The sequence below is a fragment of the Nocardioides thalensis genome (genome assembly GCF_013410655.1).
GTDB classification, from domain to species: Bacteria; Actinomycetota; Actinomycetes; order Propionibacteriales; family Nocardioidaceae; genus Nocardioides; species Nocardioides thalensis.
This window is the reverse complement of the sequence record NZ_JACCFP010000001.1, coordinates 2,090,362-2,146,669: the sequence shown is the minus strand read 5'-3', so window position 1 is coordinate 2,146,669 and position 56,308 is coordinate 2,090,362. Positions and strand designations below refer to the sequence as shown.

Sequence of the window (56,308 nt, the reverse complement as noted above, 5' to 3'; positions counted from 1 at the left end):
GAGGCCGACGACGTGATCGGCACGCTGGCCACCGGCGCCGGCATGCCCGTCGACGTCGTGACCGGCGACCGCGACCTCTTCCAGCTCGTCGACGACGCCGCGGGCGTCCGGATCCTCTACATCGGCAAGGGCGTCGGCCGGCATGAGCGCGTCGACGAGGCCTGGGTGCTCGCGAAGTACGCCGTGGCCGCGTCGCAGTACGCCGACTTCGCCACCCTGCGCGGCGACCCGTCCGACGGCCTGCCCGGCGTGAAGGGCGTCGGCGAGAAGACCGCTGCGACGCTGCTCCAGCGGTTCGGCGACCTGCCCGGCCTGGTCGCCGCCGCCGACGACCCGACGAGCGACCTGGCGCCCGGGCCGCGGCTGAAGATCAAGGAGGCCGCCGACTACCTGCTCGTGGCTCCGAGGGTGGTCGCGGTCGCGCGCGACCTGGACCTGCCGCGCGGCGACGCGCTGGCGCTGCCGTCCGCCCCGGCCGACCCGGACGCGCTCGAGGAGCTCACGGAGCGGTGGGGGCTGGGGTCGCCGGTGGAGCGGCTGGTGAAGACGCTGGCGGGCTAACCCGGCAGCACGATCCCCCGCCGGATCAGCTCGATCAGCTCCCGCGCGGTCTTGCGGACCGGCGTACCGGCGCCGGCGTCGGCGATCTGCCCTGCGAAGTCGACCAGCTGCTTCATCTGGCGCACGAAGTCGCCGGCGGTCAGGTCGGCGCGCGTGAGCAGGCCGTCGAGGTCGTCGCCCTCGGCCCACCGGTAGGCCGTCCAGGCGAACCCGGCGTCGGGGCGGCGGAGGAAGTCGAGGTGGTGGTCGCGCTCGAGCTGCTCGAGCTGGGCCCACAGCCGGTGCATCGCGTCGATGGCGGTGGCGACCGCGCCGCCGGGCACCGACGGCGGCGCCTCGTCGGGCCGCCGCGCCTCGTAGACGAGCACGGAGAGCACGGCGCCGAGCTGCGAGGGCGACAGGTCGTCCCAGAGGCCGCTGCGCAGGGCCTCGGCGGCGACCAGGTCGAGCTCGGAGTAGATGCGCATCAGGCCGCGGCCGCGATCGGTGACGTGGACGTCCTCGCCCTCGCCGGCCAGGTAGCCGAGCGCCTCGAGCACCTCGCAGACCCGGTCGAACTGGCGGGCCACGGTGTTGGTGCGGCGCTCGATCCGGCGCGCGAGCACCTGGCTGTCGCGGCCGAGCTTGAACCACCGCTCGGCCCAGCGTGCGTGGTCCTCGCGGTCGGAGCAGCCGTGGCAGGGGTGCGCCTTGAGCTGGGCACGCAGCCTGCCGACCTCCGCGGCCGTGCCGTCGTCGAGCTCGGCCTTCCCGCCCCGCGGGTGGGTGACGGAGAGCGGCAGCGCGTGGACGGCGTTCTTGACCGCGTCGGCGAGCTGGCGTCGCTGGCCGGCGTTGCGAGCGTCGAACTTCTTGGGCACCCGCACCTTCGCGACCGGCTCGACCGGCGTCGGGAAGTCGGGCAGCGCCAGGCGGCGGGCCTGCCGCTCCGAGGTGACCACCTGCGGCCGGTGACCGTGCTCGGAGAGGCCCGGGTCGAGCACGACCGCGGGACCGGCGTACTTCCCGGCGGGGACGACGATCACGTCGCCCGGGCGCAGCTTCTCGAGCGACATCGCGGCGTCGGCGCGACGGTCGGCACGTCGGGCGCGGCTCGCCTCCTTCTCCAGGTCGCTGATCCGGCGGCGCAGCGCGGCGTACTCCATGAAGTCGCCCAGGTGGCACGTGGCGGCCTCGACGTACCCTTCGAGCGCTTCCTCGGCCTTGCGCAGCTGGCGGGCCAGACCGACGACGGCCCGGTCGGCCTGGAACTGGGCGAAGGACTGCTCGAGCAGCTCCCGAGCGCGGTGCCGGCCGAACTGGTGCACCAGGTTGACCGCCATGTTGTAGGACGGCCGGAACGACGACCGGAGCGGGTAGGTGCGCGTCGAGGCGAGACCCGCGACCTCCCGCGGGTTCATGCCCGGCTGCCAGAGCACGACGGCGTGGCCCTCGACATCGAGCCCGCGGCGTCCGGCCCGCCCGGTGAGCTGGGTGTACTCCCCCGGCGTGATGTCGGCGTGGGTCTCGCCGTTCCACTTCGAGAGCTTCTCGAGCACGACGGTGCGCGCCGGCATGTTGATGCCGAGCGCGAGGGTCTCGGTCGCGAACACGACCTTGACCAGCCCGCGGAGGTAGAGCACCTCCACGACCTCCTTGAACGCCGGCAGCATCCCGGCGTGGTGCGCGGCGACGCCGCGGGAGAGCGCGTCGAGGAACTCGTGGTAGCCGAGCACGTTGAGATCGGCGTTGGGCAGTGAGCCGAGCTGCTCCTCGACGTAGGCGACGACCTCGTCGCGCTGCTCGGCCGTGTTGAGGCGCAGGTTGGCGTCGAGGCACTGCTGGACGGCCGCGTCGCAGCCTGCACGGCTGAAGATGAACACGATCGCCGGCAGCAGTCGCTCGCGCTCCAGGCGGTCGATCACGTCGACCCGGCTGGGGATCCAGACCCGGCGGCCGTTGCCGACCGAGCGCGGGTTCTTCGACGACCCGGGCTTGCCCTTGCGCGGCGAGCGCCGGTCGCGCATCAGCCGGCTGCTCGCCCAATCGTCGCGGGCGATCCGCATCAGCTCGTCGTTGACGGGCGCTCCCTCGCGCACGAAGCCCGCGGCCGCGTCGACGTCGGAGGACGCGAACAGGTCGAGGAGACGGCGGCCGACCATCACGTGCTGGTAGAGCGGAACCGGGCGGCGCTCCGCGACGATCGTCGTCGTCTCGCCGCGCACGGTCTCGAGCCACTCGCCGAACTCCTCGGCGTTGGAGACGGTGGCGGACAGGGAGACCACCGACACCGACTCGGGGAGGTGGATGATGACCTCCTCCCAGACCGCGCCGCGGGACCGGTCGGCGAGGTAGTGCACCTCGTCCATCACGACGAACCCGAGGTCGACGAGCGTGCGGGAGCCGGCGTAGAGCATGTTGCGCAGCACCTCGGTGGTCATCACGACCACCGGGGCCTCGCCGTTGACGCTGGTGTCACCGGTGAGCAGGCCGACCCGGTCCGCTCCGTAGCGGGCGACCAGGTCGGCGTACTTCTGGTTGGACAGCGCCTTGATCGGCGTCGTGTAGAACGCCTTGCGGCCGGTCTCCAGCGCGAGGTGCACGGCGAACTCGCCGACGACGGTCTTGCCGGAGCCTGTCGGCGCGGCAACCAGGACACCGCGGCCGTCCTCGATCTCGCGGCACGCGTCGACCTGGAACTCGTCGAGGTCGAACTCGTAGCCGGCGACGAAGTCGCGGAGCACGGGGTGCTCCTTGTCGCGCCGGTAGGAGGCGTAGCGCTCGGCGGGGCTGGCGTCGGTCATACGAGCACCTGCACGGCGCCGGGGACGCACTCGACGGTCAGCGGCAGCGGGCCGAAGCGCTCGCCGTCGGCGTACCCCACGATCCCGGCCGAGGCGACGGTGACGCGGCGGACGCGGTGCCGCTCGTACTGCGGGTGGTGGACGTGGGTGCCGCTGAACAGCTTGGGATAGGTGCGCACCAGCTCCCAGCGGCTCATCGGCTTGATGACCACGACGTCGAGCAAGCCGTCGTCGACCAGGGCCCCTTCGGTGATGCGCAGCCCGCCGCCGAAGGACGGGCCGTTGCCGACGGCCACGAGCATGGCGTCGAGCGTGCGGGTCTCACCGTCGAGGTCCAGGACGTAATGCAGCGGCTCGAACGTGCGCAGCTCGGCCAACGTGGCGAGGTTGTAGCGCATCTGGCCGCGGGGCCAGGTCATCTCGTTGGCCCGCTCGTTGACGACGGCGTCGAAGCCGGCGGCGAGCACCGTGGCGAAGTAGCGGTCGCCGATCCGGGCGAGGTCCATCGGGCGCGGCCGCCAGGCCAGCAGGTGGTCGGCCGCCGCGGCCGGGTCGTCGCGGGGCACGCCGAGCACGCGTGCGACGTCGTTGCCGGTGCCCGCGGGCAGCACGCCGAGAGGTACGGCGCTGCCGGCCAGCGCCTGGACGGCGATGTTGACCAGCCCGTCGCCCCCGCACGCGACCAGCGCGTCGGGGCCGTCGGCGACGGTCTTGAGCGCCAGGTCGAGCGCCTCGTCGGCGTCGCGCCCGGCGACGTGCCGCAGGCGCCAGCCGGCCGCCTCGAGCCGTGCGGCCGCTGCGTCGCGGACCCGTGCGCCCCGGCCCTTCCCCGCCGTGGGGTTGGTCAGCACGACGACATCACGGGACACGTGTCGAGCCTACTGGCTCGCTATCCGCCGCGGTCCCAGCCACCGCCCTCACGGGCCACCCGGAGCCGGACGCAGAAGTGGTCCGGTGGCGCGCCGACCGCCTTGGCGAGCCGGCCGACGGCGTCGAGCACGCGGGGTGCGGGGAAGTCGGTGCCGGGGGCCCCGAGCGTGAGCCGGCCGTCGCGGTCGACCAGGTGCACCTGCCCGCCGCGCCACGCCTGGTGGATCAGCACCCGGGTCGGCTCGTCGACCACGATCGCCGGGTAGGCGACGTCGGCGGCCAGCAGGTCGCACGGCACCTCGGTGCCCGACACGTCGCTGCGCAGCGCACCGGGCACGATCCCGTGCTCGAGGCGGCCCACGGCGTGCCAGGTCACCTCGTCGACGCCGAGCCACTCGGGCAGGTCGAACGGGTCGACCTGGGTGCACGCCGCGATCGGCCTCACGGGTCGATCTCGGAGAGCTCGTCGGGCGACAGGCCGGCGTTCGGACCCTTGTCAGACCGGCGCCGGTCGTTGAGGCGGGCGATGACCTCGGAGATCCCGAACAGGACGACCATCGGGATCGCCATGAACGACATGGTGAACGGGTCGCCCGACGGCGTCGCCACCGCGGCGAAGACGAAGGTGCCGACGATGATCCACGGCCGGTAGGCGCCGAGCGCCTTGCCGGAGACGACGCCTGCGAGGTTGAGCATCACCACGAACACCGGGATCTCGAACGCGATGCCGAAGGCCAACAACGTCCGGGTGAAGAACGTCAGGTAGTCGTTGAACTCCACCAGGTTGGTGAGATCGGACTGGGTGAACCCGATGAGGAGCTCCAAGCCCTTGGGCAGGGTGAGGTAGCCGAGGGCGATGCCGCCCAGGAACAGGGGGCCGGCGATCACGGCGAAGATCGCCGACCACTTCTTCTCGTTGGAGTGCAGGCCGGGGAGGATGAACGCCCAGATCTGGTAGAGCCAGATGGGGCTGGTGCCGACGATCGCGGCGAGGCTGCACAGCTTCAGGTACAGGATGAAGCCGCCGGCGACGCCACTCGTGGTGGCCATCGTGCGCTCGGCGCCGAGCTCCTCCCGCGCCTGCTGGTAGGGGTCGTTGATGACGTCGAAGATCTGGTCGAAGAAGAACAGTGCGACGACGAACGCGATCGCGATGGCGAACGCGCACTTCAGGATGCGAGCGCGCAGCTCCCGCAGGTGGTCGGACAGCGCCATCCGCCCGTCGGCGCCGACGGGGTGGACCGGCTTGCCGACGAAGAGCTGGACGACTCCGGTGAGCGACAAGTCAGGTTCTGCTGGGTCGGGACGTCAGCGGGTCAGTTGTTGGTCTCGCGACGCGGCTCGACGATCTCGCCCTCGGCGACGCCGTCGTCGGCGGCGTTGAGCTCGCCGGCGGGCTTGGCCGGAGGGGCGTCGTCCTTGTCCTTGTCGTCGTCACGCAGACCCTTCGTCTCGGTCTTGAAGATGCGCAGCGACTGGCCCGTCGCGCGCGCCAGGTCAGGCAGCTTCGCCGCGCCGAACACCAGGATCACAATGGCCAGGATGATGATCCACTCCCAGCCGTTGGGCATTCCGATCAGGGGAAGGGACATCTCAGGCGACCAACTCTCGAGAATCGAAGGGGACGTACTCCCACATGGTACGCCGCGCTCAGGCATAGAGAGCGAGCGTGTCCCGTGCCGAGGCGGTGAAAGTCTCCGTGAACTCTTCGGGTGCGACGACGGAGGCGTACGGCGCCAGCCGCAGCAGCAGCCGGGTGACCCACCGGACGTCGCTCACGACCATGTCGACCTCGAGCGAGCCGTCGTCATGGCGGCGGACGTCCTGGACCGGGTAGTAGTCGGGCACCCAGTCGGCCTCCCGCCCCAGCCGCAGGGTGACGGTGGTGCCGGCGGTGGGCGACTCCCCCGCCAGCAGGCCGGAGGTGACCTCGCGCGGCGGCTCCGGGTCGGTCTCGACCGGGCTGTCGAGCACCTCGGCCGCGTCGATCCGGTCGAGCCGGAAGAACCGCATCGCGCCCGCGGAGTGGCACCACGCGTCGAGGTAGGAGAAGCGGCCGGAGGTGACGATCCCGCGCGGGTCGACCACGCGCTCCGACAGCTCGTCGCGGGACGGCACGTGGTAGGTCAGCCGCACCTGCCGGCCCGCCGCCACCGCGCGCTCCAGCGCCGCGGCGAGGGCCGCGAGCTCGGTCTCGGACGGCTCGGTGGCGATGGCCAGGGTCCGCGCCTCCGCCGCGCTCGCGGCGGCCTGCTCCAGCTTGGCGAGGACCGAGTCGACGACCGCCCGGGTCGCGACCGGGGACGACTCGCGCAGCGAGTGGAGGGCGACGACGACCGCCGACGCCTCGGTCGGGCTGAGCCGCATCGGCCGCGCGAGGTAGTCGGCGTTGTCGATGCGGATGACGCCGGCCGAGACGGGGCTGCCGTCGTCGTGCTCGATCGCGTCGAGGTCGACGTCGATGAGGTCGTCGGGCAGGCCGCCCGGCAGGCCGCACATGAAGAGGACCTTGAGGTCGTCGAGCACCTGCTTGGGCGAGGTGCCCAGGAGAGCGGCGGCGTCGTCGAGGCGCACCTGCTCGCGCTGGTGCAGGAACGGCACGAGCGTGAGCAGGCGGGCGACCTGGTCGCGGGCGCCCGGTGCGGGTGCGGGCTTCACGCCACCACCGCCCGGAGCCGGCTCACGAGCTCGGCGCGCAGCGACTCCGGCTCGACCAGCACCACGTCGGGGCCGTGGTAGAGCACCAGGTCGACCAGGCCCCGGTGCGGCCGGTCGAGGTCGATCCGGTCCCACTCGTGGGTCCCGTCCGGACCCTCGACGCCCGGAGTCACGCTCGTGGCGCGTCGGCGGAAGGTGTGCCCGGTGTCCTTGCGGGCGAGCAGCACCGCGTGCGGGGCCGCGGGCTCCGGGGCGAGCCGCTCGATGACCGCGCGCAGGTCGGTGTCGGCAGGGACCGTGTAGGCGTGCGGCTCCCCCACCAGCGCCACCTCGCCGACCACGCGGTCGAGGCGGAAGACGCGCTCGGCGTCGCGGTCGGTGTCGTGGCCCACGACGTACCACCGGCCCGCGGAGCGCACCACGCCCCAGGGCTGCACGTGCCGCAGCCGGGTGTCGGTCTCGTTGGGCCGCTGGTAGCGGAACTCGATTGCCGTTCGCTCGCAGACCGCCTCCCAGCAGCGCGCGAACGCCGGCTCGTCGGCCGTGGTCGGCTGGGCGATGTCCAGCGCGTTGAGGTCGAGGTCGGCGCCCGCGGCGGTGAGCTTGCGGACCGCGTCGGTGGTCGCCTGGGCCATCGTGGCGTGCTGCCAGGCGCGCGACGCGAGGGCGACGACCGCGGCCTCCTCCGGCGTCAGCGACACGTCGGGGAGCGCGAACTCGTCGACGGGGATCCGGTAGCCGACCTCGTCGTCGAAGAGCGGGTCGATCGTCGCGACCTCGACCGGTACGCCGAGGCTGCGCAGCTCCTCCTTGTCGCGCTCGAACATCTTCTCGAACGCGTCATGGCGCGAGTCGGCGTACAGCAGCTCCCGGATCCGGTCCTTGGCGATCGGTCGCCGCTGGACCAGCAGCATGATGAGGAGGTTGAGCAGCCGCTCGCTCTTGGGGGCGGGCATGGTCCCTAGTCTGCCCGTTCGCTCGGGAGGCGACCGTTGATTTTCAGGCCGCGCCCAGGACGTCGACGACGAAGTAGAGGATGTCGTCGCCCTTGATGTCGGGCTCCTGGCCCTTCTTGCCGTAGCCCTTGGCCGGCGGGATCTCGATGATCACGCGGCTGCCGACCGGCACCCCGACGAGACCCTCGGACCAGCCGTCGATGACGTTGATGCCGCCGCCGGTGACCCCGGCACCGACGTTGACCGCCAGCGGCTCCTTGTCCTCGCCGTAGCTCTGGTCGAACGGCTCCTCGCCGCCCCAGGTCTGGCCCAGGTAGTCGACGACCGCGAGGTCGCCCTTCTCGACCGGCTCGCCGTTGCCCTCGAGCAGGGTGGTCACCCGGACCTCCTCGCCCTTGACGTCGGGCTTGGGGATGCCGCTGCTGTCGAGGCCGGTCGGTACGCCGCCCTCGCCCTTCTCCAGGGTCGGGGCCCACGCGGCGGGCGTCTTCGGCGCGGGCGTCGGGCCGGGCCGGACGACCGAGCTGAGCTCGACGACCGCGGCGACGCCGTCCTCGTTGCCGACGCCGAGCTCGACCACGTTGAAGTCGGCCCACTCCTTGTCGGACTCGAGCACGACGGCGTACCGGGTGCCGACCGTCGTCTCGTCGGCCTTGACCTGGTCGGCGACGAGCTGCACGACCAGGTCGCTGGCGACGGTGGGCTCGGCCTTGGCGCCGACCTCGAGCTGCGACGCGGCCAGGTCCTCGCCGAACGTGTCGTAGGTGACCCGCTCGTCCCAGTCGTTGGAGACCGCGACGTTGACCAGGACCTTCTGGCCCTTCTTCAGCACCGGTCCGTCGCCCTCGCTCAGCACCTCGGTGACGGCCTCGTCGGCCTCCAGGTTGGCGTCCCACGAGAACTCGGGGGTCTCGCCCGGCTGGCCGGTGATCTCGACGGCGTCGAAGCCCTGAGCCGTCTCCTCCTCGGGCTCGTCGCCGCAGGCGGCGAGGGAGAGCGCGAGGACGGGCAGGGTCACGAGGGCCGCGGCGCGGCGGGCGGGTCGGCTGAGCACGGCCGAAACCTTACAAGTAGTGCCTTACATCCCGTCGATGAGTCGCTGAACCCGCTCGTCGTAGGCCTTGAACGGGTCCTTGCACAGCACCGTGCGCTGCGCCTGGTCGTTGAGCTTGAGGTGCACCCAGTCGACGGTGAAGTCGCGGCGCCGCTCCTGGGCCTTGCGGATGAACTCGCCGCGCAGGCGGGCGCGGGTGTTCTGCGGCGGCACCGACTTGGCCTCGAAGATCTTCAGGTCGCTGGTCACCCGGGCGACAGCGCCCCGCTTCTCGAGCAGGTAGTAGAGCCCGCGACCGCGGTGGATGTCGTGGTAGGCCAGGTCGAGCTGCGCGACCCGCGGGTGGCTCAGCGGCAACCCGTGCTTTGCGCGGTAGCGGTCGATCAGCTTCCACTTGATCACCCAGTCGAGCTCGCGGTCGACCAGGCCGAGGTCGCCCGACTCGAACGCCTTGAGCCCGCGCTCCCACAGGTCGAGGGAGCGCTCGATGGTCGGCGTGCTGATACCGCGCCGGTCGACGAACTCGCGGGCCTTGGTGAGGTACTCGGACTGGATCTCGAGCGCGCTGGCCTCGCGGCCGTTGGCGAGCCGGATCTTGCGGCTGCCGGAGACGTCGTGGGAGATCTCGCGGATCGCCCGGATGGGGTTCTCGAGGGTGAGGTCGCGCATGACGACCCCCTCCTCGATCATCCGCAGCACCAGGTCGCAGCTGGCGACCTTGAGCATGGTGGTCGTCTCGCTCATGTTGGAGTCACCGACGATGACGTGCAGCCGGCGGTACTTCTCGGCGTCGGCGTGCGGCTCGTCGCGGGTGTTGATGATCGGGCGGCTGCGTGTCGTCGCGCTGCTGACGCCCTCCCAGATGTGCTCCGCGCGCTGGCTGATCGAGTACGACGTCCCGCGCGGCGTCTGCGTGACCTTGCCCGCGCCGACCACGATCTGCCGGGTGACCAGGAACGGGATCAGCACGTCCGCCAGCCGGCTGAACTCTCCCGAGCGGCCCACCAGGTAGTTCTCATGGCAGCCGTAGGAGTTGCCCGCGGAGTCGGTGTTGTTCTTGAAGAGGTAGATCTCCCCCGCGATGCCCTCGTCGTGGAGACGCTGCTCGGCGTCGAGGAGCAGCCCCTCGAGCACCCGCTCCCCCGCCTTGTCGTGGGTGACGAGGTCGACGACGTCGTCGCACTCGGGCGTGGCGTACTCGGGGTGGCTGCCGACGTCGAGGTAGAGGCGGGCGCCGTTGCGCAGGAAGACGTTGCTGGACCGCCCCCAGGACACCACCTTGCGGAACAGGTAGCGCGCCACCTCGTCGGGGCTCAGCCGACGCTGCCCCTTGAACGTGCACGTGACGCCGTACTCGTTCTCGATCCCGAAGATCCGGCGGTCCATGACCAAACCCTACGGGGTGATGCGCCACCCCGGGGGTACCCCGACAACATGGCCGAGACCTCGTCCGACACCAATGCCGACACCCGCGCCGATCACACCTCCGTCTGGCTGGACCGCCCCCGGGCTCCGCACCCACCGCTCCAGGAGGACCGTGCCTACGACGTCGCGGTCGTCGGCGGCGGGCTCACCGGCCTCCTGACCGGGCTCCTGGTGGCGCGCAGCGGCCTCTCCGTGGTCGTGCTGGAGGCGCGCCAGGTGGCCGACGGGGCGACCGGCAACACGACGGCGAAGGTCAGCCTGCTCCAGGGCACCAAGCTCAGCCGGGCCCTGGCCTCGAGTCCCCCGTCGGCGGTCCGTTCGTACGTCGAGGCCAACCGGGAGGGCCAGGCGTGGCTCGCGCGGTTCTGCGACGACCACGGGGTCGCGACCCAGACGCGTCCGGCCTACACCTTCGCGACCACGCGGCTCGGCGAGATGCGCGCCCAGGCGGAGCTGTCCACGGCCCGCCTCACCGGCCTCGACGTCTCCTGGGAGACCGAGACCGAGCTCCCGTTCCCGGTCCGCGGCGCGGTGCGCCTCGCCGACCAGCTCCAGCTGCACGCGATGGACCTCGTCGACGCGATCGTCTCCAACCTGATCTCGGAGGGCGGTGACCTCTACGAGCGCACCCGCGTGGTGGACGTACGGCGCCTCGACCGCGGCGCCGAGGTCGTGACCGAGACGGCGACCGTCACCGCGCGACACGTCGTCCTGGCGACCAACCAGCCGATCCTGCTGCGCCACGGGTTCTTCGCCCGCGAGAAGGCCAACCGGTCCTACGCAGCCGCGTTCACCTCACCGTGGACCCCGCACGGGATGTACCTGTCCTCGGACCCCACCACGCAGTCGCTGCGCTCGCTCCCGGTGCCCGGTGGCGACGAGCTGCTGCTCGTCGGAGGCTACGGCCACCCGACCGGGCGCAGCCGGTCGCCGCAGCGACACCTCGACCGGCTGGTGCACTGGGCGCGCTCGACGTTCAGCGGCAGCAGCCTCACCCACACCTGGTCCGCCCAGGACCAGGCGACGGCCACCGGGCTCCCCTACGTCGGGCCGATGCTGCCCCGCGACCGGACCGTGCTGCTGGCGACGGGGTTCGACAAGTGGGGGTTCACCAACGCGCCCGCCGCCGCGCTGCTGCTCGCCAAGACGATCCTCGAGCGCACCGTCGGCGGTGAGAAGCCGCGCTGGGGCGGTGCCTTCGCCACGTGGAGCCCGCGCGAGGTCGCGGGCGCGCCCCGCACCGCCGTCTTCAACGCCGAGGTCGGCGCGCAGATGGCGGCAGGGGTCGCCAAGCGGGTGGCACCCGGGCGCGAGGCGCTGGTCTGCTCCCACCTGCAGGGCGTCGTCCGCTGGAACGACGCCGAGCAGTCCTGGGACTGCCCGCTCCACGGCTCCCGGTTCACCGCCGACGGGGACGTGCTGGACGGCCCCGCGATCTGCGGCCTGCGGAAGGCGTAGCCCCCGTCAGAGCGGCGGCGCCACCGGGGGCTCTCCGCTGCCCGGGTCCTCCAGCGGGGGTACGTCGCCGCTGACCTGGTCGGTCGGGTCGTCGGGCGCGTCGGTCGACGGCGCGGTCGAGGCCGAACCCGGGTCGCCGTCCTCCGGCACCGGCGGCGCGTGCTCAGCCGGGCCGCGCTCGCCGAGGAGCTCCTCGAGCCGGGCGGGCCGGATGCGCGCGAACTTGCGCGGCTGCACCCGGGTGCGGTCGAGGACCGCCACCTCGAGGTCGGTGACGGGGATGACCCGGTCCTCGCTCGTGCTGTGACCCAGGGCGGCCACCGCGACGCGGAGCGCGTCGTCGAGCGAGCAGCCCTCGCGGTAGTGCTCCTGGAGATAGCCGGCGACGGTCTCGGCGTCGCCGCCCATGACCGCGAACCCGTGCTCGTCGCCGACCCGGCCCTCGTAGGTCAGCCGGTAGATCTGGTCGGCCTCGGGGGTGTCGCCGATCTCGGCGACGAAGATCTCCACCTCGTAGGGCTTCTCGCCGCCACTGGAGAAGATCGTGCCGAGGGTCTGGGCGTAGGCGTTGGCGAGCCCGCGTCCGGTGACGTCGCGGCGGTCGTAGGCGTAGCCGCGCATGTCGGCCAGCCGCACGCCCGCGATGCGCAGGTTCTCGAACTCGTTGTAGCGGCCCACCGCGGCGAACGCGATCCGGTCGTAGATCTCGGAGACCTTGTGCAGCGCCTGCGACGGGTTCTCGGTGACCATCAGGACGCCGTCGGCGTACTGGACGGCCACGAGGGACCGACCGCGCGCGATGCCCTTCCGGGCGAAGTCGGCCCGGTCCTTCATGAGCTGCTCGGGCGAGACGTAGAACGGAGTGCTCATCTCAGGCCTCCTCCCCGCTCGTCGGGCCGGTCAGCGGGGCCAACGGACCGTCGGGACGCACCATCCGGCCGCCGACCACCCGGTCGGCGATCGCGGCCACCTCCTCGTCGGTCAGGCGAGCGCCGCCGTCGGCGGTGACCACCCAGACGACCGGGAAGATGCGGCGGGTGAGGTCGGGCCCGCCCGTGGCGGAGTCGTCGTCGGCCGCGTCGTAGAGGGCCTGGAGGCAGGCGCTCACGGCCTCCTCGGGCGTCAGGTCGTCCCGGTAGAGCTTCTTGAGCGCACCGCGGGCGAAGAGCGAGCCGGAGCCGACGCTGAAGAACGAGGTCTCCTCGTGGCGGCCGCCCGTGACGTCGTAGCCGAAGATCCGGCCGATCCCGCGGTCGAGGTCGAAGCCGGCGAACATCGGCACCACGGCGAGGCCCTGCATGGCCATGCCGAGGTTGGCGCGGATCAGCGCCGAGAGCCGGTTGGCCTTGCCGTCGAGCGAGAGCACCGAGCCCTCGATCTTCTCGTAGTGCTCGAGCTCGACCTGGAACAGGCGGACCATCTCGACCGCGAGCCCTGCCGTGCCGGCGATGCCGACCACGGAGTACTCGTCGGCCGGGAAGACCTTCTCGATGTCGCGCTGCGCGATGACGTTGCCCATCGTCGCGCGGCGGTCACCGGCCATCACCAGGCCGCCGGGGAACGTCGCCGCCACGATCGTGGTGCCGTGCGGGGCGATGTCGGCACCCGACTGCACCGCGCCGGCGGGCAGCGACTTGCGTGCCGGGAGGAGGTCGGGCTTGTGCTCGGTGAGGAAGTCGCTGAAGGAGGAGGTGCCCGGCTGCAGGAAGGCCGCCGGGATGCGCGCGTCGGTCACTCGCCACCCTTCTGGATGAAGGACTTCACGAAGTCCTCGGCGTTGGACTCGAGGACGTCGTCGATCTCGTCGAGGATCGCGTCGACGTCGTCGTCGAGCGCCTCCTTGCGCTCGGCCACGCCCTCCTCGGGCGCGACCTCGGTCTCCTCGACCTCCTCGGAGGACTTGCGAGGCTGCTTCTGCTCCTGGGCCATGACTGAACCCTACCGACCCCTACCGACTCAGGGCAGCGACCAGCTCGGCGGCGGTCTCGGATTCGTCGATGAGATGGCCCACGTGCGCCTTGCTGCCACGCAGCGGGTCGATCGTCGGCACCCGCTGGAGCGACTCCCGGCCCGGCAGGTCGAAGATCACCGAGTCCCACGACGCGGCGGCGACGTGGGCGGCGTACTTGTCCAGGCAGCGGCCCCGGAAGTAGGCGCGGGTCTCGACCGGCGGCTCGTGCATCGCCGCCTCGACCACGTCGTCGGTGAGCAGCCGCTGCATCCGGCCGGCCTTGACCAGCCGGTGGTAGAGGCCCTTCTCCGGGCGGATGTCGGAGTACTGGTAGTCGATGAGCTGGAGCTTGGCGTCGTCCCAGGCCAGGCCGTCGCGGGAGCGGTACTGCTCGAGCAGCTTGAGCTTGGCGACCCAGTCGAGCTGATCGGCCAGGGACATCGGGTCGCGCTCGAGCCGGTCGAGCACGTCCTCCCACCGTGCCAGCACGTCGAGCGTCTGCTCGTCGGCGTCGGTGCCGAGGCGGTCCTCGACGTACTTCTTGGCGAGGTCGAGGTACTCGAGCTGGAGCTGTACGCCGGTCAGCTTCCTGCCGTCGGCGAGCGTCACCGTCTGCTGGAGGCCCGGGTCGTGCGAGAGCGCGCGGAGCGACGACACCGGCGTGTCGACCGTGAGGTCGCGGCCGATGAACCGGTCCTCGATCATCGCCAGCACCAGGGAGGTGGTGCCGATCTTGAGGTAGGTGGAGATCTCCGACAGGTTGGCGTCGCCGATGATGACGTGCAGCCGGCGGTACTTCTCCGGGTCGGCGTGCGGCTCGTCGCGGGTGTTGATGATCGGGCGCTTGAGCGTCGTCTCGAGCCCCACCTCGACCTCGAAGAAGTCGGCGCGCTGGCTGATCTGGAAGCCCTCGTCGCGGCCGTCCTGGCCCCGGCCGACGCGACCGGCGCCGGTGATCACCTGACGGCTGACGAAGAACGGCGTGAGGTGCCGGACGATGTCGGCGAACGGCGTCGACCGCCGCATCAGGTAGTTCTCGTGGGCGCCGTAGGACGCGCCCTTGTTGTCGGTGTTGTTCTTGTAGAGCACGATCGACGGGTTGCCCGGCAGCTGCGTGGCCAGCTTGGCGGCGTCGAGCATCACCAGCTCCCCCGCCTTGTCCCAGCGGACGGCGTCGAGGGGCGTCACCACCTCCGGCGTGGAGTACTCCGGGTGCGCGTGGTCGACGTACAAGCGGGCGCCGTTGGTGAGGATCACGTTGGCGAGGCCGAGGTCCTCGTCGGTGAGCTGGGTCGGGTCGGCGATCTGGCGGGACATGTCGAACCCGCGGGCGTCGCGCAGCGGCGACTCCTCCTCGAAGTCCCAGCGGGCGCGCCGCGCGCGGACCGTCGCCGAGGCGTAGGCGTTGACGACCTGGGACGACGCGACCATGGGGTTGGCCGTCGGCTGTCCCTGGACCGAGATGCCGTACTCGACCTCGGTGCCCATCACTCGGCGCACACTCATGCGTCCAGACTACGGCGTGGATGCTCCTGCGCCCGCTGGGTAGTGACAGAGCACCAAGGAGGAGCCCATGACCGCAGCCGCCGATGCGCGCGAAGCCCGGGACCATCCCGCGCTCGAGTGGCCGGCGCGCTTCGGGATGGCGGCCTACGGCGTCGTCTACGCGCTCGTGGGGTGGCTCGCGGGGCACTTGGCACTCGGCGACCGGGAGGGCGGCGCGTCGGGGCAGGGCGCGCTGCACGAGATCGCCGAGCAGCCGCTGGGCGCCGTGTCCCTCTGGCTCGCCGCCGGCGGCCTGGCGGCCCTGGCCGTGTGGGAGGCGTGCCAGGCGGTCGGCGGCCACCGGTCCGACGAGGGCGTACGGCGCTGGGGCGCCCGCGCGGCCTCGGCCGGGCGCGGGACGGTGTTCGCCGTGCTCGCGGTGCTCGCCGTGATGACCGCGCTCGGCGACTCCGGGGGCGGCGGCAGCGACGGGCTGACGGCGGACCTGATGTCGATGCCGCTGGGCCCCGCGCTGGTGGTCGCCCTCGGCGTGGCGATCGTCGGCGTCGGCCTGGGCAGTGCCTACAAGGGCCTCAGCGGGCGCTGGCGCAAGGACCTCGAGGTCGACGGGCAGACCGGCACCGTCGGCAGCCTGGTGACGGCGCTCGCCCGCACCGGCTACGTCACCCGGGCAGCCGCCTTCGGCGTGGTCGGCGGACTCTTCGTGTGGGCCGGGCTCACCCACGACGCCGACAAGTCCGGTGGTCTCGACCAGGCGATCGTGCGCCTGCGGGACGAGCCCTACGGACCGTGGCTGCTGCTCGTCGTCGCGATCGGGCTCGCCTGCTACGGGGTCTACCACGTGTTCCGCGCGTGGTACCTGCGCGGCGCCTGACGCTACGCGTCCGCTCCGGGCGCGGCCGCCAGGTCGGCGAGCTCGTGGCGGAGCAGGTCGATCACCCGTCCGGGGTCGGTCCGCGCGGCCTCCTCACGGACCAGGTCGAGCTCGCCGGGCGGCAGCACGTCCTCCACCGGCACGTAGACGCGGCCGCTGGTGCGGGCGATGGTGTCGTCGACCGCGGCGGCGCCCGGCTGTCGCCCGGCCACGACGAGGACCAGCGCCGCCGTGCGGTGCCGCCCGGCGTCCACGAGGAGTCCGGCCGCGTTGCGGGCGGTCGTCCACAGCTGCGTGGTGTGCCCGCTGCGCCGCCACGTGTCCAGCAGGTCGGCGAAGCCCGTCGCCGCGCGGCGCGTGTCGCCGAGCCGGGTGTGGGCCGAGGCCAGCGCGACGCCGGCGACCCCGGCCACGAACGCCGTGCCCGCCGACCTCGACGTCACGATCGCGTCCTCGTAGAACGACACCGCGGCGGCCGGGTCCGTCGCCGCTCTCAGCTCCCCCTCGACGTAGGCCGCGAAGGCGAGGTGGGAGCCGCAGCGGTTGCGAGCGATCAGCTCGTTGGCGCGGTCGAGCATCCGCCGCGCCTGCTCCGCGTGCCCGCCGTACGACGCCGCGAGTGCGGCCGACGCCAGCCACGCGCCCGACTCGACCTCGCGTCCCTGGCCCGAGCGCTCCCAGAGGTCCCGCGCGCGGTCGAAGTCGCCGCGGAAGTGCGCGACCGACCCGAGGGCGCGCAGCGCCCCGCTCACCCGTGCCGGCGCGGGGTCGGCGCCCGCCACCTCCATGGCGCGCTCCGCCAGCTCCTGCGCCAGGTCGAGCTCCCCGGTCAGCCGGGCCGCCTCGGCGGCCGCACCGAGCACCTGGGCCTGGTCCGGGTGCCCGTCGAGACCGGGATCCGCGGCCAGCTCCAACGCCCAGGTCCAGGGCTCCCGCAGGTCGCGCCAGATGCAGCCCTCGTCGAGCGCGAGGGTGAGGCCGATGCGGACGTCGTCACGCCCGTGGGCCCGCGCGAGGTCGCGGGCGGCCCGCAGGTTGTCGAGCTCGGTGCGCAGCCGCCGGTCCATGGCGGCTTCCTCCTGCCCGAGGATGCGCACCCCGACGTCACGCGCGATCGCGAGGCACCGGTCGAGGAACCTGGTCTCGGCCGTGGCTAGGTCGCCGCGCTCGCGCAGCTCGTCGTGCAGGAACGCGCGCACGGTGAACAGCAGCCGGAACCGCCCGCCTGCGGGGTCGGCGACAAGGAGCGACGCGTCGACGAGCCGGTGCACCGCGTCCACGGGGTCCCCCGGCACGCGCACGTCGGCCGCGACCGCCTCCAGGGTGTCGAGGTCGGCCCCGCCCGGGAACGGCGCCAGCGCCCGCAGGAGCGCACGGTCGCTCTCGGCCAGGAGGCGGTACGACGACGCGATGGTCGCCCGCAGCGTGCCCTGGCGCCCGTCTCCCGCCCGGGCCTCGCCGGTGGCGAGGTCGAGAGCGCGGTCGAGGCGGTCGCGCACGTCGCTCAACGGCATGACGGCGACCTGGCGGGCGGCGAGCTCGATCCCGAGCGGCAGCCCGTCGAGCCGGTGCAGCACCTCCACCAGGTGGTCGGCGTCGGCCGCGGTGACCTCGTAGCCGGGGGCGCGGCGGCGGGCGTGCTCGACGAACGCGCGCACACCCGGCTGCCGCCGGAAGGCGTCGAGGTCCCCGGCGTCCCGCGGGACGGGCAGCGGCTGGAGGCGGACGACGTACTCCCCCGGCGCGTGGAGGGGCGCCCGGGAGGTGGCGAGCACGCGGACCGCTGCAGTCGTGCGCGTGATCGCGTCCGCGAGGCTCCGGCAGGCCTCGGCGACGTGCTCGCAGTTGTCGAGAACGAGAAGCATCGGCCGGTCGCCGATCCCGCGGGCGACGTCCGCCGGCCCGATCTCGCCGTCGAGGCGCAGCCCGAGGGAGCTGGCGACCGCCTGGCACAGGCGCTCGGCGCGGTCGACCGCCGCTAGGTCCACGACCGCGACGTCCGCGTCGTCGCCCGGGCCAGCGGCGACGTCGAGGGCGAGCGAGGTCTTGCCGACCCCGCCCGGCCCGGCGATCGTGACCAGTCGGTGGCCCGCCAGCAGGCGGACCACCTCGGCCCGCTCGTGCTGCCGCCCGACGAGGGGGACGTCGGGGCTGGGCAGGGGGCGGCGGACGAGTGACGCGCCCACCTGTCCCGATCGGAGGGGTGCGCCGAGGGCGCCGGTGGCGACGGCCTGCTCGAGGTCGGCGAAGGCGGGGCCCGGGTCGAGCCCGGTCTCCTCCGCCAGCCTCCGCCGGAACGCCCGCGCCGCGGCCATGGCGTCCGAGGTCCGGCCGTCCGCGGCGAGGGAACGGACGTGGAGGACCGCGGTGGACTCGCGCAGCGGCTCTGCCGCGGCGGCACGCGCCGCATCCGCGACCACGTCGGGCTCGCCGGCCGCGAGGCGGGCCGCGATCAGGTCGTCGACAAGCCGGAGGCGGAGCTCGTCGAGCGCCACCGACTGCACCTCCAGGGCCGGGACGGCCCGGAACTCCTCGAGCGCGGGACCACGCCACAGTGCCAGGGCGCTCCGGGCGAGGGCGACCCTCTCCGCCGGCGTGCGGGCGGCGTTCCCGACCTCGGCGGCGAGACTGCGGGCCTCGTCGACGTCGAGCTCCTCCGGCTCGAGCCGGAGCGCGTAGCCCGAACCGCTCCGCTGGATCCGCCCGGCGAGCGGCCCGAGGTGACCACGCAGCCGGGAGACGTGGTTGTAGAGCGCCTGCACGGCGTTGTCGGGTGGATCCTCGGGCCACAGGGCGTCGATGAGCCTCTCGGCGCCGACCGCTCGGCCGGCGTCCAGGGCCAGCACCGCGAGCAGCGCCCGCCGCCGGCCGCCGGGCACGGCGACCGGAGCCGGTCCCACCCGGAGTGCCAGCGGGCCGAGCACGTCGACGCGCAGTGCGGGGAGAGACGGCTCGTGCTCGGACACACGGTCACGATGCCCGAGCCGGAGGGCGACCGACACCGGATTTCCACTACTCCAGGGGTACCGCGAGGGTCTCGAAGCGCACCCACTCGCGGAAGCGGTCCGGTCCGACCGCAGCCACCAGCCCGGCCGTCTGCGAGGCCTGCGCGGCCAGAGCCGCGACCTTGCGGTCGAGCAGCGGCCCGGCGAGGTCGAGGTGGACGGTCACCTCGGCCATCGAGCACACCCGCGGGCGCCCGAGCTCGTAGACCCCGAAGTCCTCGTCCAGCGCGCGGTCGCGCCCCACGTTCTCGGCCAGCACGACCGGGTGCAGGAGCGTGGGCCTGCCGGACCAGCCCGCCAGCGCGTCGACCACCCAGCCGGCGACGGCGCGGTGGTCGGGATGGCCGGTGACGCCGTCGGGGCCGAACGCCACGACCGTGTCCGGGCGCACCTCGTCGAGCACCGCGCGCAGGCAGGCGACCGGGACGGCCGGGTCGATCTCGGCGCACCGCCCGTCGGGGAGGTCGAGCCAGTGGTGCTCGGTGACGCCGAGGCCGGCGAGCGCGCGGTGCAGCTCCTCGGTCCGGGTCCGTCCCAGCGCGGCGCGCTCGCCGGGCGTCGCACCCGGGTCCGCCGCCTCTCCCCTGGTCGCGGTGACGCAGACGGCACGCTGTCCGGCGTCAGCGAGCGCCGCCAGCAGCCCGCCGGCGAGATAGGTCTCGTCGTCGGGGTGCGCCCACACGGTGAGCACGGTGCCGAGCAGCCCGACCTCGTCGGCGCCGATCGGGATCGTCGTGGGCAGTTCCTCGGTCCTCATGCACCCAGGCTCAGCGGATCCGCTGTCACGGCCCTGTCACGGCGCCGAGGTCGGCGGGGCGGCGATGACAGCGCGGTGCGAGGACCGGTCGCGACGGTGGTCCCACGACCGCACCCGCCGGGTGCGGCTGCACCGAAGGGAAGTCCCATGACCACCACCATCGACGCGACGGCGCCCGACCTCGAGGCGCTCGAGGCCTTCGCGACCAAGGTCGCGATCGACCGCGCGGCCGCCTACAACGGCGTGCTCGTCTACCTCGGCGACCGCCTCGGCATCTGGCGTGCGCTCGCCGCCGGCGCCCGGTTCACCTCCGCGGAGCTCGCCGAGCGGTGCGGCCTCTCCGAGCGCTACCTCCGCGAGTGGCTCTCGACCCAGGCCGCGATCGGCTACGTCGACTACGACGCCGCCAGCGGCTCCTTCGCCCTGCCGGTCGAGAAGGCGCTGGTCCTCGCCGACGAGGACACGCCCGCCTCCGGCATCGCCGGCTTCGAGGTGATCTCGGCCGTGTGGGCCGCTGCCGACCAGCTCGCCCACGCCTACGCGACCGGCGAGGGCGTCGGCTGGCACGAGCACGACGCCCGTCTCTACGCGGGCGTCGACCGGTTCTTCGGCACCCAGTACCGGAGCACCCTCGTCCAGGAGTGGATCCCGGCCGTCGAGGGGCTCGAGGAGTCGCTCGGGGCCGGCCTGCGCGTGCTCGACGTCGGGTGCGGCCTCGGGACGGCCGACATCGTGATGGCCGGGGCGTTCCCGCGGTCGACCTTCACCGGCGTGGACTACCACGACGAGTCCGTCCGGCGGGCCGTCGCTGCCGCCGCCGAGGCCGGCGTGGGCGACCGGGTCGGCTTCCGGGTCGCCGACGCGACGTCCTACGACGGGGAGTACGACCTGATCTGCTTCTTCGACTCCCTCCACGACCTCGGCGACCCGGTCGGTGCCCTCCAGCACGCCCGGCGTCACCTCGCCCCGGGAGGACGGATCTTCGCCGTCGAGCCCGCCGCCGCCGACACGCTGGAGGAGGCGGTCGGCAGCCCGGTCGCCCTCACCTACTTCGCGGCGAGCTCGTGCCTGTGCGTGCCCAACAGCATCGCGCAGGGTGGCGCGGCGCTCGGTGCGCAGGCGGGACCGGCGCGGCTGCTCGAGGTGTTCCGCGACGCGGGGTTCACCGACGCACGCGTCGCGGCGCGGGCGCCGTACAACCTGCTGATCGAGGCCACGGGCTGACCACGCTCCGGGGACCCGCCACGTGCGCGGGTCCCCGGACGCGCGGCCTACAGGTACTGCCCGGTGTTCGAGACGGTGTCGATCGAGCGGCCGGGCTCGGTGCCCTGCTTGCCGGTGATGAGCGTGCGGATGAACACGATCCGCTCGCCCTTCTTGCCCGAGATCCGCGCCCAGTCGTCGGGGTTGGTCGTGTTGGGCAGGTCCTCGTTCTCCTTGAACTCGTCGACGCAGGCCTGGAGCAGGTGCGAGACCCGCAGACCCTTCTGGTCGTGCTCGAGGAAGTCCTTGATGGCCATCTTCTTCGCGCGGTCGACGATGTTCTGGATCATCGCGCCGGAGTTGAAGTCCTTGAAGTAGAGGACCTCCTTGTCACCGTTGGCGTAGGTGACCTCCAGGAAGCGGTTCTCCTCGGTCTCGGTGTACATCCGCTCCACCGCGGCCCGGATCATGCCCGCGGCGCAGTCGGCACGGTCGCCGCCGAACTCGCGGAGGTCGTCGGCGTGCAGCGGCAGGTTGGGCGTGAGGTACTTGCTGAAGATGTCGCGCGCGGCCTCGGCGTCGGGACGCTCGATCTTGATCTTCACGTCGAGCCGGCCCGGGCGCAGGATCGCCGGGTCGATCATGTCCTCGCGGTTGGACGCGCCGATCACGAGCACGTTCTCGAGCAGCTCCACGCCGTCGATCTCGCTGAGCAGCTGCGGGACGATCGTGTTCTCGACGTCGGAGGAGACGCCGGAGCCGCGGGTCCTGAACAGCGAGTCCATCTCGTCGAAGAACACGATGACCGGCGTTCCGGTCGACGCCTTCTCGCGGGCGCGCTGGAAGACCAGGCGGATGTGGCGCTCGGTCTCGCCGACGTACTTGTTGAGCAGCTCGGGGCCCTTGATGTTGAGGAAGTAGGACTTGCCCTCGGAGCCCGTCTTCGCCGCGACCTTCTTGGCCAGCGAGTTGGCGACGGCCTTGGCGATCAGCGTCTTGCCGCAGCCCGGCGGGCCGTAGAGCAGGATGCCTTTCGGCGGCTTGAGCTCGTGCTCGGCGAACAGGTCGGGATAGAGGTAGGGCAGCTCGACGGCGTCCTGGATCATCTCGATCTGGTTGCCGAGGCCGCCGATCGTCTCGTAGGTGATGTCGGGGACCTCTTCGAGGACGAGCTCCTCGACCTCCGACTTCGGGACCCGCTCGTAGACGTAGCCGGCGCGCGCGTCGAGCAGGAGGGAGTCACCGGCACGCAGCGGCTGGCCGACCAGCGGCTCGGCGAGCCGAACGACGCGCTCCTCGTCGGCGTTGGCGATCACCAGGACCCGCTCGCCGTCGGCGAGCAGCTCCTTGAACATGACGACCTCGCCCACCGTCTCGTAGTCGAACGCCGCGACCACGTTGAGCGCCTCGTTGAGCATGACCTCCTGGCCGCGGCGCAGGGTGTCGAGGTCGACGTTGGGGCTGACGCTCACCCGCAGCTTGCGACCACCGGTGTGGATGTCGACCGTGTCGTCGTCGTTGCGCTGGAGGAACGTGCCGAAGCCGGCGGGCGGCTGGGCCAGCCGGTCGACCTCCTCCTTCAGCTTGAGGATCTGCTCGCGCGCCTCGCGGAGGGTGCTGGCGAGCCGCTCGTTCTGCGCGGTGACCGAGGCGAGGGAGCGCTGCGCGTCGGAGAGCCGGAGCTCGAGCGCGCGCGCCTGCCCGCCGGGCGCTTCGGCCAGCCGGAACCGGAGGTCGTGCACCTCCGACTCGAGGTAGTGGACTTGCTCCTGGAGCTCCTCGCGGCTCGGCGAACCCGAGGCACCGTCACCCATGCTCGACATCGGCACACACCTCCCTGCTCTGGGCTTCCGACATTACTCGGAAGCGTGTGAGGTGGGAGCGCAACGCCGAGGGGCGGCCATCACGTTTCTGTTGCTTCGGCTTCCTCGTCGACGGGAGGTACGCCGTTCGCGGGCCGCGGCCCGGAGTAGTCGCGTCCGTAGGCGCCGGGCGCCGGCCGCCGCTTCTTCAGCGGGGCGCGCTCCCCCGGTGCCATCCGGCGGGCGGTCACGAGGAACGCGGTGTGGCCCATCATCTTGTGGTCGGGACGCACGGCCAGGCCCTCGAGGTGCCAGTCGCGGACCAGCGACTCCCAGGCGTGCGGCTCGGTGAACCCGCCGTGGGCGCGGACGGTCTCGACGAAGCGCGACAGCTGGGTCGTGGTGGCGACGTACGCGCAGACGATGCCGCCGGGCAGCAGCGCGTCGGCCGCCGCGTCGAGGCAGTCCCACGGCGCGAGCATGTCGAGGATGATCCGGTCGCAGCGCTCCCCCGCCCGCGGCAGCTCCTCGGCGAGGTCGCCGACGGTGAGCCGCCACGCGGGATGGGTGCTCCCGCCCGCCGTACCGAAGAACTGCTCGACGTTGCGGCGCGCCACGTCGGCGAACTCCTCGCGCCGCTCGTAGGACGACACCCGGCCGTGGGGGCCGACGGCGCGCAGCAGCGAGCAGGTGAGCGCGCCGGAGCCGACGCCGGCCTCGACGACGTGCGCCCCGGGGAAGATGTCGGCCATCGCGACGATCTGAGCGGAGTCCTTGGGGTAGACGACGGCGGCGCCACGCGGCATCGAGACGACGAACTCCGACAGCAGCGGCCGGAACACGAGGTACTCGCCACCCGCCGAGGAGGTGACCGTGAAGCCCTCCTCGCGGCCGATCAGCTCGTCGTGGTCGAGGTGCCCCTTGTTGGAGAAGAAGCGCTTGCCGGCGACCAGCTCGAAGTTGTGCTTGCGGCCCTTGCCGTCGACCAACCGGACCCACTCGCCCTCGCGGAGCGGGCCGCGGTGGACGCCCGACCAGGCCTCCGGCGCGACGTCGTTCAACTGGTCATCCATCACCGAGGCACCCTATCGAGGGCACCGGGCAGGCCCTCACCTGGCGGCGCGGACCGCCTTCTCGACGTCGGACGTCGCGAGCACGCCGAACACGCCCCCGCTCTCGTCGAGCAGCAGGTACTCGCTGGCGGGCGTGGCGCGGATCGCGTCGACCAGCTCGGCGCCGGTGATCGACACCGGCAGCCGGAGCCCGGGGTCGAGCGTCCGGGCCACCGCCGAGACCGCGACCCACGGCTGCCGGTCGGCAGGCGTCGCCCGCACCGCCGCTTCGTTGACCACGCCGACGGGTCGGCCGTCGGAGGTGACGGTGACGATGCTCCCGGCCCCCGCCTCGTGCGCCCGGCGCACGGCCTCGGCCAGCGGCAGGTCGTCGGGTACGGCGAGGGTGCGGCGCGCGAGGTCGCGTGCGCGGACCTCCTCGAGCCGGCCCTGGATCCGGGCCGTGGCGATCGCGCTCGACGCACCGCCCCACAGGAACGCCGCGATCAGGGCGCAGAGCGCGACGTCGAGCAGGTTGGGCTCGGTGCCGAGCACGGCGGGCTGCACGAACGGGAACGCGACCACGCCCACCGCGGCGACCCGGCCGCCCCACCCGGCGGCGATGGTGCCGCTGGTGCTGCGACCGGTGATGCCCCAGACCGCGGCCTTCAGCACCCGGCCGCCGTCGAGCGGCAGGCCGGGCACCAGGTTGAGGACGCCGATCAGCAGGTTGGCGCCGGCCAGGCCCTCGACGGTCAGCGACAGCAGGCTGCGGTCGGGGATCACGAACAGGACCGCCACCGCCGCCGCGCCCACGCCGAGCGACGTGAGCGGCCCGACGACCGCGATCCAGAACTCCTGGCGCGGCGTGCGCGCCTCCCCGCGGATCGCGGTCACGCCGCCGAGGAAGTGCAGGGTGATGGACTGCACCTGGAACCCGTAGCGGCGCGCCACGAGCGCGTGGGAGGCCTCGTGCAGGAGCACGGCCAGGTAGAGCACCACCGCGAACAGCACGCCCACGACGTACTTCCAGCCGCCGAGGCCGGGCTGCCGCTCGTCGACGACGGGCGCCATCACGAACGCGATCAGCGCCGCGACGAGGAACCACGACGAGGAGACGAGCACGTCGCTGCCGGCGATGCTGCCGATCCGGAACGTGCCGGGCGGCACCGGGGTGCGGCGGCGAGGCGACGGGTCGGCTCCGGACATGCCACCGAGGCTATCCGGCGCTGTCGGCGGTCGGTCCTACAGTCACGTCCATGACGACGACACCTCCGACCGCGGTCACCCCGGTCGACCCCGCCGAGCGGGTCGGCACGGCGGTCGACGGCGTCGACGTGCTCGGTGCGCTGTCGCCGTCGCGGGTCGGCGACTTCCTGTCCTGCCCGCTGCTCTTCCGGTTCCGCACGATCGACCGGCTGCCCGAGCCGCCGTCGCCCGCCGCCGTCCGCGGCACCGTCGTGCACCGCGTCCTCGAGCAGCTCTTCGACCTCCCGGCAGCCGACCGCACCCCCGACCGGGCCGAGACGATGGTGGCGCCGGCGTGGAACGAGCTGCTCGACGCCGAGCCCGCGCTCGGCACGATGTTCGACGGCGACGGTGCCGACGTGGTGGCCTGGCTGTCGTCGTGCCGCGAGGTGCTCGCGCGCTACTTCGACCTCGAGGACCCGCGCCGCCTCGAGCCGGCCGACCGCGAGCTCTACGTCGAGACCCTCACCGACACCAAGCTGCTGCTCCGCGGCGTCGTCGACCGGGTCGACGTGGCGCCCGACGGGGCGATCCGGATCGTCGACTACAAGACGAGCTCGTCGAGCCCGCCGGAGTTCGAGGGCAAGGCGCTCTTCCAGCTCAAGTTCTACGGCCTGGTGATCTGGCGGATGCGCGGCGTCATCCCCAAGCGCCTCCAGTTGATCTACCTCGGCAACAGCGAGATCCTCAGCTACGAGCCCGACGAGCACGACCTGCTCGCCACCGAGCGCAAGGTGCAGGCGGTGTGGGACGCGGTGCGGCTCGCGCGCGAGACCGGCGACTGGCAGCCGCGCAAGGGCTACGGGTGCACGTGGTGCGCCCACCAGGCCATCTGCCCGGAGTACGGCGGCACGCCGCCGCCGCTGCCCGAGAGGTCGCCCGATGCCGCGGCCGCTCAGGCCCCGGACTCATCCTCCGGGTAGAGCACGCAGGCGACCTCCACCCCGCCGGCACGCCGCAGCACCGGGTCGACGCCCTCGTGGAAGTCGATCCGCACGCCCTTGCCGTGGTCGCTGATCGAGTCGACGCCCTCCCAGAGCGGCTCCGCGGGCGCCTCCTCGCGCATCCGGTCGAGCAGGGCGCGCACCTCGTCGGGGCTCGACGACCCGAGGGTGGCTGATTTGCTCGCGGTGTCGAGGTGGTCGAGGTCGCCGACGAGCCCCTTCTCGGCGTCGTACTCCTCCGGGGACCGGCGGGTCCAGTGCGCCTCGACGACCGTCCGCAGGTCGCGCGACTCCCAGCCGCAGATCGGCGTCGCCTGGGGGCAGCGCGGGTGGAACGAGCAGCCCAGCGGCGGGTCGGCCGCGTCGGGGATCTCACCCCGCGGCAGCTCGCGCTCGACCATCCGGCTCGGGTCCGGGTCGGGGATCGCGCTGAGCAGGGCCTGGGTGTAGGGGTGCCGCGGGTTGGCGAAGATCTCCTCGGTCGGACCGATCTCGACGATCCGGCCGAGGTACATGATCGCGATCCGGTCGCAGAAGAACTTGGCGCTCGCGAGGTCGTGGGTGATGTAGAGGTAGGTCAGCCCGAGGTCCTGCTTGAGGTCGAGCATCAGCTGCAGGATCTTGGCGCGCACCGACATGTCGAGCATCGAGATCGGCTCGTCGGCGACGAGCACGCTCGGACCCATGACGATCGCCCTCGCCATGACGACGCGCTGCTTCTGTCCACCGGAGAGGTCGCGCGGGTACTTCGAGAGGAACAGCTCCACCGGCGACAGCCCGACCCGCTCCAACGCGTCGATCACCCGGGCCCGCCGCTCGTCGGCGTCCTTCACGCCCTGCACGCGGAGCGCGTCGCCGACTGCCGTCTCGACCGTCATCGAGGGATTGAGCGCGGCGTTGGGGTCCTGGAAGACCATCTGGATGTGCCGGCGGATCTCGCGCAGGCGGCGCCGGCTCATCCCCGCGATGTCCTCGTCCTCGAACAGGATCGAGCCCTCGGTGGCGGGCGCCAGGCCGAGCAGCGCGCGGCCGAGCGTGGACTTGCCGCTGCCGCTCTCGCCGACGACGCCGACGACCTCGCCGCGGCCCAGCCGCAGGTTGACGCCGTCGACGGCCTTCACGGTGCCGGCGTCGCGGCCGAACAGGCGGGCGAGGTTGCCGCCGCGCAGGCCGAAGTGCACCGACAGGTCGCGCACGTCGACGACGGTCTCCCCCGGCGTCCGGGTCTCGGTGGGTGCCTCAGGCTTCGTCGGCAACGGCCAGCTCCTCCTGCTTCAGCTTCTCCGTGCCACCGGGCGGGATCAGCTCCTCGGGTCCGCGCAGCCAGCACTCGACCCGGCCGCCGCCGGGTCGCTCGATGTTGACGGGGTCCTTGGTGGCGCAGACGTTCATGGCGTCGGGGCACCGCGGGTGGAAGCGGCAGCCCTCGGGCGGGTCGACCAGGTCCGGTGGCGCGCCCGGGATGAAGTTGAGGCCGGTCGTGCTCAGCGAGATCGTCGAGCGCAGCAGCTCGCGGGTGTAGGGGTGCTGCGGGTTGGCGAACACGTCGGACACCCGCCCCTGCTCGACGATGCGGCCGGCGTACATGACCGCGACCCGGTCGCACGCCTCGGCGACGATGCCCACGTTGTGCGTGATCAGCAGCAGCGACGTGTTGAAGTTGCGCCGCAGGTCGTTGAGGATCTGCACGATCTGCGACTCGACGAGCACGTCGAGCGCCGTGGTGGGCTCGTCGGCCACGACGAACGCCGGCCGCAGCACGAGCGCGAGCGCGATCATCAGCCGCTGCCGCATGCCGCCGGAGAACTCGTGCGGGTAGGACTTGTAGCGGGTCGGCGGGATGCCCATCAGGCGCATCGTCTCCAGGGCCCGCTCGGTCACCTCGGCCTTCGGCAGCTTCGGCTCGTGCTGGCGGATCGCCTCCTCGAAGTGCTGGGAGATCCGCATCAGCGGGTTCAGCCGGGTGAGCGGCTCCTGGAAGATCATCCCCAGCTCGTGCCCGCGCAGCGCGTAGGCCGCCTTCGGGCTGAGCGAGAGGATGTCCTTGCCCTGGAACATCACCTCACCGTCGCGCTTGGCCCCCTTGGGCAGCAGGCCCATCAGCCCGCGTCCGAGCGTCGACTTCCCGCAGCCCGACTCGCCGACGAGGCCGAGGGTCTCCCCCGGCGCCAGGTCGAAGCTGACGCCGTCGACCGCCCGGATGGCGCCCCGGGTGGTGCCGTACCAGACCCGCACGTCGCGGGCCGAGATCACCGGCTCCTGTTGCGCGGACATCAGCGCTCCTTCCGGGGCGTCATGACGACCGGCAGCAGCCGCTGGCGCCGGAGCGTCGGGTTCAGGGTCTCGTTGAGGCCTTCGCCGACCAGGGTGAGGCCGGTGACGAGCAGCACGATCGCGAGCCCCGGGTAGAGGCCGGTCCACCAGATGCCGGCGCCGGCGTCGGCCAGCGCCCGGTTGAGGTCGTGGCCCCACTCCGCCGCGTCGGTGGACTGGATGCCGAGCCCCAGGAAGCCAAGGCCGGCCAGCGTCAGGATCGCGTCGGCGGCGTTGAGCGTGCCGAGCACCGGCACGCTCTGCACCACGTTGCCGAACAGGTAGCGGCGCATGATCACGCCGTCGGTCGCGCCGATGGCGCGCGCGGCTTCGACGTACGTCGCCTCCTTCGCGCTCACCGTGGTGTTGCGCACGACGCGGAAGTACTGCGGCACGTAGACCACCGACAGCGACAGCGCGACCGCGATGACGCTGCCGCCGATGATCCCGGTCAGCAGGAACGAGAACACGATCGCCAGCAGGAACGACGGGAACGCGAAGATCGCGTCCATGATGAGCATCAGGATCCGGTCGAGCCAGCCGCCGTAGTAGCCGGACACGAGCCCCAGCGGGACGCCGACCACGACGCAGAAGAGGATCGACAGGACGACGACCTCGATCGCCGTGCGCGCCCCCCAGATCGTGCGCGAGAGCACGTCGAAGAAGAGCCGGTCGGTGCCGAACCAGTGGTCGCCGCTGGGCGAAGCCGCCTTCGGGAAGTCCGCTCCGCCGGACGACGTCTGCGAGAAGCCGTAGGGCGCGATCCACGGCGCGAACAGCGCGAAGATCAGGAACACGGCAGTGATCACGAGACCGGCGACCAGCATCCAGCGGGCCAGGCCGACGGTCTCCCGGAAGGGCTTGGTCAGGCTGTGGAGGATCCTGCGCATCAGTACCTCACTCGGGGGTCGATGAGCGCGTTGACGATGTCGACGAGCAGGCTGATCAGCACCACCGCGATCGCGAAGATGGTGATGATGCCCTGCACCGCGCCGTAGTCGCGGTCGTTGATGTAGTCGACGAGCTTCTCGCCCAGGCCGGGCCAGTTGAACGTCGACTCGGTCAGCACTGCGCCGCCGAGCAGCAGCGCGAACTGGAGGCCGACGACGGTGATGACCGGCACCAGCGCGTTGCGGAACGCGTGGCGCCGGGTGACCTTTCCGCGGCTGATGCCACGGGCCTCGGCGGCCTCGACGTAGTCGGCGTGCATCGTCTGGAGGATGTTGACCCGCACCAGCCGGATGAAGACGCCGCAGATCAGCAGGCCGAGCGTGATCGACGGCAGGATCAGGTGCTTGAGGACGTCCTCGATCGCCGCGCCGTCACCGCTGAGGAACACGTCGATCAGCAGGATGTGCGTCTTCGGCTCCACGCTGAAGACGGTGATCGGGCTGGCCATGCCGGACGTCGGCAGGCCGAGCGGGCCGGCGACGTACGCCTGGAGCAGGAAGCCGACGAAGAAGATCGGCGCGGCGTAGGTGAGGATCCCGAACAGGCGGATGAACGCGTCGGGGACCGAGTCGCGGTAGCGGCCGGCGATCATCCCTAGCGGGATGCCGATGAGCAGCGCGATGAGGAACGACACGATCGTCAGGCTCAGCGTCGCGCCGCCGTTGTCGCGGACCACGTGCAGGACCTGCTGGTTGTCGCTGAACGTCGTGCCGAAGTCGAAGCGCGCGACCGAGGACAGGTAGTCCCAGTACTGCGCGAGCAGCGGCTCGTTGAAGCCGAGCGCCTCGCGTCGCTGGTCGAGCGCCTCGTCGTTGAGCTTGCCGCCCATGGCCGCCGAGACCGGGTCGCCCGGCGCGACCCGCAGCACGACGAAGACGAGGGTCAGGATCACCCAGATCATGGGGATCACCAGCAGCACCCGCTGGAGGATGTAGCGCGGGAGCGAGCCCGAGCCGGATCGAGTCATGTCAGATCATCTCCACACACGGGTCGTGGGGAGACCACCCCCGAGGGGCTGTCTCCCCACGACCTCGTGGGTTGTGTCGCTCAGCCGTTCTTGGTGACCATCCAGAACCGGAAGATGAACGACGGGTCGAGGGTGTCCTCGATGCCCTCCATGCCCTCACCGTAGATGGCGATGTTCTTGCCGACCCACGACGGGATGAACGGCACGTCGGTCGCCGCCAGGTCCTGCAGCTGACCGATGGCCTCCTCGCGCTCGGCCTGGTCGCTGGTGCCCTGCTCGGCGTCGACCAGCTCGTTGGCCTCGGGGTTGGAGTAGCCGTTCTGGAAGAAGCCGCCGTCGACCATGAAGGGCGACAGGTAGGTGTCGGCGTCCGGGTAGTCCGGGAACCAGCCGAGCATCCACAGGTCGTAGGCGCCCTCCTTGTAGACCGTCTGGTACTGCTCCCACTCCGCGCTCTTCAGCGTGACGTCGAACAGGCCGCTCTCCTCGAGCTGGCGCTCGACCTCGTTGGCCTCGTCCTCGGCGTTGGGGCCGTAGTGCGTGGGCGTCCAGCCGACGGTCAGCGGGACGGGCGTCTTCACGCCGGCGTCCTTGAGGATCTGCTCCGCCGCGGCGGGGTCGGGGTCGCCGTACGTCTCCTGGAAGGAGTCCTTCTGGCCCGCGTAGCCCGGCGGGACGATGGAGTACAGCGGGTCGACGGTGCCGTCGTAGGCGTTCTGGGCGATCGCCTCGCGGTCGAAGACCTGCGCGGCGGCCTGGCGGACGGCGACGTCCTTGCCGACGCCGCTGTCGGCACGCCAGACCCAGTAGCGGATCTCGGCGCCCTCGCCCGTGGCGACGGTGAGCTCGTCGTTGCCCTCGAGGTCGGTGATGTCGGTCGGGCTCAGGCTGCGCCAGGCCACGTCGACCTCGCCGTTCTCGACGGCGAGCTTGAGCGCGGAGGCCTCGGAGAAGTACTGGATGAAGATCTGCGCCGCGCCGCCGGTCTTGTCGCCGGTGTACTCCTCGTTGAGCTCGAGCACGGCCTGCTCGCCGGCCTTGTACTGGCTCAGCTTGTAGGGACCGGAGCCCACGACCTCCTCGTCGGCGAGCTTCTCCTCGGCCGGGAAGGTCTCCTCGTCGACGATCGCGCCGGCGCCCGGGTAGGTCAGCACGTACTGGAACGTGGTGTCGGGCTGGTCGAGGTGGAAGATCACCGTGGTGTCGTCCGGGGTCTCGATCGCACCCTCGTTGAGGGTGACGACGCCCTTCTTGTCGGTGTCGGTGATGCTGCCGAGCAGGTAGATCGCCGCGCCGTTGGGGTCCTGGATCGCGATCGACCGCTCGAAGCTGTACTTGACGTCGGAGGAGGTCAGCTCGTTGCCGTTGGAGAACTTCAGGCCCTCCTTCAGCGTGCAGGTGAGGGTCTGCGGGTCGTCGTAGGTGCACTCCTCGGCCGCGTCGCCGACGATGTCGTTGGAGCCTGCCGGCACCGTGACCAGCGTCTGGTAGACGCTGTAGTCGAGCGTGGACGAGCCCAGGTCGTAGGACCCGGCCGGGTCCATGGCCGTCACCGTGTCCGTGGTGCCGAGGATCCAGGACTCTCCGGATCCTCCCTCGGTCCCCCCGCCGCCACCGCTGTCGTCACCGCACGCTGCCAGCGATACGGCCAGGGTTCCCGCTCCGAGGAGCGCGAAGAGCTTCCGCTTCACCTATGTCACCCCAACATCGATCTCTCGGCCCCCGCTGGTCGGGGGCGCGACTCGTGCGGAAGATACTCCCGGCTCCGAGGCGGTTGCTAGGGAAGATCCCCGCCGCGTTGGTCTCGATCCGGCAACGTTTTCGCCGTACGGCTCAGGTCAGTGCGGCGAGATCGGCGGGCGTCATGCCCTCCAGCGAGGTGCGGAAAGTACGCCGCTCGCCCGCGGGCACGACCACGTGGTTGGGCACCACGAGCACCTGGCAGCCCGCTGCCGCAGCCGACGTGGCGCCCGTGTTCGAGTCCTCGATCGCCACGCACTCAGCGGGGTCGACACCCAGCGACGCAGCGGCCGTGAGGTACGGCTCGGGGTGCGGCTTGCCGTACTCCACCAGGTCGCCGGTGACGATCACCCGGAACGTCTCCGGCGGCAGGTGCTCCACGATCGGGGCGACGAACCGTTGGTAGGACATCGTGACCAGGCCGCACGGCACGCCGGCGTCGTGGAGCGCGAGCAGGAGCTCCCGCGCGCCCGGGCACCACGGCACCGCGTGCTGCACCCGCTCGACGACACCGTCGAGCAGCAGCTCGACGATCTCCTCCGGGCTCTGCGGCAGCCCCATCCGCTGCTTGATGTAGCGGCCCGACGTGAGCAGGTCGTTGCCGACCAGGTGCATCGCGTCCTCGTGGGTCCACTGCGCGCCGTGCTGCTCGGCGAGCGCCTCCTCGGTCGCCATCCAGTAGGGCTCGGTGTCGACGAGGGTGCCGTCCATGTCCCACAGGACGGCGGCAGGAAGGTGGGGCGTCTCGGCGTTCAGCGTCGGCTCCAGGCGTCGGGTGCACGTGCGGTGCCAGCCTAGGGCGGCCTGCGCACACCGGCGCCGCCAGGTGTGCCCTCAGCCGCCGAGCAGGTAGTAGCGGAGGCAGAGGCTGCCCTGGTCCGTGCTCGAGACGTCCGCGAGCCGCGCGGTCTGCGGGGTCGGGAGGTCGCGGAACAGGCGCTTCCCGGTGCCGAGGATCAGCGGGTGCACGAACAGCATCAGCTCGTCGACGAGCCCGAGCGCCATCAGCTGGTGCAGCAGCACCCCGCTGCCGAGCACGGCGATGTCGCCCTCGCCCTCGCCCTTGAGCCCCCGGACTGCTTCCTCGAGGTCGCCGGACAGCAGGTGGGAGCCGTCCCACTCGAGCGTGCGCAGGGTGCGGCTGGCGACGTACTTCGGCGTCGAGTTCATGCTGGCTGCGATCGGGTTGCTGTCGGGCTGGGACGGCCAGAAGGCGGCCATCTTCTGGTAGGTCCTCCGTCCGAACAGGTACGCCGAGGTGTCGCCCGCCGACGCGGCCCCGACGGACCGGTGGATGCCGTCGGCGTACGGCGCGCCCCACCCACCGTGGGTGAAGCCGCCGTCCGTGTCCTCCTCGGGTGACCCGAGGCCCTGCATGACACCGTCGAGGGTGATGAATTCGATGGCAACCAGTGAGCGCATGGGTGTCTCCTTTCCGCCGTTGAGTCTGGGCGTCGACAGAGACCGTGGTCTTGAAGATTCCTGACCGTCACGGGCGGCGGTTTCGTGGTGGAATCGGTCCGTGAGCACCGAGGTCCAGCTCGCGCGGCACGCCGTCCACCCGGCGCTCCGCGGCCTCGTGGTCGGCATGGTGGGCCTGGCGGAGGAAGCGGGCTCCGGCATCCGTCGGCGACAGCCGGCGGGGAGCGTGCTGCCGCTGGTGCTGTCGTTCGGGACCCCGATCGAGGTCGACGCGCCGTCGGAGGGCACCGGGGCCGGGATCTACGGAAGCTTCCTCGCTGGGCCGATGTCGGGATTTGTCGACACGACGATCGCGGGCAGCTATCGGTGCGTCCAGGTCTACCTGACCCCGTCGGGCGTGTCCCGACTCGTCGGCCAGCCCGCCCGGGAGGCCGCCGGTCGCGTCATCGACGTCGCCGACGTCGGGCCCCAGGGCCGGAGCTGGTCCGCGATATCCGAGCGGCTCGCCGACACCGCCACCTGGCACGAGCGGCTCGCGCTCGTCGAGGCCGCTCTGCTGGCACGTGCGGCACGAACGGACGCCGCGGAGGACGACCTCGGCGAATGGATGTGGGGACAGCTCGCCAGGAGCGGCGGCCGGGCCTCCATCGCCGGCCTCGTCGAGCAGACCGGCTTCAGCCACCGCCACGTCGTCGCACGGTTCCGGCGGCACACCGGGATGACCCCCAAGGGCGCGGCCGGGGTCATCCGCTTCGAGCGCGCGAGCAACGACCTCGGGTCACGATCGCTCGCCGAGGTGGCCGACCGGCACGGGTACGCCGACCAGAGCCACCTCACGCGCGACTTCCAGCGTCGCGCCGGGGAGAGCCCGGCCGCGTTCCGGGCCGCCCGGCGCCCCACCCCGGCGACGGCGCTCGGTCAGTCGTCCGGGTCGTAGCCGAGGTTGGGCGACAGCCACTTCTCGGCCTCTTCGACGCTCCAGCCCTTGCGGGCGGCGTAGTCGGCGACCTGGTCGCGGCCGAGGCGACCGACGACGAAGTACTGCGCCTGCGGGTGGCTGTAGTAGACGCCCGACACCGACGCGCCCGGCCACATCGCCATCGACTCGGTGAGCTCGATGCCGGTGGCCTTCTCGACGTCCAGCAGCTCCCAGATGGTGCGCTTCTCCGTGTGCTCGGGGCACGCCGGATAGCCCGGCGCCGGCCGGATGCCGGTGTACTTCTCGGCGATCAGGTCCTCGTTGGTCAGCTGCTCCGCGGGCGCGTGGCCCCAGAACTCCGTGCGCACCCGCTGGTGCAGCCGCTCCGCGAAGGCCTCGGCCAACCGGTCGGCGAGCGCCTCGAGCATGATCGCGGAGTAGTCGTCGAGCTCCTTCTTGAACTCCATGATCTTCTCGGGCAGGCCGATGCCCGCGGTCACGGCGAACGCGCCCACCCAGTCGCTGGCCCCGTCGGCGAGGTCGGCGCCGATGGGCGCCACGTAGTCGGCGAGCGACCGGTTGGGGATGCCCTCGCGGTGCTGGCCCTGCTGGCGGAGCTGGTGCAGGGTCGCTCGTACGGCGCCGCCGGGCTCGTCGTACACGAGGACGTCCTCGCCAGTGCTGGCGGCGGGGAAGAGCCCGTAGACGCCGTGGGCGGTGACCCACTTCTCGGCGATCATCCGGTCGAGCATCGCCTGCGCGTCGTCGTAGAGCTTGCGCGCCGCCTCTCCCGACGCGGGGTTGTTGAGGATGTCGGGGAACTTGCCCTTCATCTCCCACGCGTTGAAGAACGGCTGCCAGTCGATGTAGTCGCGCAGCTCGGCGAGGTCGTAGTCGTTGAGCACGTGCACGCCGGGCGTGTTCGGCTGCGGCGGCGCGTAGCCGGTCCAGTCGATCGGCGTCGCGTTGGCCTGCGCGTCGCCGAAGGCGAGCTGCGGGCGGTCGGACTTCTGGGCGTGCCGGGCGCGGAGCGAGTCGTAGTCGGCCGCCAGGTCGGCGAGCAGCGCTGGACGCTGCTCGTCGGACAGCAGGGCGGCGGCGACCGGCACCGAGCGCGAGGCGTCCTTGACCCAGACCACCGGGCCGTCGTACTTCCGGTCGACCTTGACCGCGGTGTGGGCGCGCGAGGTCGTGGCGCCGCCGATGAGCAGCGGGATCTCGAAGCCCTGGCGCGCCATCTCGGTGGCGACCGTGACCATCTCGTCGAGCGACGGGGTGATCAGGCCGGACAGTCCGATGATGTCGGCCTTGTGCTCGACCGCGGCGTCGAGGATCTTCTGGGTCGGCACCATCACGCCGAGGTCGATGACCTCGTAGTTGTTGCACTGGAGGACGACGCCGACGATGTTCTTGCCGATGTCGTGGACGTCGCCCTTCACGGTCGCCATCACGACCGTGCCGTTGGTGTCCTTCTCGCCGGTCGTGCCGAGGTCGGCCTTCTCCTGCTCGATGAACGGGATGAGGTAGGCGACGGCCTTCTTCATCACCCGGGCGGACTTCACGACCTGAGGGAGGAACATCTTGCCGGCGCCGAACAGGTCGCCGACGACGTTCATGCCGTCCATCAGCGGGCCCTCGATGACCTCGATCGGGCGGCCGCCGCGGGCGGCGATCTCCTGGCGGAGCTCCTCGGTGTCCTCCTCGACGTAGGCGTCGAGGCCCTTCACGAGGGCGTGGGTGATGCGCTCGCCGACAGGGAGGCTGCGCCACTCCTCGGTCGCGGCCTCCGCCTTCTCGCCGTTCCCCCGGTGCCGCTCGGCGAGCTCGAGCAGCCGCTCGGTCGCCGCGAGCGAGTCGTCGGTGCGGTTGAGGACGACGTCCTCGATCGCGTCGCGCAGCTCGGGGTCGACCTGGTCGTAGACGACGAGGGCGCCGGCGTTGACGATGCCCATGTCGAGGCCGGCCTCGATCGCGTGGAACAGGAAGACCGCGTGGATCGCCTCCCGCACCGGGTTGTTTCCGCGGAAGCTGAAGCTGACGTTCGAGATGCCGCCGGAGACCTTGGCGCCGGGCAGGTTCTGCTTGATCCAGCGCGTGGCCTCGATGAAGTCGACGCCGTAGTTGGCGTGCTCCTCGATGCCGGTCGCGACCGCGAACACGTTGGGGTCGAAGATGATGTCGTCGGCCGGGAAGCCGACCCGGTCGACCAGGATCCGGTAGGCCCGCTCGCAGATCTGCTTGCGCCGCTCGAGGGTGTCGGCCTGCCCCTCCTCGTCGAAGGCCATCACGACCGCCGCGGCGCCGTACTTCTTGCAGAGCCGCGCGTGCTCGATGAACTTCTCCTCGCCCTCCTTCATGGAGATCGAGTTGACGATCGGCTTGCCCTGGACGTTCTTCAGGCCCGCCTCGATGACCTCCCACTTCGAGGAGTCGATCATCACCGGCACCCGGCTGATGTCGGGCTCGGACGCGACCAGCTTGAGGAAGCGGTCCATCGCGGCGACGCCGTCGATCATGCCCTCGTCCATGTTGACGTCGATGACCTGCGCGCCGTTCTCCACCTGCTGCGCGGCGACCGACAGGGCGGTGTCGTAGTCGCCGTCCTTGATCAGGTTGCGGAAGCGCGCCGAGCCGGTGATGTTGGTGCGCTCGCCGACGTTGACGAAGAGGCTGTCCTCGGTGACCGTGAACGGCTCGAGACCCGAGAGTCGCAGTGCGGCGTGGCTGCTCGACGGCTCGCGGCGCTCCTTGCCCTCCACGGCCCGCGCGATCGCCGCGATGTGGTCGGGCGTGGTGCCGCAGCAGCCGCCCACGATGTTGACGAAGCCCGCTTCCGCGAACTCGCCCAGGATCGCGGCGGTGTCCTCCGGCGCCTCGTCGTACTCGCCGAACGCGTTGGGCAGGCCGGCGTTGGGGTAGGCGGACACGAACGTGTCGGCGACCCGGGACATCTCGGCGATGTAGGGCCGCATCTCCTTGGCGCCCAGCGCGCAGTTGAGGCCCACGGCGAGGGGCTGGGCGTGGCGGACGGAGTCCCAGAACGCCTCGGTCACCTGCCCGGACAGGGTCCGGCCGGACGCGTCGGTGATGGTGCCGGAGATGACGACGGGCCAGCGCCGGCCGGCCTCCTCGAACAGCGTCTGCACGGCGAAGATCGCCGCCTTCGCGTTGAGCGTGTCGAAGATCGTCTCGATGAAGAGCAGGTCGGCGCCGCCGTCGACCAGGCCACGCGCGGCGGTGAGATAGGCGTCGACCAGCTGGTCCCACGAGACGTTGCGGGCGCCCGGGTCGTTGACGTCGGGGCTGATCGAGGCGGTGCGGGTGGTCGGGCCGAGGGCGCCGGCGACGTAGCGGGCGCGGCCGGTCTCCGACGCGACCTCGTCGGCGACCTTGCGCGCCAGCCGCGCGGACTCGAGGTTGAGCTCGTAGGCGAGCTCCTCCATGCCGTAGTCCGCCATCGAGACGGCGTTGGCGTTGAACGTGTTGGTCTCGAGGATGTCGGCGCCGGCCTCGAGGTACTCCCGGTGGATGCCGGCGATGATGCCCGGCTGGGTGAGCGAGAGCAGGTCGTTGTTGCCCTGGAGGTCGCTGGGCCAGTCGGCGAACCGCTCCCCGCGGTAGCCGGCCTCGTCGGGCCGGTCGCGCTGGATCGCCGTGCCCATCGCGCCGTCGAGGATGACGATGCGCTCGCGGAGCAGCTGCGCGAGCTCGTCGGTGGCGTCGGGGCGCCACCCGGGGTTCTGCTCGACCATGCCTGATCCTTCCGTGATGGAAGGCGTCCTTGATCATCGCCGAGCGTGGCGGCGGTCCAGCTGGGGGGACTGCCGTTGCAACGCCTCTCGGCACCCACGATCTTACGGTGCCGGACATGAGGCCCGCCGAATTTCCGCATGGTGGGCCACTAGGCTCGATCGTGTGATGGAGATCGAGGAGGTTCCGGAGCTCGTCAACCCCGTGGTCATCGCGGCGTTCGAGGGCTGGAACGATGCCGCCGAGTCGGCGTCGGCCGTGGTCGACCACCTGATGGAGGTCTGGAACGGCAGGGTCGTCGCGGCGATCGACCCCGAGGACTACTACGACTTCCAGGTCAACCGGCCCAGCGTCGGCCTCGACGACAACGGCTTCCGCAAGCTGACCTGGCCGAGCACCCACGTCGCCGTCGCCTCTCCCCCGGACCTCGACCGCGACGTCATCCTGATCCGCGGCATCGAGCCCAACATGCGTTGGCGCGCGTTCACCGCGGAGCTGCTGGCCGCGGTCGACGACCTCGGCGGCCAGCTCGTGATCACGATGGGCGCCCTGCTCGCCGACGCGCCGCACACCCGGCCGATCCCGGTCACGGGTACGGCGACCGAGCCCGACCTGATCGACCGCCTCGACCTGGAGCAGTCCACCTACGAGGGGCCGACCGGCATCGTGGGCGTCGTCCAGGACGCCTGCGTCAAGCTGGACATCCCGGCCGTCTCCTACTGGGCGGCGGTGCCGCACTACGTGGCCCAGCCGCCGTGCCCCAAGGCGACGATCGCGCTGCTCGGGCAGCTCGAGGACCTGCTCGAGGTCAGCATCCCCCTCGGCGACCTGCCCGACGAGGCGCGCGCCTGGGAGCGCGGCGTCGACGAGCTCGCCGAGGAGGACGAGGACGTCGCGGAGTACGTCCGCTCCCTCGAGGAGGCCCGGGACACCACCGACCTGCCGGAGGCGTCCGGCGAGGCGATCGCCCGGGAGTTCGAGCGCTACCTCAAGCGCCGCGGCCAGGACGACTGAGCTGACCGCCTGATCTACAGGGCCAGGCCCAGCGCGGCGTCGAGGACGGGCAGCAGGGTCGCGGCCGCGTCGGCGTCGGTGGTGTCGGCCAGGCCGTCGGTGCCCAGCGTGGCGCCGACCCAGGCGTCGATCGCGGCGGTCGCGCGGGGCGCGTCGAGGTCGTCGGCGATCGCCGCGAGCACCTCGGTCACCACCGGCGCGGCCGGGGCCCCGGCCCCGACGGCGAAGGCACGCCGCCAGCGGTCGAGGTCGTCGACCGCCTGCCAGAGCTCGGCGTCGGCCCACTCCCAGTCGGCGCGGTAGTGGTGGCGCAGGAGCGCGAGGCGGATCGCCATCGGGTCGACGTCGCTGTTGCGCAGGGCGGAGACGAAGACCAGGTTGCCCTTGGACTTCGACATCTTCTCGCCGTCGTAGCCGACCATCCCGGCGTGGGAGTAGGCGCGGGCGAACGGCTCGCCGCCGGACGCAACCTGCGCGTGGCCGGCACACATCTCGTGGTGCGGGAAGACCAGGTCGCTGCCGCCGCCCTGGACCGCGAACGCGTCGCCGAGGTGGGTGCGGGCGATGGCGGCGCACTCGATGTGCCAGCCGGGCCGGCCGGCACCGAACGGGCTTTCCCAGGAGGGCTCGCCCTCGCGGGCGCCGCGCCAGACCAGCGGGTCGAGCGGGTCCTTCTTGCCCTCGCGGTCGGGATCGCCGCCGCGCTCGCCGAAGAGGCTCAGCATCGTCTCCCGGTCGTAGCCGGACTCGTCGCCGAAGGCGGGGTCGGCGGCCACGGAGAAGTAGAGGTCGTCCTCGACCCGGTAGACGGCCCCGGCGGCCTGGAGCCGCCCGATCAGCTCGACCACGAGCGGGATGGACTCGACGGCGCCCACGAACTCGTCGGGCGGGAGCACGCGGAGCGCCTGCATGTCCCGCCGGAACAGCTCGGTCTCGCGCTCGGCGAGCGCCGCCCAGTCGACGTGCACCTTCGCGGCGCGCTCAAGGAGCGGGTCGTCGACGTCGGTGACGTTCTGCACGTAGCGGACCGGCAGCCCGGCGTTGCGCCAGGCGCGGTTGAGCAGGTCGAACGCCACGTAGGTGTTGGCGTGACCCAGGTGGGTCGCGTCGTACGGCGTGATGCCGCAGACGTAGAGCCCTGCCGTGCCGTCGCCGGGCGTGTCGACGAGACCCCCGGTCGCCGTGTCGTGGATCCGCACGGAGGGTCCGGCCACGGGCAGGGAGGGGACCTCCGGGGCGTTCCACGAGCGCATGTGGTGATGCTATCCGTGGGGGTCAGAACGGCGGCCACGGGATGGACGGCCACCCGCCGCTCGGGTGCGGGAGCACCCCGTGGGCCAGCAGCCGCTCGGCCCGCCGCTCCAGGGCGTGCAGCTCCAGGTCCGTGAGGTGCGCCGCGAGCGCGGTGCCCAGGTCGCCCCGCACCGCGGCGAGCACGCGGTCGACGACGAGGCGCTCCTCGTCGGTCAGCGGCAGGCCCGCCCAGCCCCACAGGACGGTGCGGAGCTTCGGCTCGTGGTGCAGCGTCACGCCGTGGTCGACGCCGAGCCGGCGACCGTCGGCCATCGCGAGCACGTGGCCGCCCTTGCGGTCGGCGTTGTTGATGAGCACGTCGAGCACGGCGAGCCGGCGCAGCGCCGTACCGTCCTCGTGGACCAGGGTGACGTCACGGTCGTACTCGTCGAGGCCCTCGAACACCGCCAGGAACCCGTCGGGCTCCGCGCCGGTGGGCACCAGCGTCACCGCCTCCTGGGTCTCGTCGACCACCTGCCACTCCTGGAGCATGCCGGGTCCGTGCGGCCCGTCGCCGAGCCAGGTGCGCGGGACCAGCCCCCAGCCGGTCGCCTCGGCGACCAGGTAGGACGCGACCTCGCGATCGGCGAGGGTGCCGTCGGGGAAGTCCCAGAGCGGCCGCTCTCCCGCGACCGGCTTGTAGACGACCTCGCGGCCGTCGAGGTCGGCGAGGAACGTCGCGTTGGAGGCGGGCATGATCCTCCCGCGCAGCTGGAGTCCGTCCATCACGCCGTGTGGTCAGGCCGGGTCGCGGCGACGGAAGCCGTTGGCGCGGACGCACAGGTGGCCGTCGGGGTCGACGGGCTGCCCGCAGAACGGGCAGCTGGGCCGGCCGGCGCCGACGATCTTGTTGGCGCGCTGGACGAAGGCCCGGGCACGGGCCGCCTCGATGCGCACCACGAACACCTCGGAGGGCTCCGGGGCGTCCTCGAGCTCGGCCTCCGGCTCGGTCATCCCGACCAGCTCCTCGCCGACCGGGAACACCTCGATCACGACGCGCTCCTCGTCGGGATCCCAGGAGAGCGTCATGGTGCCGGCGCGGAACTCCTCCTCGATCGGCGCGTCCAGCGGGCCGTCGTCGACCATGCCGAGCGGGGCGACCGCGGGCACGACGTCGCGGGTCTCGGCCTGGGTCATCACCTCGTCGAGCAGCTCGTCGACGCGCTCCGCCAGCGCCTCGACCTGCTGCTTCTCCAGCGCGACGGACGTGACCCGGCCGCCGTCGCGGGCCTGGAGGAAGAACGTGCGCGCGCCGGGCTCGCCCACCGTGCCCGCGACGAAGCGGTCGGGTGAGTCGAAGCCGTGGACGATCGCCATGGGATCCACATTAGGGGGCGGAGCCAGCGCCCGCCCCGCCGCCGATGGTCGCGCCCCGCCGCGCCCGCCGCTTGGCCTCCGGGCGACGCAGCCAGGACAGGTCGCCGGCGTGGGTGTTGGTCGCGAGCACGTAGGGGCGCTCGGCGGTGTACTGGATCACCGACACCGACGCCGGGTCGACGCTGAGCCGCTGGAAGAGGTCGAGGTGCATCCCGAGCGCGTCGGCGAGCACGGACTTGATGATGTCGCCGTGGCTCACCGCCACCCAGACCGCTCCGGCACCGTGCTCGGCCTCGACGGCGGCGTCGCGGCGCCGTACGGCGGTGACCGCGCGGTGCTGCATGGCGACCATCGACTCGCCACCGGGGAACGCGGCGGCCGACGGGTGGCGCTGCACGGTCTGCCAGAGCTTCTCCTTGGCGAGCTCCTTGATCGGCCGGCCCTGCCAGTCGCCATAGTCGCACTCGGCGAGGCCGCGCTCGGTCGACGTCGCCAGGCCGCCCATTGCCTTGGCGACCGCGCGGGCGGTCTGGCGGCAGCGCTCCTGGGGGCTGGTGACGAGAGCGGCGACCGGCGCCGTCGCGATCCGCTCGGCCGCCCGCTGCGCCTGCGCGACGCCGGTGTCGTCGAGCCGCACGCCCTGGAGCCGGCCGGCGAGGATGCCCGACGCGTTGGCGGTGGTGCGACCGTGTCGCAGCAGGATCACGGTGGCCATGCCGGTGAGCGTAGTGGCCTACCGTGAGCACGTGATCGTCGACAGCGCCGTCTACCGGCACGGCAAGCGCGTGCCCGTCGACTGCCACTCCCACGACTACGCCGCGCTCCGGGCCGCCGCCGACATGGAGCACCACGCGTTCGTGTGGGTGGGCCTCTACGAGCCGAGCCACCTCGAGCTGGCCGACATCGCCGCGGCCTTCAACCTGCACGACCTCGCGGTCGAGGACGCGGTGGTCGCCCACCAGCGGCCCAAGCTCGAGCTCTACGACGAGAGCATCTTCATGGTGCTCAAGACGCTCTGGTACGTCGACGAGGACGACGCCGTCGAGACGGGTGAGATCAACCTGTTCGTCGGCAAGGACTTCGTGATCACCGTGCGCCACGGCCGCGGGTCGCAGCTCAAGGACGCCCGCCGGGCGCTGGAGCAGCAGCAGGCCGTGCTCGACCACGGGCCCTCCGCGGTCGTCTACGCCGTGTGCGACACCGTCGTCGACGGCTACCTCGCGGTCGTCGAGGAGCTCCAGACCGACGTCGACGAGGTCGAGACCTCGGTGTTCTCCGACCGCCGCACCAACGACTCCACCCGGATCTACACGCTCAAGCGCGAGATCGCGGAGGTACGGCGCGCGGTGCTGCCGCTGCGGGAGCCGATCCGGCGCTTCACCGCGGGCACGGTGCCCGGGATCGAGGAGGCGTCCGGCCCGTTCTTCCGCGACGTCGGCGACCACCTGGCGCAGGCGGCGGAGACCGTCGACACCCTCGACAGCCTGCTGTCGAGCGCGTTCGAGGCCCACCTCGCGCGGATCTCGGTGCAGCAGAACGACGACATGCGCAAGATCTCCGCCGGAGCCGCCCTGGTCGTGGTGCCGACGCTGATCGCCGGGATCTACGGCATGAACTTCGACCACATGCCCGAGCTCAAGTGGCTGTTGGGCTACCCGTTCGCGCTGCTGCTGATGGTCGGCAGCTCCGCGGGCCTGCTCTGGTTCTTCAAGCGGTCGGGCTGGCTCTAGTCACGCCGAGAGCACGCCGGCGGCGAGCAGCACCAGCACCGAGCCGCCGAGCGCCACGCGGTAGAGCACGAAGGGCGTGTAGGACCTGGTGCTGACGTAGCGCAGCAGCCACGCGATCGCGGCGTACCCGACGACGAACGACACGATCGTCGCCAGGATCGTCGGCCCCCATCCGTAGCTCGCCTCGCCGGCGTGCGCGACGCCGACGTCGCCGATCTCCTGGAGCTCGAACAGGCCCGCGCCGACCACGGCGGGGATGGCGAGCAGGAACGCGAAGCGGGTGGCCGCCTCGCGCTCGTAGCCCAGGAAGCGACCCATGGAGATCGTCGCGCCGGAGCGGGAGACTCCCGGGATCAGGGCGAGCGCCTGGGCCCCGCCGAGCAGGGCGGCGTCGCGCAGCGACATCTGCTTGATCCGCTTCTCCTGGCCGCCGATCCGGTCGGCGATGCCGAGGACGACGCCCAGCACGACGAGCGTGGTGCCGATGATCCAGAGGTTGCGGAAGTCGCGCTCGATGATGTCCTTGAGGAGCACGCCGAGGATCACGATCGGCAGCGAGCCGACGATGATGAACCAGCCCATCCGCGCGTCGACGTGGCCGCGGTACTCCGGCTTGACCAGCGAGCGCAGCCAGGTCCAGCCGATGTTCCAGATGTCCTTGCGGAAGTAGATGAGCACGGCGAGCTCGGTGCCGATCTGGATGACCGCGGTGAACGCGGCGCCCGGGTCGCCCCAGCCGAACAGCTCGGGGAAGATCCGCAGGTGCGCGCTGCTGGAGATCGGGAGGAACTCCGTCAGGCCTTGCAAGACGCCGAGGAACAGGGCCTGCAGGTAGTCGGTCACGGGGAGGGATCCTACGGAGACCGTGTGATCCTGCCGTCATCGCCGGGCAGTTGGGCGAGGCATGCCCGAGCATCGCGACCGGACGGCTAGGTTGTCCCGCATGCAGGAGCGCAACCTCGGTCGCACGGGTCTTCGCGTGTCGAGGACGGGCCTCGGCACCATGACCTGGGGCACCGCCACCGACGAGCACGAGGCGCGCGACCAGCTGATCGCGTTCGTCGAGGCCGGTGGCAACCTGGTCGACACCGCCAACGTGTACGGCGCCGGCGCCTCCGAGGAGCTGCTCGGCAGCCTGGTCGGCGACGTCGTGCCGCGCGAGGAGCTGGTCATCGCCACCAAGGCTGGCTTCGGGCTCCGGCGCGGGCAGCGGGTCTACGACACCTCCCGCGGCTACCTGCTCTCGACCCTCGACCTCTCCCTCCGCCGGCTGGGCGTCGACCACGTCGACCTGTGGCAGATGCACGTCTGGGACGACGGCACGCCCCTCGACGAGACCCTGGCCGCGCTCGACACCGCGGTCAGCAGCGGGCGGGCGGCGTACGTCGGCATCTCGAACTACACCGGCTGGCAGACCGCGCAGGCCGCCACCTGGCAGCAGGCGGTGCCGGGCCGGGCGCAGCTCGCCAGCACCCAGATGGAGTACTCGCTGGTCAACCGCGCGATCGAGGCCGAGGTGCTGCCCGCCGCCGCGGCCTGTGGGCTCGGGGTCCTGCCGTACTCCCCGCTCGGCAAGGGCGTGCTGACCGGCAAGTACCGCGGCGGCATCCCGTCCGACTCCCGCGGCGCCTCCGAGCACGCCGGCAAGATCGAGGCCTACCTCGACGAGGGCAGCCGCGGCATCGTCGAGTCGGTCGTCCGGGCCGCCGACGGGCTCGGCTGGACGCCGCTCGAGGTCGCCCTGGTGTGGGTGCGCGACCGCCCGGGCGTCACCGCCCCGATCGTCGGGTCCCGGACCACCGTCCAGCTCAAGGCCGCGCTCGGCGCCGAGGACAAGGAGCTGCCGCCCGAGATCCGCGCCGCGCTCGACGACGTGTCGGAGTCCGCGGCGTGACCGCCGTCCAGCTCCGCCGCCGCGGACTCGTGGAGTGGGAGTTCGAACGGGTCACCTTCGACCGCGTGCTGTCGCGCAACGCCGTCACCCGGTTGCTCACCGAGCGCGCCGAGCACGGCGGCTGGGAGCTCGACCGGCTCCAGATCGGCGCCGACGGCAAGCGCCGCGTGGTGCTGCGCCGCAAGATCATCCGCGCGGTGCGGACCGCCTAGACCTGGTCGAGGAACCGGTCCATCACCCGCACGCCGAACTCCAGCGCGTCGACCGGGACCCGCTCGTCGACGCCGTGGAACAGCGCGGTGAAGTCGAGGTCGTCGGGCAGTCGGAGCGGCGCGAAGCCGTAGGTGCGCATGCCGAGCTTGAGGAAGTGCTTGGCGTCGGTGCCACCGCTCATGAGGTACGGCGCCACGACGGCCTCCGGGTCCTCGGCGAGGATGCTCTGCTGCATCGCGTCGACCAGCGCACCCTCGTAGGGCACCTCCCACGGCGGCTGGTTGCTCACGTAGTCGACGGTGACGTCGTCGCCGCAGAGCTCGGCGAGGGTCGCGAAGAACTCGTCCTCGTAGCCGGGCAGGAAGCGGCCGTCGACGTACGCCGTCGCCTCGCTGGGGACCACGTTGACCTTGTAGCCGGCGTCGAGCATGGTCGGGTTGATCGAGTTGCGCAGGACGGCGCCGATCATCCGCGCCGCGTCGCCGAACTCCTCGATGAGGGAGACCGCGTTGTCGGGTGTCGCCTCGGTGCCCGCCAGGTCGGCGACGGCCGCCAGCAGCGTGCGCATCGTCGGCGTGAGGCGGACCGGCCACTCGTGGCTGCCGATCCGGGTCACCGCGGCGGCGAGCCGGGTGACGGCGTTGTCGTGGTTGACCATCGACCCGTGCCCCGCGCGCCCGCGCGCCGTGAGCCGAGTCCAGGCCATGCCCCGCTCGGCGGCCTGCACCAGGTAGAGGCGCCGGCCGCGCACGGTGGTGCTGAACCCGCCGACCTCGCCGACCGCCTCGGTGCAGCCCTCGAAGACCTCCGGGTGGTCGCGGATCAGCACCTCGGCCCCGAGGTGCCCACCGGCCTCCTCGTCGGCGGTGAAGCAGAGCACGACCGGCCGGTCGGGCACCCGGCCACTGCGCTGCCGGTCGCGCACGACCTGCAGCAGCATCGCGTCGAAGTCCTTCATGTCGACCGCTCCCCGGCCCCAGACGTAGCCGTCCTGGACCTCGCCCGAGAAGGGGTGCACCTGCCAGTCCTCGGCGGCAGCGGGCACCACGTCGAGGTGGCCGTGCAGCAGCAGCCCGTCGGTGCGGTCGCTCCCGCCGCCCCACCGGGCGACCACGCTCGCGCGGCCGGGCTCGCTCTCGTGGATGGTCGACTCGATACCGACCTCGTCCAGCAGCCCGGCGACGTACTCCGCCGCCTTCCGCTCCCCCGGCCCGCCGTCGGCGCCGTAGTTGGACGTGTCGATCCGGATCAGCTCGCGGCAGATGTCGACGACCTCCATGTCGTCATCCTCGCACGAGCAGCTCCGCCGCCTTCTGGGCCGCCAGCGCCCGCTCGTGCGGGGTGGCGCGGGTGTCGGAGGCGAGCCGGAGCAGGGCCTCGGCCCGCTGGGAGTCGCGCTCGGCGTTCGGCTCCGCAGCGGCGGTTCGGCGGTGCGTGGGCACCGAGGGGCGCAGCGTGCCCGCCCACGCGACGTACGTCGCCGACCACTCCTCGCGGAGGGTGGCCTCCGGGATCCGGGACGACGCGTTCATGCCCTCCTCAACGCGCTGCACCGACCCGGCGCTATGGGGACCTTGGTCCCGCATTTCCCCGCGAGATCGGTGAACGGCGCGCGAACGCATACCTGTGATCTCCCTCCCAGGATCCGACCCTCCTGAGCGTGAACGAGAACGCGTTCCTGTTAGCGGCACCACGGCGGATTGTCAGGCGATTTGAGCGTGAACGCGGCGTTCTGGCGCACTGGTTGCTTGCTCGTGCTTGCTGTTGCAAGCGCCGCTCGAGCGAAGTGAACCGAGAAACAGGACGTGAACGAGATGCCCCACCTGCCCCGCCTCCTGGCCGGCCCCACGCTGGCCGGCCTCGCACTGACCGGCGCGACGCTGACCCCGACGTTGACCGCGTCGGCGAACGACGTGCCCGACCCGGAGACCGACCGGATCACCCTCGTGTCCGCGAACACCGGCCCGCTGACCGGACGCATCCGGATCCAGCGCGGCCAGGTGATCCACCCCGTGCAGCTGGTGCGGCCCGTCGAGGGCTACGAGCTCACCGGCCGCTTCGGCGCGAGCAGCGGGCTGTGGTCCTCCTCCCACACCGGCCTGGACTTCGCGGTGCCGCAGGGCACCGCCATCCGCGCCATCACCGACGCCGTCGTGGTCTCGACGGACTACGACGGGTCCTACGGCCTCAAGACGGTGCTGCGCACCGAGGACGGCACCGAGCTCTGGCTCTGCCACCAGGACTCCGTGACGGTCGCGCCGGGCGAGCACGTCACGGCCGGCCAGGAGGTCGGCTACGTCGGCATGACCGGCAACACGACCGGCCCGCACCTCCACCTCGAGGTGCGCCCCGGCGGCGGCGACCCTGTCGACCCCGAGGCCGCGCTCGCGGACTGGGGCATCCCGGTCTGACCGGTGCGGCTCAGCCGGCCTCGAGCCAGGACCCGGTGCCCGAGACCGTGACCCGGCGGTGCAGCTCGCACATCGAGGTGACCGTGACGGCCCAGTGCTCGCAGCCGGGGAAGTCGCACTTGGCGTCCGCCAGCGGCAGGGTCGACCTGCCCTGCTGGCCGGGTGCGGTGTTGCGCATGTCGGTCACCTCCTTCATCGGTTGAGACGCCTGATTCCCCGAGAAGGTTGCGCGAAACTCCCATCGGCAGCGACGGTGGACAACCTGAGGAAGTGACCGACGGCGTCAGTCCCCGCGCTGCCGGGCCTTCCCCTCCTCGCTCGCGGCCTCACCGGACGCCGCGTCGGACGTCTCGGCCGGCTCCACGACGATCGCGAAGTCGTCGCCGTGCTCGGTCACGCCTGCGATCACGGCCTGCTCGACCGCCTCCTCGCCGTACCGACGCCGCACCATGAGCGGGTCCTCGCGCAGGTCGCGCATCAGGGCGACGGCCAGGCCGACCATGACCACGACGAACGGCAGCGCGGCGACGATCGTGATCGTCTGCAAGCCCGCGAGAGCGTCCTCGCCCCCGGCGACCAGCATCACCGCGGCGACCGCTCCGGTGGCGACGCCCCAGAAGATCACGATGGGTCGTGACGGCGACTGGGTGCCGCGCTCGGACAGGCTGCCCATGACGATCGACGCGGCGTCGGCGCCCGAGACGAAGAAGATCGCGACCAGCACCATGACGACCACGCTCGCGGCCGTTGCCAGCGGGTAGGACTCGAGCGTCGTGAAGAGCTGCTGCTCGAGGCCGCCGGCGCCGGCGATGTCGGTGCCCGCCTCCTGGAGGTCGATGGCGGTGCCACCGAGGATGCAGAACCAGATGACGCTGACGAGGCTCGGCACGAGCAGCACGCCCGCGACGAACTGCCGGATCGTGCGCCCGCGGGAGATCCGGGCGATGAACATGCCGACGAACGGCGTCCACGAGAGCCACCAGGCCCAGTAGAAGACGGTCCAGGAGCCCAGCCACGCCTCGGTGGCCGCGCCCTCGGCCCCGGTGCGGGCAGACATCATGGCCAGGTCCTGGACATAGCTGCCCACCGAGGTCGGCACCAGGTTGAGGATGAACACCGTCGGCCCGACGACGAACAGGAACAGCGCGAGCACCACCGCGAGCACCATGTTGGTGTTGGACAGCCACTGGATGCCCTTCGCGACGCCGGACACGGCGGACAGGACGAACGCGACCGTCAGGACGGCGATGATGCCGACCAGCACCGAGTTGCCGACGGTTCCGATGCCGCCGACGATCTGGAGACCGCTGCGGATCTGGAGCGCGCCGAGCCCGAGCGAGGTCGCCGAGCCGAAGAGCGTCGCGAAGATCGCGAACATGTCGATCACCTTGCCGCCCGGCCCGTCGGCGTGGCGGCCGAGGAGCGGGGCGAAGGCCGAGGAGATGAGCTGGTGGCGGCCCTTGCGGTAGACGCCGTAGGCGATCGACAGCCCGACCAGGGCGTAGATCGCCCACGGGTGGATGGTCCAGTGGAACATCGTGGTCGCCATCGCGGTCTGGGCGCTGCCCTCGCTGCCGGTCCCGGGCGGCGGCGTCACGAAGTGGGTCACCGGCTCGCTGACGCCGTAGAACATCAGCCCGATGCCCATGCCGGCGCTGAACATCATCGCCACCCAGGACACCGTGTTGAACTCGGGCTCCTCGTCGTCGCGGCCCAGCGTGATGGCGCCGTAGCGGCTGAGCGCGAGCCAGACGACGAATACCACGAACGCGCTCGCCGCGAGGACGAACAGCCAGCCGGTGTTGGCCATCACCCAGCCGAGGGCGTCGGTCGAGACCGTGCCCAGCGAATCGGTGCCGAGCGCGCCCCACAGGACGAACGCGATCGAGACCGCGGCGCTCACCCCGAAGACGATCTTGTCGATGCCGCGTCGCTCGTCGGCGGCCGCGGGCGGGAGGTCCAGCGCCGGGTGCGGCACCACGTCGCCGGCGGGTGACGCCAGGGCGTCCCTGGCGTGCCCCGCCACCCTGCGCTCGGGGGTCGTTCGATCGTTCTTCTCCAGCGTCACTTCGGGTCCGTTCGTCGGCTCAATTCCGCACTGTCCTCCCCCATGGAGGACCAGAAGACGTTGTCAGGAGAGGCACCCGGAGCGCAAGCCGGGAGCGGAGAAGACAAGAGCCCCCGACCCGCGTCTGTGCAGGTCAGGGGCTCTTCGTCTGGTGTCCGAGGGGGGACTTGAACCCCCACGCCCTAATACGGGCACTAGCACCTCAAGCTAGCGCGTCTGCCAATTCCGCCACCCGGACGAGTGCGGCGAAACAGTAGCAAAGGAGGGGCCCGATCCCCTCATCGGGGGCATCACCTGCCCACGGCTCAGGACGGGTGCGGCCGAGGTCCGCCGGGACGCGGTAGCGTCGACCGACTGCTCCGACTTCTCGGGAAGGGGCGATACGTGGGCACCCTGTTCGCGCAACTCGTCGAAAGCTATCTCCGCACGCCGACCCCGGCCACGCTCAGCGCGGTTCATCGGGACATCTCCGGCGGCGGCAACTACGACCCGGAGCTCCCGCTCGAGCGGATCGCGGCGCCGTACCTCCAGGACAGGAGGTACGGCGAGCTGCTGCCCGTGCTGCTGGAGCTGATGCCCGGCGCGATGTTGAGTCCGGGCACGCACGGCCTGCTCGCCGACTGCTACGACCACCTCGGGCAGGGCAAGGCCGCCGACCGCGAGCGCACCCTCGCCAGGATCGCGGTGCGGGCCATCCTCAAGAGCGGCGACGGCACCTACGACCGGCCGTGGGGCGTGCTCCGCGTCAGCGACGAGGTCGACGCGCTCGCCCAGCGCGGCCGGACGTCGCGGCACGTGCGCTACGAGCAGCGCGGCGAGCGGCTCCTCGACCTGCACGAGTGCGACGACGGCAGCGAGGTCTGGTTCGACGTCACGCTGCTCCACCAGACGGTCAGCGCCGGCTCCAGCCGGTGACCTCGATCCGCGTCGGCACCCACGGCTCGAAGCGCAGGCGCATCCCCGCCTCGGCGGGCGTCCGGTTGCCCTTGCGGCTGTTGCACCGGTTGCAGGCCGCGACGGTGTTGAGCCAGGTCCAGGTGCCGCCGCGGGAGCGGGGCACGACGTGGTCGACCGTGTCGGCGTGCCCGTCGCAGTAGGCGCATCGGTTGCGGTCGCGGCGCAGCACCGCCGTACGGCCGTAGGCGGCCGGGCGGTACATCCAGGAGGCGACCACATAACGCACGAGCCGCACCACCTTCGGCCAGGGGTGCGGCCCGATCGTCCGGTCCTCGTCGGCCTCGTGCACGACCGCGACGCCCCGGAAGAGCATCTTCACCGCATGAGGGAACGAGACGACGTCGTGCGGCTCGTAGGAGGCGTTGAGCAGCACCACGGGGCCGTAGCTGGCCATCGGCGTGCCTCCTCCCGACTCACGGGGTGTGCAGGACAAGCATGCCCGACCGCATAGGCTCCGCGCCATGGAACGGCTGCGCCTGGCGTTCGTGACCGGCGCCACCCCGGACAAGTGGGCCCGCGTCTGGCGGGAGCGGCACCCCCACATCCCGATCGACCTGGTCCCTGTCGAGCAGGCGGCGCAGCGCGCCGTCCTCGACGACGGCGCCGCCGACATGGTGCTCGCCCGGCTGCCCGTCGACCTCGACCGGCCGCGGCCCCTCCACTGCGTGCGGCTGTACGACGAGCAGCAGGTGGTCGTCGCGGGCAGGGAGCACCTGGTGGCCGCCGCCGATCCCGAGGGCGGAGTCACCCTGGCCGACCTCGCCGACGAGCAGCTCGTCGCCCCGCACCCGTCGGGGTGGCGGCCGGACGCCGAGCAGCTGGACTGGCCGTCGATGTCCGACAAGGACGCGGTCGAGGTCGTGGCGTCGGGCACCGGCGTGGTGATCCTGCCGATGTCCGTGGCCCGGCTGCACGCCCGCAAGGACGTCGTGAGCCGGCCGGTGACCGACCTCGAGCCCACCCAGGTCGCGCTGATCTGGCTGCGCGACGCGGACAGCGACGTGCACCAGGACTTCGTGGGGGTGGCGCGCGGCCGGAGAGCGGGCAGCGGCCGCGGCCTGAGCCGCTAGCCGACTGCGGGTGGGTCCTCCTCCTGGACCTCGGGGTCCACGACGTTGCGCACCAGCCACTCCCCCAGGTGCCGTGCACTGTGGTCGACCACCGACGGCCAGTCCAAGGCGCTCTCGTCGGCGTTGTCGGACACGTGCTTGACGAGCCGGACCGGTACGCCGAACTGCTGCGCGGCGTAGACCACGGCGTAGCCCTCCATGTCGACGAGGTCGGCGTCGACCGCCAGCCGGGTCCGGACGTCGGGCTCGCTGACGAACACGTCGCCGGTGGCGAGCACCACGCTCGCACTGCCGGAGCCGCACTCGAGCCGCTCCCGCGGGTCGTAGCCGAGGGCCCGGATCGCCGCGGCGTCGATGTCGTGGTTGATCACGATGCCCGGCTCGAACAGGCCGTCGTGGTGGTCGTGGAGCGAGCCCGCCGTGCCGATGTTGATGACGGTGAGGTCGCCGAGATCGCCGTACGAAGCGAGCGCGCGGGCCACCGCGGTGGCGGCCGCGGTCTTGCCGATGCCGGTGATCAGGACGGGCAGGCCGGCCGGGACGTACGCCGCCTCGGCCTCGGTCGCGGCGACGACGAGATGCTCGGTCACCGGACGAACCTATCGCCCGGTGACCGAGCCTCGCTCACTTGAGCTCGGAGCTCGACAGGCCGAGGATCCGGCGCGCCACGATCAGCTGCTGGATCTGCTGGGTGCCCTCGAAGATGTCGAGGATCTTGGAGTCGCGCGACCACTTCTCGAGCAGCTCGGCCTCGCTGTAGCCCACCGACGAGCACAGCTCGACGCAGGACAGCGTGACGTCGGAGCCGACGCGGCCGGCCTTCGCCTTGGCCATCGAGGCCTCGAGCGAGTTCGGCTTGCGGTTGTCGGCCATCCATGCGGCCTGGAGGGTGAGCAGGCGCCCCGCCTCCCAGTCCGACTCGAGCTGGAGGAACTTCGCAGCGGCCGCGGACTGCAGGTTGGCCGGCCTGTCGTAGTCGATCTCGATGCCGGCCTGCGCGAGCAGGTCGCGGGTGAGGTCGAGCGACGCCCGGGCGACGCCGACAGCCATCGCGGCCACCAGCGGGCGGGTGTTGTCGAACGTCGCCATCGCGCCGGCGAAGCCCTGCTCGGTGTTGATCTCCGGGGAACCGAGGAGGTTCTCCTTGGGCACGCGGACGTCGGTGAACGTGATCACGGCGGTGTCGGACGCCCGGATGCCGAGCTTCTCCTCGAGCCGCTCGACCTTCACGCCCGGCATGTCCTTGGTGACCAGGAACGACTTGATCGCCGCGCGGCCGAGGGACTTGTCGAGCGTCGCCCACACGACGATGGAGTCGGACCGCTCACCCGAGGTGACGAAGATCTTCTCGCCGTTGATGACGTACTCGTCGCCGTCGAGCACCGCGGTGGTCGAGACCTGCGAGGAGTCGGAGCCGAAGCTCGGCTCGGTGATCGCCATCGACGCCCAGGTGCCCTTGAACCGCTCGAGCTGCTCGTCGTTGGCGACCGACGCGATCGCGGAGTTGCCGAGGCCCTGCCGCGGGAACGACAGCATCAGCCCGACGTCGCCCCAGCACATCTCGGCGATCGAGGTCACCGAGGCCATGTTGGAGCCGTTCTTGACGCCGTCGCCCTCGGAGACCTTCGAGCCGCGGCCGACGCCGCTCGCGCCGGCACCCTCGGACGCGCCGGACTCGTTGAGCCCGTCGATCATCGCCGCGAGCGTGTCGAGCTCCTTGGGGTACTCGTGCTCGGCGATGTCGTACTTGCGCGAGATCGGCCGCAGCATGTTCATCGCGACCTGGTGGGCCTGCTCGATCAGCGGGCGGTGCTTCTTGGGAACTTCCAGGTTGATGGCCATCAGACCAGCACCGTCCCTTCCATGATGCCGATGGCACGCAGGTCGCGGTACCACCGCTCGACCGGGTGCTCCTTGACGAATCCGTGGCCACCGAGCAGCTGCACGCCGTCGTTGCCGATCTGCATGCCCCTGTCGGCGCAGATCTTGCGGGCCAGGGCGACCTCCTTGGAGAAGTCCTTGCCCGCCGCGGCGCGGGCGGCCGCGCGGTAGGTCAGCAGGCGCATGCCCTGCAGCTCGATCGCGATGTTGGCGACCATGAACGCCACCGCCTGGCGGTGGGCGATCGGCTCGCCGAACGCCTCGCGCTCCTTGACGTACGGCGTGACGTAGTCGAGCACCGCCTGGGCAGTGCCGATCGCGAGCGCGCACCACGCGAGGCGCGAGAGACGCACGCACTCGGTGTAGGTCGACCCGTCGGTCTCGCCGAGCACGGCGTCGGCGGGGACCTTCACGTCCTCGAGGTTCAGCTTGGTCATGCCGGCGGCCCGGACGCCCATCGCCGGGTCGCCCTCCACCGTCATGCCCTCGGCGCCCGACTCGACCAGGAAGAGGACCGGCTTGCCGTCGAGCTGGGCGCCCACGACGAACAGCTCGGCCTCGGCGCCACGGGCGACCAGGCTCTTGGTGCCGTTGAGGAGGTAGCCGTCACCGGACTTGGTTGCGGTCGTCTTCGGGGAGAGGACGTCGAAGAGCACGGCGGGCTCGTTGAGCGCGAGCGCGGCGGCCGGCACCTCCTCCCCGGTGAAGGCGGGCAGGTAGGTCTGCTGCTGCGCGTCGGTGCCCCACAGCCCGAGGGCGGTGGCGACCGAGCCGGGCGCCAGGGTGGCGACGGCGAGGCCCATGTCGCCCTTCGCGAGGGCCTCGGCCACGAGCGTGCCCGCCATCGCGGAGCGCTCCTCGGAGATGCCGCCGAGCGCCTCCGGCACACCGAGGATCGGCAGGCCGATCTCGAGGCTGGACTTGAGCAGCTCGTCGGGAGCGGCGCACGCCTTGTCCGCCTCGAACGCGGCGGGGCGCACGACCTCCTCGGCGTACTCGCTCACCACGTCGACGAGCATCTGCTCGTCCTCGGTCGGCGTGAGGTCGAACGGCCCGGTGCCGGCGGTCGCGGCCGGCCGGGTGCCCGGCTGCCCCTTCTTGCCCGACTTGGCGAAGGTCCGGCTGGCCGTGGTCATCGTCTTGAACCCGGTGCGGGTGACGTTGAAGACGACCTGCTCGGACTGCTTGCGGAGACCGATCTTGTCGATGAGGTCGCTCTGGGCGAGCTTGTTGAGACCGGCGACGAGGAAACCGATGGGGTCTCGGTTCTCCGTGCTCGGAACCCCGTGCTTGCCGCCCGGCTTGAGGTTGCTGATCAGGGACATGCCGTCAAATGTAACTTCGAGTTACACATCGCGCTACAGACGCGCGGGTGGGTCATGTCACACGTGCCCCCTCGCCTATGCTCCGGTCCCATGACCGCCCCCGATCCCGGCCCCGCCGACGAGCCCCTCAACATGCCCCACGGCCCGCTGCCCGAGGGCGGCACGGTCCGGCCGATGACCCGGTGGGGCACGCCGGTGATGCACCGCCCCCAGGCGCAGGTGACGTCGTACGACGACGATCTGCGCGCGCTGGTGGCCGACATGACCGCCACGATGTACGCCGCCGACGGGGTCGGCCTGGCCGCGTGCCAGATCGGGGTGGACCTGGCCGTCTTCGTGTTCGACTGCCCCGACGAGTCGGGCCGCCGCACGGTCGGCGTCGTGTGCAACCCGACGGTGACGCTCCCCGAGGGCAAGGACCGGCGTCTCGACGACGGCGAGGAGGGCTGCCTGTCGTTCCCCGGCGCGTTCGCGCCGTGCGCGCGTCCCGACTGGGCCGCGGTGGACGGCTTCGGGCTCGACGGCGAGCCGGTGCACTTCGAGGGCGACGGGCTGCTCGCGCGGTGTCTCCAGCACGAGACCGACCACACCCTGGGCACGGTCTTCGGCGACCGGATCCCCGACCGGGCGCGCAAGAAGCTGCAGAAGCAGCACGACAAGATCGCCGACGAGTACCCGCCGGACTGGCCTGCCTGAGCCGTTCCGGGCGGGTCAGCCCTGCCCGGCGTGGCTCGGCAGCACGCACGCCGCGTCCAGGCCGAGCACCCGGTTGAGGCGCCCGAACGACAGCCACGAGCCGAGGCACATCGACAGCTCGACGATCTCCCGGTCCGAGTAGTGCTGACGCATCCGCTTCCAGAAGGCGTCGTCGATCCCGTGGTGGTCCAGCGCGTACCGCTCGGCGTACTCCGCCGCCAGCCGCGTCCGGTCGTCGAAGTCACGGGTGGTGCGCCAGTCGGCCACCGC

54 protein-coding genes and 1 tRNA gene (2 of these 55 running past the window's edge) are annotated in these 56,308 nt (G+C 71.8%); 14 read left to right on the top strand and 41 right to left on the bottom strand.

Annotation, left to right across the window (positions count from 1 at the left end):
* Positions 1–561 carry the 3' portion of a 5'-3' exonuclease gene (locus tag HNR19_RS10570; protein ID WP_179670199.1) on the top strand. 345 nt of this gene lie to the left of the window's left edge, so the window shows 561 of its 906 coding nt (coding positions 346–906); its start codon lies off the left edge, out of view; the stop codon is at positions 559–561.
* Here HNR19_RS10570 and HNR19_RS10565 read toward each other — a convergent pair.
* The 9 genes from HNR19_RS10565 to pafA are packed head-to-tail and all read right to left on the bottom strand — an operon-like array spanning position 558 to position 10,268.
* The gene (locus HNR19_RS10565) at positions 558–3,344 is read right to left on the bottom strand and encodes a DEAD/DEAH box helicase (RefSeq protein ID WP_179667885.1); all 2,787 of its coding nucleotides are present in this window, start codon (positions 3,342–3,344) and stop codon (positions 558–560) included. The genes HNR19_RS10570 and HNR19_RS10565 overlap by 4 nt on opposite strands.
* Positions 3,341–4,213 carry a YegS/Rv2252/BmrU family lipid kinase gene (locus HNR19_RS10560; RefSeq protein ID WP_179667884.1) on the bottom strand — a complete coding sequence of 291 codons (873 nt, stop codon included), beginning with the start codon at positions 4,211–4,213 and terminating at the stop codon, positions 3,341–3,343. Before HNR19_RS10560 ends, HNR19_RS10565 begins: the two co-directional genes overlap by 4 nt.
* Positions 4,214–4,233: 20 nt before the next feature.
* Entirely contained in the window at positions 4,234–4,659 is a 426-nt protein-coding gene (locus HNR19_RS10555) for a hypothetical protein (protein WP_179667883.1), read from the bottom strand.
* Entirely contained in the window at positions 4,656–5,498 is an 843-nt protein-coding gene (tatC, locus tag HNR19_RS10550; RefSeq protein WP_179667882.1) for a twin-arginine translocase subunit TatC, read from the bottom strand. Before tatC ends, HNR19_RS10555 begins: the two co-directional genes overlap by 4 nt.
* Positions 5,499–5,530: 32 nt before the next feature.
* Positions 5,531–5,806 carry a Sec-independent protein translocase subunit TatA gene (gene tatA / locus HNR19_RS10545; protein ID WP_218910208.1) on the bottom strand — a complete coding sequence of 92 codons (276 nt, stop codon included), beginning with the start codon at positions 5,804–5,806 and terminating at the stop codon, positions 5,531–5,533.
* A 58-nt stretch (positions 5,807–5,864) separates the two neighbouring features.
* On the bottom strand, positions 5,865–6,872 hold the full coding sequence (locus HNR19_RS23510; RefSeq protein WP_179667881.1) for a WYL domain-containing protein: 1,008 nt from the start codon (positions 6,870–6,872) through the stop codon (positions 5,865–5,867).
* Positions 6,869–7,828: a helix-turn-helix transcriptional regulator gene (locus HNR19_RS10535; RefSeq protein WP_179667880.1), complete on the bottom strand. Its 960-nt coding sequence runs from the start codon at positions 7,826–7,828 to the stop codon at positions 6,869–6,871. The genes HNR19_RS23510 and HNR19_RS10535 overlap by 4 nt, the downstream gene beginning before the upstream one ends.
* A 43-nt stretch (positions 7,829–7,871) precedes the next feature.
* A complete protein-coding gene (locus HNR19_RS23505; protein ID WP_179667879.1) occupies positions 7,872–8,882 on the bottom strand; it encodes an FKBP-type peptidyl-prolyl cis-trans isomerase in 1,011 nt (336 codons plus the stop codon).
* Positions 8,883–8,906: 24 nt separating this feature from the next.
* Positions 8,907–10,268, bottom strand: a complete 1,362-nt coding sequence (gene pafA / locus HNR19_RS10525) for a Pup--protein ligase (protein ID WP_179667878.1) — start codon at positions 10,266–10,268, stop codon at positions 8,907–8,909.
* Between the two features lie 48 nt (positions 10,269–10,316).
* Here pafA and HNR19_RS10520 point away from each other — a divergent pair, with 48 nt between their 5' ends.
* The gene (locus HNR19_RS10520) at positions 10,317–11,765 is read left to right on the top strand and encodes an FAD-dependent oxidoreductase (protein ID WP_179667877.1); all 1,449 of its coding nucleotides are present in this window, start codon (positions 10,317–10,319) and stop codon (positions 11,763–11,765) included.
* Between the two features lie 6 nt (positions 11,766–11,771).
* Here HNR19_RS10520 and prcA read toward each other — a convergent pair whose 3' ends face one another.
* From prcA to dop, 4 genes are read right to left on the bottom strand one after another with little or no spacing between them, the layout of a single operon-like run.
* Entirely contained in the window at positions 11,772–12,635 is an 864-nt protein-coding gene (gene prcA, locus HNR19_RS10515; protein ID WP_179667876.1) for a proteasome subunit alpha, read from the bottom strand.
* 1 nt (position 12,636) lies between these two features.
* Positions 12,637–13,500, bottom strand: a complete 864-nt coding sequence (prcB, locus tag HNR19_RS10510) for a proteasome subunit beta (protein ID WP_179667875.1) — start codon at positions 13,498–13,500, stop codon at positions 12,637–12,639.
* On the bottom strand, positions 13,497–13,694 hold the full coding sequence (locus HNR19_RS10505) for a ubiquitin-like protein Pup (protein WP_179667874.1): 198 nt from the start codon (positions 13,692–13,694) through the stop codon (positions 13,497–13,499). The genes prcB and HNR19_RS10505 overlap by 4 nt, the downstream gene beginning before the upstream one ends.
* 19 nt (positions 13,695–13,713) lie before the next feature.
* The gene (gene dop / locus HNR19_RS10500; RefSeq protein ID WP_179667873.1) at positions 13,714–15,222 is read right to left on the bottom strand and encodes a depupylase/deamidase Dop; all 1,509 of its coding nucleotides are present in this window, start codon (positions 15,220–15,222) and stop codon (positions 13,714–13,716) included.
* Positions 15,223–15,289: 67 nt separating this feature from the next.
* Between dop and HNR19_RS10495 the strand changes: the two genes are divergently transcribed.
* Entirely contained in the window at positions 15,290–16,096 is an 807-nt protein-coding gene (locus HNR19_RS10495; RefSeq protein ID WP_179667872.1) for a DUF1206 domain-containing protein, read from the top strand.
* Positions 16,097–16,098: 2 nt separating this feature from the next.
* Here the strand turns inward: HNR19_RS10495 and HNR19_RS10490 are convergent, their stop codons facing one another.
* Positions 16,099–19,062: a BTAD domain-containing putative transcriptional regulator gene (locus tag HNR19_RS10490; RefSeq protein WP_179667871.1), complete on the bottom strand. Its 2,964-nt coding sequence runs from the start codon at positions 19,060–19,062 to the stop codon at positions 16,099–16,101.
* 46 nt (positions 19,063–19,108) lie between these two features.
* A complete protein-coding gene (locus HNR19_RS10485) occupies positions 19,109–19,858 on the bottom strand; it encodes a PIG-L deacetylase family protein (RefSeq protein ID WP_179667870.1) in 750 nt (249 codons plus the stop codon).
* A 147-nt stretch (positions 19,859–20,005) separates the two neighbouring features.
* Between HNR19_RS10485 and HNR19_RS10480 the strand changes: the two genes are divergently transcribed.
* Entirely contained in the window at positions 20,006–21,082 is a 1,077-nt protein-coding gene (locus tag HNR19_RS10480; protein ID WP_179667869.1) for a class I SAM-dependent methyltransferase, read from the top strand.
* A gap of 47 nt (positions 21,083–21,129) precedes the next feature.
* Here HNR19_RS10480 and arc read toward each other — a convergent pair whose 3' ends face one another.
* From arc to HNR19_RS10465, 3 genes are all read right to left on the bottom strand, one after another.
* Positions 21,130–22,875: a proteasome ATPase gene (arc, locus tag HNR19_RS10475; protein WP_425490730.1), complete on the bottom strand. Its 1,746-nt coding sequence runs from the start codon at positions 22,873–22,875 to the stop codon at positions 21,130–21,132.
* 89 nt (positions 22,876–22,964) lie between these two features.
* The gene (locus tag HNR19_RS10470) at positions 22,965–23,936 is read right to left on the bottom strand and encodes a tRNA (adenine-N1)-methyltransferase (protein WP_179667867.1); all 972 of its coding nucleotides are present in this window, start codon (positions 23,934–23,936) and stop codon (positions 22,965–22,967) included.
* A 36-nt stretch (positions 23,937–23,972) separates the two neighbouring features.
* Positions 23,973–25,124: a site-2 protease family protein gene (locus HNR19_RS10465; RefSeq protein WP_179667866.1), complete on the bottom strand. Its 1,152-nt coding sequence runs from the start codon at positions 25,122–25,124 to the stop codon at positions 23,973–23,975.
* Between the two features lie 50 nt (positions 25,125–25,174).
* Here HNR19_RS10465 and HNR19_RS10460 point away from each other — a divergent pair, with 50 nt between their 5' ends.
* On the top strand, positions 25,175–26,086 hold the full coding sequence (locus HNR19_RS10460) for a RecB family exonuclease (RefSeq protein WP_179667865.1): 912 nt from the start codon (positions 25,175–25,177) through the stop codon (positions 26,084–26,086).
* Here HNR19_RS10460 and HNR19_RS10455 read toward each other — a convergent pair.
* From HNR19_RS10455 to HNR19_RS10425, 7 genes are all read right to left on the bottom strand, one after another.
* Positions 26,059–27,363, bottom strand: a complete 1,305-nt coding sequence (locus tag HNR19_RS10455) for an oligopeptide/dipeptide ABC transporter ATP-binding protein (RefSeq protein WP_179667864.1) — start codon at positions 27,361–27,363, stop codon at positions 26,059–26,061. The two genes, HNR19_RS10460 and HNR19_RS10455, sit on opposite strands and share 28 nt — an antisense overlap.
* The gene (locus tag HNR19_RS10450; RefSeq protein ID WP_179667863.1) at positions 27,347–28,381 is read right to left on the bottom strand and encodes an ABC transporter ATP-binding protein; all 1,035 of its coding nucleotides are present in this window, start codon (positions 28,379–28,381) and stop codon (positions 27,347–27,349) included. Before HNR19_RS10450 ends, HNR19_RS10455 begins: the two co-directional genes overlap by 17 nt.
* A complete protein-coding gene (locus HNR19_RS10445) occupies positions 28,381–29,310 on the bottom strand; it encodes an ABC transporter permease (protein WP_179667862.1) in 930 nt (309 codons plus the stop codon). The genes HNR19_RS10450 and HNR19_RS10445 overlap by 1 nt, the downstream gene beginning before the upstream one ends.
* Entirely contained in the window at positions 29,310–30,338 is a 1,029-nt protein-coding gene (locus tag HNR19_RS10440; protein WP_179667861.1) for an ABC transporter permease, read from the bottom strand. Before HNR19_RS10440 ends, HNR19_RS10445 begins: the two co-directional genes overlap by 1 nt.
* 80 nt (positions 30,339–30,418) lie before the next feature.
* Entirely contained in the window at positions 30,419–32,029 is a 1,611-nt protein-coding gene (locus HNR19_RS10435; protein WP_179667860.1) for an ABC transporter substrate-binding protein, read from the bottom strand.
* Positions 32,030–32,171: 142 nt separating this feature from the next.
* The gene (locus HNR19_RS10430) at positions 32,172–32,834 is read right to left on the bottom strand and encodes an HAD family hydrolase (RefSeq protein WP_281366570.1); all 663 of its coding nucleotides are present in this window, start codon (positions 32,832–32,834) and stop codon (positions 32,172–32,174) included.
* 78 nt (positions 32,835–32,912) lie between these two features.
* Complete coding sequence (locus HNR19_RS10425) at positions 32,913–33,500, bottom strand: dihydrofolate reductase family protein (RefSeq protein WP_179667858.1); 588 nt, start codon at positions 33,498–33,500, stop codon at positions 32,913–32,915.
* Between the two features lie 100 nt (positions 33,501–33,600).
* Between HNR19_RS10425 and HNR19_RS23500 the strand changes: the two genes are divergently transcribed.
* Positions 33,601–34,437, top strand: a complete 837-nt coding sequence (locus HNR19_RS23500) for a helix-turn-helix domain-containing protein (RefSeq protein WP_179667857.1) — start codon at positions 33,601–33,603, stop codon at positions 34,435–34,437.
* On the opposite strand, the gene metH is transcribed toward HNR19_RS23500, so the two are convergent.
* Positions 34,419–38,171, bottom strand: a complete 3,753-nt coding sequence (gene metH, locus HNR19_RS10415) for a methionine synthase (RefSeq protein WP_179667856.1) — start codon at positions 38,169–38,171, stop codon at positions 34,419–34,421. The genes HNR19_RS23500 and metH overlap by 19 nt on opposite strands.
* Before the next feature lie 163 nt (positions 38,172–38,334).
* Between metH and HNR19_RS10410 the strand changes: the two genes are divergently transcribed.
* Positions 38,335–39,183: a PAC2 family protein gene (locus HNR19_RS10410; protein ID WP_179667855.1), complete on the top strand. Its 849-nt coding sequence runs from the start codon at positions 38,335–38,337 to the stop codon at positions 39,181–39,183.
* 14 nt (positions 39,184–39,197) lie between these two features.
* On the opposite strand, the gene mshC is transcribed toward HNR19_RS10410, so the two are convergent.
* From mshC to HNR19_RS10390, 4 genes are read right to left on the bottom strand one after another with little or no spacing between them, the layout of a single operon-like run.
* Complete coding sequence (gene mshC, locus HNR19_RS10405; RefSeq protein WP_179667854.1) at positions 39,198–40,436, bottom strand: cysteine--1-D-myo-inosityl 2-amino-2-deoxy-alpha-D-glucopyranoside ligase; 1,239 nt, start codon at positions 40,434–40,436, stop codon at positions 39,198–39,200.
* 22 nt (positions 40,437–40,458) lie between these two features.
* The gene (locus HNR19_RS10400; RefSeq protein ID WP_179667853.1) at positions 40,459–41,202 is read right to left on the bottom strand and encodes an SCO1664 family protein; all 744 of its coding nucleotides are present in this window, start codon (positions 41,200–41,202) and stop codon (positions 40,459–40,461) included.
* Between the two features lie 12 nt (positions 41,203–41,214).
* Positions 41,215–41,793: a DUF3090 domain-containing protein gene (locus tag HNR19_RS10395; RefSeq protein ID WP_179667852.1), complete on the bottom strand. Its 579-nt coding sequence runs from the start codon at positions 41,791–41,793 to the stop codon at positions 41,215–41,217.
* Positions 41,794–41,803: 10 nt separating this feature from the next.
* The gene (locus HNR19_RS10390; protein WP_179667851.1) at positions 41,804–42,508 is read right to left on the bottom strand and encodes a histidine phosphatase family protein; all 705 of its coding nucleotides are present in this window, start codon (positions 42,506–42,508) and stop codon (positions 41,804–41,806) included.
* On the opposite strand from HNR19_RS10390, the gene corA reads away from it, so the two are divergent.
* Entirely contained in the window at positions 42,507–43,523 is a 1,017-nt protein-coding gene (gene corA, locus HNR19_RS10385) for a magnesium/cobalt transporter CorA (protein ID WP_218910206.1), read from the top strand. The two genes, HNR19_RS10390 and corA, sit on opposite strands and share 2 nt — an antisense overlap.
* Here the strand turns inward: corA and HNR19_RS10380 are convergent, their stop codons facing one another.
* Complete coding sequence (locus HNR19_RS10380; protein WP_179667850.1) at positions 43,524–44,366, bottom strand: undecaprenyl-diphosphate phosphatase; 843 nt, start codon at positions 44,364–44,366, stop codon at positions 43,524–43,526.
* A 100-nt stretch (positions 44,367–44,466) separates the two neighbouring features.
* On the opposite strand from HNR19_RS10380, the gene HNR19_RS10375 reads away from it, so the two are divergent.
* Positions 44,467–45,417, top strand: coding sequence for an aldo/keto reductase (locus tag HNR19_RS10375; RefSeq protein ID WP_179667849.1), 951 nt, complete (start codon positions 44,467–44,469; stop codon positions 45,415–45,417).
* Positions 45,414–45,629, top strand: a complete 216-nt coding sequence (locus HNR19_RS10370; protein ID WP_218910901.1) for a DUF5703 family protein — start codon at positions 45,414–45,416, stop codon at positions 45,627–45,629. The genes HNR19_RS10375 and HNR19_RS10370 overlap by 4 nt, the downstream gene beginning before the upstream one ends.
* Here HNR19_RS10370 and HNR19_RS10365 read toward each other — a convergent pair.
* Positions 45,626–46,909 (bottom strand): M20/M25/M40 family metallo-hydrolase, encoded by a 1,284-nt coding sequence (locus HNR19_RS10365; protein ID WP_179667848.1) that lies wholly within the window; start codon positions 46,907–46,909, stop codon positions 45,626–45,628. The two genes, HNR19_RS10370 and HNR19_RS10365, sit on opposite strands and share 4 nt — an antisense overlap.
* A 4-nt stretch (positions 46,910–46,913) precedes the next feature.
* Positions 46,914–47,162, bottom strand: a complete 249-nt coding sequence (locus tag HNR19_RS10360; RefSeq protein ID WP_179667847.1) for a DUF2786 domain-containing protein — start codon at positions 47,160–47,162, stop codon at positions 46,914–46,916.
* 282 nt (positions 47,163–47,444) lie between these two features.
* Between HNR19_RS10360 and HNR19_RS10355 the strand changes: the two genes are divergently transcribed.
* Positions 47,445–48,041: a M23 family metallopeptidase gene (locus HNR19_RS10355; protein WP_246304535.1), complete on the top strand. Its 597-nt coding sequence runs from the start codon at positions 47,445–47,447 to the stop codon at positions 48,039–48,041.
* Between the two features lie 10 nt (positions 48,042–48,051).
* Here HNR19_RS10355 and HNR19_RS10350 read toward each other — a convergent pair whose 3' ends face one another.
* From HNR19_RS10350 to HNR19_RS10340, 3 genes are all read right to left on the bottom strand, one after another.
* Entirely contained in the window at positions 48,052–48,219 is a 168-nt protein-coding gene (locus HNR19_RS10350; protein ID WP_179667845.1) for a hypothetical protein, read from the bottom strand.
* Between the two features lie 105 nt (positions 48,220–48,324).
* The gene (locus HNR19_RS10345; protein WP_343047141.1) at positions 48,325–50,109 is read right to left on the bottom strand and encodes a BCCT family transporter; all 1,785 of its coding nucleotides are present in this window, start codon (positions 50,107–50,109) and stop codon (positions 48,325–48,327) included.
* A 149-nt stretch (positions 50,110–50,258) separates the two neighbouring features.
* A tRNA-Leu gene (locus HNR19_RS10340) sits at positions 50,259–50,347 on the bottom strand.
* Positions 50,348–50,493: 146 nt separating this feature from the next.
* Here HNR19_RS10340 and HNR19_RS10335 point away from each other — a divergent pair.
* Complete coding sequence (locus HNR19_RS10335) at positions 50,494–51,024, top strand: DUF4919 domain-containing protein (RefSeq protein ID WP_179667844.1); 531 nt, start codon at positions 50,494–50,496, stop codon at positions 51,022–51,024.
* Here HNR19_RS10335 and HNR19_RS10330 read toward each other — a convergent pair.
* The gene (locus HNR19_RS10330) at positions 51,002–51,460 is read right to left on the bottom strand and encodes an HNH endonuclease (protein ID WP_179667843.1); all 459 of its coding nucleotides are present in this window, start codon (positions 51,458–51,460) and stop codon (positions 51,002–51,004) included. The two genes, HNR19_RS10335 and HNR19_RS10330, sit on opposite strands and share 23 nt — an antisense overlap.
* A gap of 67 nt (positions 51,461–51,527) precedes the next feature.
* On the opposite strand from HNR19_RS10330, the gene HNR19_RS10325 reads away from it, so the two are divergent.
* The gene (locus HNR19_RS10325) at positions 51,528–52,136 is read left to right on the top strand and encodes a LysR family transcriptional regulator substrate-binding protein (RefSeq protein WP_179667842.1); all 609 of its coding nucleotides are present in this window, start codon (positions 51,528–51,530) and stop codon (positions 52,134–52,136) included.
* Here HNR19_RS10325 and HNR19_RS10320 read toward each other — a convergent pair.
* The 3 genes from HNR19_RS10320 to HNR19_RS10310 are packed head-to-tail and all read right to left on the bottom strand — an operon-like array spanning position 52,133 to position 55,342.
* On the bottom strand, positions 52,133–52,726 hold the full coding sequence (locus HNR19_RS10320; protein WP_179667841.1) for a nucleosidase: 594 nt from the start codon (positions 52,724–52,726) through the stop codon (positions 52,133–52,135). The two genes, HNR19_RS10325 and HNR19_RS10320, sit on opposite strands and share 4 nt — an antisense overlap.
* Positions 52,727–52,760: 34 nt before the next feature.
* Positions 52,761–53,978 carry an acyl-CoA dehydrogenase family protein gene (locus HNR19_RS10315; protein ID WP_179667840.1) on the bottom strand — a complete coding sequence of 406 codons (1,218 nt, stop codon included), beginning with the start codon at positions 53,976–53,978 and terminating at the stop codon, positions 52,761–52,763.
* On the bottom strand, positions 53,978–55,342 hold the full coding sequence (locus HNR19_RS10310) for an acyl-CoA dehydrogenase family protein (RefSeq protein ID WP_179667839.1): 1,365 nt from the start codon (positions 55,340–55,342) through the stop codon (positions 53,978–53,980). The genes HNR19_RS10315 and HNR19_RS10310 overlap by 1 nt, the downstream gene beginning before the upstream one ends.
* Before the next feature lie 90 nt (positions 55,343–55,432).
* Between HNR19_RS10310 and def the strand changes: the two genes are divergently transcribed.
* Positions 55,433–56,038, top strand: a complete 606-nt coding sequence (gene def, locus HNR19_RS10305; RefSeq protein WP_218910205.1) for a peptide deformylase — start codon at positions 55,433–55,435, stop codon at positions 56,036–56,038.
* 15 nt (positions 56,039–56,053) lie between these two features.
* Here def and HNR19_RS10300 read toward each other — a convergent pair whose 3' ends face one another.
* Positions 56,054–56,308, bottom strand: the 3' portion of a protein-coding gene (locus HNR19_RS10300) for a carboxymuconolactone decarboxylase family protein (protein WP_179667838.1). The gene runs 237 nt beyond the window's last position; the window shows 255 of its 492 coding nt (coding positions 238–492); its start codon lies beyond the right edge, outside the window; its stop codon occupies positions 56,054–56,056.

Coding starts and splice junctions, on each gene's coding strand:
- pafA (WP_179667878.1), bottom strand. CDS start 10,268: ATGGACCGCCGGATCTTCGGGATCGAGAACGAGTACGGCGTCACGTGC.
- mshC (WP_179667854.1), bottom strand. CDS start 40,436: ATGCGCTCGTGGAACGCCCCGGAGGTCCCCTCCCTGCCCGTGGCCGGA.
- HNR19_RS10325 (WP_179667842.1), top strand. CDS start 51,528: ATGGAACGGCTGCGCCTGGCGTTCGTGACCGGCGCCACCCCGGACAAG.
- prcA (WP_179667876.1), bottom strand. CDS start 12,635: ATGAGCACTCCGTTCTACGTCTCGCCCGAGCAGCTCATGAAGGACCGG.
- tatA (WP_218910208.1), bottom strand. CDS start 5,806: ATGTCCCTTCCCCTGATCGGAATGCCCAACGGCTGGGAGTGGATCATC.
- HNR19_RS10355 (WP_246304535.1), top strand. CDS start 47,445: ATGCCCCACCTGCCCCGCCTCCTGGCCGGCCCCACGCTGGCCGGCCTC.
- corA (WP_218910206.1), top strand. CDS start 42,507: ATGCCGGTGAGCGTAGTGGCCTACCGTGAGCACGTGATCGTCGACAGC.
- HNR19_RS10330 (WP_179667843.1), bottom strand. CDS start 51,460: ATGGCCAGCTACGGCCCCGTGGTGCTGCTCAACGCCTCCTACGAGCCG.
- metH (WP_179667856.1), bottom strand. CDS start 38,171: ATGGTCGAGCAGAACCCCGGGTGGCGCCCCGACGCCACCGACGAGCTC.
- HNR19_RS10505 (WP_179667874.1), bottom strand. CDS start 13,694: ATGGCCCAGGAGCAGAAGCAGCCTCGCAAGTCCTCCGAGGAGGTCGAG.
- HNR19_RS10365 (WP_179667848.1), bottom strand. CDS start 46,909: ATGGAGGTCGTCGACATCTGCCGCGAGCTGATCCGGATCGACACGTCC.
- HNR19_RS10445 (WP_179667862.1), bottom strand. CDS start 29,310: ATGCGCAGGATCCTCCACAGCCTGACCAAGCCCTTCCGGGAGACCGTC.
- HNR19_RS10470 (WP_179667867.1), bottom strand. CDS start 23,936: ATGGATGACCAGTTGAACGACGTCGCGCCGGAGGCCTGGTCGGGCGTC.
- HNR19_RS10315 (WP_179667840.1), bottom strand. CDS start 53,978: ATGGCCATCAACCTGGAAGTTCCCAAGAAGCACCGCCCGCTGATCGAG.
- HNR19_RS10400 (WP_179667853.1), bottom strand. CDS start 41,202: ATGGACGGACTCCAGCTGCGCGGGAGGATCATGCCCGCCTCCAACGCG.
- HNR19_RS10350 (WP_179667845.1), bottom strand. CDS start 48,219: ATGCGCAACACCGCACCCGGCCAGCAGGGCAGGTCGACCCTGCCGCTG.
- HNR19_RS10565 (WP_179667885.1), bottom strand. CDS start 3,344: ATGACCGACGCCAGCCCCGCCGAGCGCTACGCCTCCTACCGGCGCGAC.
- HNR19_RS10450 (WP_179667863.1), bottom strand. CDS start 28,381: ATGTCCGCGCAACAGGAGCCGGTGATCTCGGCCCGCGACGTGCGGGTC.
- arc (WP_425490730.1), bottom strand. CDS start 22,875: ATGGGTGACGGTGCCTCGGGTTCGCCGAGCCGCGAGGAGCTCCAGGAG.
- HNR19_RS10440 (WP_179667861.1), bottom strand. CDS start 30,338: ATGACTCGATCCGGCTCGGGCTCGCTCCCGCGCTACATCCTCCAGCGG.
- HNR19_RS10460 (WP_179667865.1), top strand. CDS start 25,175: ATGACGACGACACCTCCGACCGCGGTCACCCCGGTCGACCCCGCCGAG.
- HNR19_RS10310 (WP_179667839.1), bottom strand. CDS start 55,342: ATGTCCCTGATCAGCAACCTCAAGCCGGGCGGCAAGCACGGGGTTCCG.
- dop (WP_179667873.1), bottom strand. CDS start 15,222: ATGAGTGTGCGCCGAGTGATGGGCACCGAGGTCGAGTACGGCATCTCG.
- HNR19_RS10535 (WP_179667880.1), bottom strand. CDS start 7,828: ATGCCCGCCCCCAAGAGCGAGCGGCTGCTCAACCTCCTCATCATGCTG.
- HNR19_RS10465 (WP_179667866.1), bottom strand. CDS start 25,124: ATGTCCGGAGCCGACCCGTCGCCTCGCCGCCGCACCCCGGTGCCGCCC.
- HNR19_RS10395 (WP_179667852.1), bottom strand. CDS start 41,793: ATGGCGATCGTCCACGGCTTCGACTCACCCGACCGCTTCGTCGCGGGC.
- HNR19_RS10485 (WP_179667870.1), bottom strand. CDS start 19,858: ATGAGGACCGAGGAACTGCCCACGACGATCCCGATCGGCGCCGACGAG.
- HNR19_RS10425 (WP_179667858.1), bottom strand. CDS start 33,500: ATGCGCTCACTGGTTGCCATCGAATTCATCACCCTCGACGGTGTCATG.
- HNR19_RS10375 (WP_179667849.1), top strand. CDS start 44,467: ATGCAGGAGCGCAACCTCGGTCGCACGGGTCTTCGCGTGTCGAGGACG.
- HNR19_RS10495 (WP_179667872.1), top strand. CDS start 15,290: ATGACCGCAGCCGCCGATGCGCGCGAAGCCCGGGACCATCCCGCGCTC.
- HNR19_RS10480 (WP_179667869.1), top strand. CDS start 20,006: ATGACCACCACCATCGACGCGACGGCGCCCGACCTCGAGGCGCTCGAG.
- HNR19_RS10520 (WP_179667877.1), top strand. CDS start 10,317: ATGGCCGAGACCTCGTCCGACACCAATGCCGACACCCGCGCCGATCAC.
- def (WP_218910205.1), top strand. CDS start 55,433: ATGACCGCCCCCGATCCCGGCCCCGCCGACGAGCCCCTCAACATGCCC.
- HNR19_RS10360 (WP_179667847.1), bottom strand. CDS start 47,162: ATGAACGCGTCGTCCCGGATCCCGGAGGCCACCCTCCGCGAGGAGTGG.
- HNR19_RS10390 (WP_179667851.1), bottom strand. CDS start 42,508: ATGGCCACCGTGATCCTGCTGCGACACGGTCGCACCACCGCCAACGCG.